This is a genomic window from Paenibacillus sp. MY03, assembly GCF_002165585.1.
Taxonomy (GTDB): domain Bacteria; phylum Bacillota; class Bacilli; order Paenibacillales; family Paenibacillaceae; genus Pristimantibacillus; species Pristimantibacillus agaridevorans.
The window spans coordinates 1-57,671 of sequence record NZ_MXQD01000033.1 but is presented as its reverse complement, the minus strand read 5'-3'; the positions used below and the strand labels follow the sequence as shown (position 1 = coordinate 57,671).

Sequence of the window (57,671 nt, the reverse complement as noted above, 5' to 3'; positions counted from 1 at the left end):
GTAGAATTTTCAGTGTTGCGTTAGACGTACGATATTAAGATCTTACACGGTGAAACGGGCTGTCGCCCCGCCTACAGTTGCTCGTTCGCCTACTTTTTGGAGCCATAAGCGTTACTAACGACTATGCACGCTAATCAGAGTTACTTTCCGGTCCATCAGCGTTTTTAACGCCTACAGTTGCTCGTTCGCCTACTTTTTGGAGCCATAAGCGTTACTAACGCCTACATACGCTAATCAGAGTTACAATTGATCATCGCCAACCTGCAACGGAAATGAGAACTCTTATTTTAATTAATTGGCATGATATTAAAATCTAACGGAACCCTGCGACTTTATTCGCGGGAAATCTAGGCAAACCGAGTACTTTGGCCCATCATAAGGGCTGTCAGTTCCATTGGCATCGCGAAGCGGTGCTTTTTGCTGAAATAACGCCTTTCACTTCCGTTAACGTAGAAGCAGCCGGTTCATTTCTTACCGGACAGTTGCCCGAAGTTTCACCTATGCACAGTTCAACGACAGTCCCGCTCCGTTCGTTATCCACATTCTAAATTGTTGCATCATTTTCTGCACATCAAAAAACCGTGCATACGAATATGCACGGTTTGTTTTGCAGCAGGCTACGCCGGCTTCTCGGATTTCGCCGCTTCTTCCTCTTCTTTTAGCTTGCGGCGCTTGCGCAGCTTCGGAAGTCTGCGATCAACGTTTTTTTTTAGGCCGTAGAGCGCGTACAGCAAGAGAGGAACGAACAAAATCTTGGACAGCTGGCTCTCGAACAACAAGCCGAGCGCCACGGACACGACAACGACGATCGGCACGAGCCAGACCGCGCTCCGCGGAATGCCGACCTTCTTGAAGTTCGGATACCGAATGGTGCTGACCATCAGGCAGGATAACAACACGGTGCTTCCCAGCAGGACGCCTACCGGAATATCGTCCTTAAACAGCGCCAATGTGGCAAGCACGCCGCCGGCAGCCGGTATCGGGAGGCCGATAAAGTAACCCGCCGAGCTTGTAATGACATTGAATCTTGCGAGGCGGAGCGCCCCGCATATGGGGAAGATGGCAGTCACGGTCCAAGCAAGCGCCGGACTGAGATCTTGAAATGCGACGACATACATAATAAAGGCAGGCGCCACTCCGAAGGAGATGACATCGGATAAGGAGTCGAGCTCCTTGCCGAACTCGCTCTGCGCGTTGAGAGCACGTGCTACCCGGCCGTCCACGCCGTCAAGCAGCATGGCGATCAGCACCATCATGGCCGCCATTTGCGGCTTTTCGTTGAAAACCATAAGGATGGCTATTACGCCAAGAAACAAATTACCAACCGTGAGAAGGCTCGGTATCGACTTTAAGATCATCTATTCCACCTCTTCTCTACTATGCCCCACGACTAAGCCTGTTCGCACGTCAATGATTGGAACACATTCTATCCATTGTACCCGAGATTAAATTTGCCTGTCAATGAACATCTGCTCTTGAATCCGCTTGAGTCCATCCTTGATCGCACGCGCGCGCACCTCGCCAATGCCGTCGACTTCGTCGAGCTCCTCGATCGTCGCCATGAGAATATGCGGCAGACGGCCGAACCGTTCTACCAAATTGTTCATGATGATCTGCGGCAGTCGCGGAATTTTGTTTAGCAGTCTGAAGCCTCTCGGCAGCACGGATTCGTCCGCCATGTTGTTGGTGTGAGGATAGCCGATCAGGCGTACGATCGGAGACTCGTCCAGAAGCTCGTCTGAGCTGAGCTTCCTCAGAGCGAGGCGAATTTCGCGAATTTTGTCATCAGAGTTCTCCTTCGCATAATCCTTGAGGAGGTTCCATGCATCTTGTTCGACGCCTCCGACGAGCTCATCCATCTGCATGCTGACGAGACGCCCTTCCGTGCCGAGCTCCGTTATGTAACGGTTAATCTCCAGCTTGACGCGCAGCACCATCTCCACGCGCTGAATGACATGCGCCACTTCTTGCAGCGTCACAAGCTCTTCGAACTCCAGAGCCGACAAATTCGTAAGCGATTGCGACAGGACCGCCTTGTATTTCTCCAGCGTTTGGATCGCCTGATTCGCCTTCGTCAGAATGACGCCGATGTCCTTAAGCGAGTACCTTAGATTGCCCTGGTACAAGGTGATGATATTGCGCCTCTGCGAGATCGACACGACCAGCCTGCCCGTCTGCTTGGCTACGCGCTCCGCCGTCCGGTGACGTATGCCCGTCTCAATCGACGGGATGGAGCTGTTCGGGATCAACTGCGTATTCGCGTACAGAATGCGGCGCATATCCTCGCTCATAATAATGGCTCCGTCCATCTTCGCGAGCTCGTATAGATAGTTCGGCGAGAAATCGCAATTAATGGAGAAACCTCCGTCCACGACCTCCATCACCTCGGGGCTGTAGCCCACGACGATAAGAGCTCCCGTCTTCGCACGCAGCACGTTTTCCAGCCCTTCGCGGAACGGGGTCCCTGGCGACACTAACTGCAGCAATTGGTTCATAACTTCCTGATGCGTCGGTTCTTTCATTTTATCTCTTGCCCCCTATCCCAGCGCTGCCTTTAACGCTTCTGCTACTGTATTTACGCCGATGATCTCGATTCCATCCGGCGCTTTCCAGCCCTTGAGACTTTTCTCCGGCATAATGACCCGCTTGAAGCCGAGCTTCTCGGCTTCCTTTACCCGTTGCTCCGCTCTGGAGACCGCCCGGACCTCGCCCGTCAGCCCCACTTCTCCAAAAATAACATCATACGGCTTCGTAGGCGCATCCCGGAAGCTGGACGCCAGGCTGACTGCCGCGGCCAGATCGACGGCAGGCTCGTCGAGCTTTACGCCGCCGGCAACGTTTAGATAGGCATCTTGCGTCTGAAGAAACATCCCGTTGCGTTTTTCCAGCACCGCGATAATAAGGGCCATCCGATGATGGTCGATGCCTGTCGACATCCGCCTCGGCGACGGAAAATTCGTCGTCGCGACAAGCGCCTGCAGCTCGACCAGGACAGGCCTCGTCCCTTCCATGCTGGCCACGACTGTCGAGCCCGATACGCCGAGCGGCCGCTCCGACAGAAACAGCTCCGACGGATTGGATACTTCGCGCAGGCCGTCCTCGTTCATCTCGAAGATGCCGATCTCGTTCGTGGAGCCGAATCTGTTCTTTACCGCGCGCAGCAGCCGGTATGTATGATGCCGCTCGCCCTCGAAGTACAGCACGCAGTCCACCATATGCTCCAGCAGACGCGGACCGGCGATGGCGCCTTCCTTTGTGACGTGACCGACCAGTACGGTAGCGATGCCTTTAATCTTCGCCGTACGCATGAAGTGCGCAGTGCACTCCCTCACCTGCGACACGCTGCCCGGGGCCGACTCGACCCGCGGTTCGTAGACCGTCTGGATGGAGTCGATAACCAGGAAATCCGGATCTATGGATTCGATCGCATCATTAATATGCTCCATATTCGTCTCGCACAGCACATATAATGTTTCCGTCAGCGCTCCGAGCCGATCCGCCCTCAGCTTCGTCTGCCTTACGGATTCCTCCCCGGATATGTACAGCACCTTCAGTCCCTTGACGGCCAAAGCATGCGACGTCTGCAGCAAGAGCGTAGACTTGCCGATACCCGGATCTCCGCCAACCAATATGAGCGAGCCCGGCACGACGCCGCCTCCCAGCACACGGTTTAATTCCACCATCCGGGTTTCGATGCGCGGCTCTTGCCCACTTTCTATGTGTATGATCGATTGTGGTTTTTCTTTCGTATGGATTCCCGATAAACCGATGCCCTTCGTCTTCACGACGGTTTCCTTTTCTTCCACCATCGTGTTCCAAGCTTGGCAGCCCGGGCATTTGCCCAGCCACTTTGCCGACTCGTTGCCGCATTCGGTGCATACGAATTTCGTTTTTATTTTAGCCATGCGAGGATAGCTCCCTTACGAATTCCGTTTTTGCTCATCTTCAAAGTTTACCATTATATGCTCCGCCAAGGAAGGCACACCATGTACGAAAATCATTGTGAACTTAGCCTATCGGTTTTCAGGACGCAGTCCATATTCATAAGTTATTATCGGTTAAAACGCCTGGTTTTTAGGAGGATGATTTCTTGTCAATCTGTGAAATTAATTAAATAATAATCAATAACACCTTGTATTTAAAACAAATCAGTCATTATCTTTAGTTTAATATGTGCAAAAAATATTTTAGATCGGTTTCTTCAATGAACGTGTCGAGCATGACTTTGCGGCTATCTTTGCAAGAAAGAAAAAGGCAGATGGAAGCTCATGATGGACAAGCGGACTCCATCCATCTCAAGCTTTCATCTGCGCGATTCAAAAAAATTCAATAAAGAAAACCGTCGGGACAAACCGCCCTGACGGTCCTTTTTGTGCTAGTGCGAAAAAGGCCAGCTGCTTCGCTCATGACTGTTGGATCTTCCCTCTCTCGAATAAGAGGAAAAACGCCCTCTAATGGCCCCGTCTCCGACCTTCCTTACGCTTTAGAGGGAAATCCTACCTCTAATCCAGGCCAAAGTGCGGTATTCGGAAAGAATCACCCCGATTAAAGGGCACTTTTCCCTCTAAGCCGAGCCGATAGCCCCATTTATCCAGATTATACGGAGCTTTTCCCTCTATTCTCCGATGCGGTATGCGATTGACTTCTCCTCGCACTTGCTGCCGCGGTGAGCACTTAATCGGAGTCTCTCGAGGAGGCGCAATCGCGTGATCTCCCTTTCGTCAAACCAGAATTTATTTACTTTCCTATACGTCAAGCGTAGTCGTGCCGCATAGGCCGGCACCGTTTCGTTACCCCAACGTTACTTTCTCTACATTGCCTTCCACGAATTGACCGGCTGTGTGCAGCACATAACGGATCCGTGCGGCGGATACCTCCCGCACATCTTCCTTTTGCAGCCACAAGGCCAGCGCGGCCGCCGTTCCCGCCGCTTCTCCGATCGCGCTTACGCCGGACATGATGCGATACGAGCTGTGCGCCTCATGGCTGCCGCTGATACAACGCGAGCTAAGCAGCAGATTATCCCAGCCCTTCGCGATAAGCGAGCGATAAGGGATATGATAATACCCCGGTTCCTGAATCGGCGTCAGCTTGGATGCTCCGCCGAGCGGATCATGAATGTCCAGACTGTATGCGCACGCAGCTACCATATCGTCGAAGGTGCGGGCTGTCAAACAATCGTCAGCCGTCAGCATATATTCGCCGACTACGCGCCTTCCCTCCCTTATGCCAAGCTTCGGCGCAATAAAGTCGACCGTCGCATCGGCAAATGCGGGATGGCGTTTCACCGCTTCGATCAGCTCCGTCGCCTGTCTGACTCCTTCCGCCATTCCCCTGTCTACCGATTCTTGATTCGTCGGATCGACATCGGTAACCGCGGTTGAATTAAACAGGAGACTCTGTCCATCCGGATACGGGAAACAAAGCACGCTTGGCCTCGGGTTATTCGTCTGGCCGAGCGCTTTCATCTGCTCGTAATAACCGGTCAGTTCCCGGCGCAATGCATGAATGCCTCTCCATGTGCGCACATTCGGATTCTGCAGCAGCGAAGTCCGGAATCCGCTCATCTTGAATGTCACTGTAGCCGTCTGCATCTTGCCGTCCTGCTCGCGGCCAAGTTGAAAGTCCGCTCCCGCCATTGCGCTGAGATTGCCGTCGGCAGTAGCATCCAGGAACTGATCTCCCGTCACTCGAATCCGCAGCTGCTTGCCTTTGACGACCTCCACACCCAGGATTCGCCGCGACTTCTCGCCGGAAGCGTTGACGCGCTGCTCCGTAAATACCTCTGTCGCTTCGCTGTCCGTCCAGACGGTTACATAAGGCTCCCGCTCCAACAGCTTCTGATAAGCGGCCTTCAGCTCCTGTTCATCGTACGTCGGCACATCGTCCTCTTCCCCGAACAGCCCTCTTCCAACCGCATATGCCTGCGGGAACAATTCGCGATGAATGCCGTTATTGATCACGGTACCGTCGGTTCCCCTGAATTTGCAGACAAGAGAAACAGACGTATGCACGCCTGTCCCCCCTGCTTCTTTGCCGCAGTCGATCAGCAGCACGCGCCTGCGTAGTCTGCCGGCCGCCAGCGCGGCGCAAATTCCGCCGACGCCCGCGCCAATCACAACGATTTCATAATGATGAAGAGTTGCCATCCCTCATCCCCCTCTCCCGGACGGTGCAGTCCATCCCGCTGTGCTCGGCTGCTCATCATGCCTGTTGACAGCTATGCCGCCCTCCATGTTGACATCAGTATCCTTCTCCAGCAGCAAACAAGCGGTCAGCGCGGCCGTCCAATGATAGTCGCGGATGCTGTCCATCTTGCGACGGATATTATAACGATCTGCCGGCGGGCCCTTGCGATCGCAGTCTACCGGAGGCAGGCGATCGCTGGAATCGTAATATTCAAAGGTAACCCCGTAGCGTTCGACATAGCGTTGAACCAGATCGATCGTTCGCTCCGCCAGCTTGTCAGCCTCCTGCGTTCGCCCGTGGAGCTTCAGACCCTGGACAATCATGTAGTTCATATTGATCCAGGCCGGCCCCCGCCACATATCGGTTCCCCATGCCGGCTCCGAAAGCGCCAGGCTCGGAATCGGATATTCGGCGGCAAAGTGCTTCGGATCATTTAACATCCCAATCAATCGTTCCGCATGGCGTTCGGGAAGCTCTTCGAGCAGCAACGGCAGGAATCCGCTGACCGCCTTCACTGTGCTCAGTCGTCCGTCCCCGTGTTTGTCATAATAAAATCCGTCTTCTTCGTTCCAAAAGCCTACAATAATACGATCCGCCGTTTGTTTCGCCCGTTCGCGCCATGTCCGCGCAACATCCTCCTGCCCCAATTCCGCGGCAATCCAAGCGACATATTTCATATCGCAAGCCATAAACGTAGAAAAGTCGACCGCGTCGAGATCCGCGGCTTCATCGAACCGGGCCGAGTTGTCCATTCCCGATTCGCCCGAGCGGCAAAGTGGATCCCCATGGATTTCCCATTCGAACAGCCCGTTGCGGTTCCGATCGCGATGCTCCAAATTCCATGCCAGATAACGCTGCAAGTAAGGCAGCGCGTAGCGCAGCTTGGCGGCGTCAGGCTCCGAGCAATAATTAGCCCATACCCCCCAAGCCAGAATCGGGGGTTGGGTTATGCGGCTGTATTTGCCAAACGGGTTGATCTGATGAGGCATCATGCCGTCCGGCCGTATAGCTTCCAGCATCGTCTTCAGACATTGCCATGCCGCATCCGGATCCAGCTTGTTCATCCCGAAGGAATGAAACGCGGTGTCCCAGAGCCACATATCCTTGTGAGGCACTCTGTCGGGAGTGGACCACATTTGCCCGAAGCCGGCTTCCGCCGCCAGTGTATTCGCCTTCATAACGCTGAAACATTTGTACAGCAGCCTTGTCCGGCGATTATCCTCCAGTACAGGGACGCGCGCAAGCCATACCAATCTGTCGCTCACGGCTTGCTCTACGTCAAGCTGAAGCCCCGCGCAAGCGCGTTCCTCGGCTTCCTCCCGCGTTGCTCCGAAGCTGACGGCGAACCGTTCCGCTTGTTTCGCCAATACGATATATTCGCCATTGTCTTCATCATCCGACGCCATGCAGCTTGCTGCGGCCCCGGATACCGGCTGCGGACAGCCGACAGCCTCCGCCCCGTCCTCTAACCGCAGACTCACCCTTACATCCGAAGGGATCGTTCCCATCAACGTATGCCAGGCCCCATACACGAAAGTGCCCGAACCGACGGGCGTTGCGAAGCGGCAAGCGTCTCCGGTGACCCATTCCGTCATCGTCTCTTCCGGCGCGCTCACTTCCAGCACGCGCCGCTTGGCCGTGTGGAACAACAGCGAATAAGGCGACGCGCCCCAGGTCGCAACAAAACCGGAAGCTGCTCTCGTTTCCCCGTCCAGTCCTGAGAAAGCGAATATCCCGCCTTCACCTATGACATTTGGAAGGCATTCTGCTGAATACAATGTAATTCCTCTCCTTTATGCCAAGCCTAAGCCTATACGGCATCCCAAATTTTGCGCGCATTGGCCAAACCGATGAGCGAACCTTGCCGGCATTCTTCCATGCCCTCGAACTCCAGCGAGAAGTAACCGTCGTAACCGGATGATTTGATTGCCTTAAGCAGCTCCCACACGTCGATATCGCCTTGCCCGAATACGGAGCCGCGCAGGTAGTTGCCCGACGAACTGCGAATCCAGCCTTGCCCCGGATCGCGATGAGCGGGCCGGCGGTAGAAATCTTTGAGATGAACCATCGAAGCGTAACGTATCATTTTGGTCACGGCGGCAATCGGATCTTCATCCACGCACAGGAAATTGCCTACATCCAGCGTCATCCTGAAATTGGGTCGATCTACGGCATGGATCAGCGCTTGCACCCGTTCGCTAGCCTGCATATGATAGCCGTGATTCTCCACGCTTGTCGTAATGCCATACTGCGCTGCGTAATCGGCTACCGCGCGACAGGCATGCACCATCTTGTCCAAGTCTTCCCCGAACCGCATGATCGTCGCTTCTCCCGGCGGGCGCTTGCCGACATCATGCCGCATTTGTTTGACCCCAAGCCGGTTCGCAATATCGACCTGCCTGCATACCCGTTCCAGTTCCGCTGCGTATTGTTCCTCCGTCTCCGTCACGAAGTTCGCCGGCACCGTATAAGCGGATATCTCAATGCCCAGGCTGCCCGCTTGCGAACGGACGGCGTCCACCAGCCCGAAGCCTTCTCCCCATTCGAAGCCGACCGGCACAATCTCGACATGTTCCGCCCCTTGTTCCGCAGCCCACTTGATCACATCGGTAATCTCCCAGTCACCCGAACGAAGCAGTCGCACCAAACTATACGAACTTAAACCGAGCTTCATAACGCCACCGCTCGTTTCTCCGCCGCGGACCGATTGGCGGCCAGCGTAAACGCCAATGTCTTCGCCCCATCCGCATAGCTGCTCAGAATCAAGTCCTGTCTGCCGCTCTCCACAGCGTTGACGAAAGCGCGGTTTTCTTCGTACATGGCGTTTAATTGCGAGGTTTGGGTAATATGGCGGCTGCCGTCCATAATCGTCACCTTCTTGTTGTTCTCGATGTGGACATAGAAGTCGGCGCCGAACAGCTTGATCTCCGAACCCCGGCAATAAGGAGAGAGGCAAGATTCTGTAATACTCCCCACTGCTCCGGACTCCAATCCGAACGAGAGCGCTCCCGCGTCATAGATCGTGGACTCCTGCTTCATTCGCGCGAAAGCGCTATTGCTGCTCTGACTGTACACTTCGCTAAATTCGCCAACCAGATAACGGATCAAGTCGACCTGATGCGTTACCGCATCCACCAGATGTCCGCCCGATTGTTCAAGCTGCCACCACCAGCGACTGGAATGCGCCGTGCCGAACCGATGGGCCTGGATCAAGTGAACATGTTTGCCTTGCAAATATTGTTTGACCTCTTGCAGCGTGTCGTAATACCGCAGGCAATAACCTGCGGCATTAATAAGACCCGACTGCTCGATCATTTCCGCTTTCTTGAGAGCGACCTCCAGGTCAATGCCAAGCGGCTTCTCGACAAACAGATGGATGCCCCGCTCGACCGCAGTTTCCTCCAGATTTCCCCTGGCGAATTGCGGCGTGCAAATATAGACGGCGTCGATTCGCGAACGGTCCAGAACCTGATCGGCGCTGTCCATGACCTGCGCGCCGGTCGCCTCCGACAATCGGACCGCAGCCTCCCGGTTCGCGTCGTATACGCTCACGACCTGCGCGTTCGAGAGCAGCTTTAGAGCTTGAATATGGTTTTGGGTAATTCCCCCTGCTCCGATAAATCCAATGTTGACCATATAAATCCCTCTCTTTCTCTACGCTTCCGCCGTACGCCTTATGCCGACGGCAGAATGACGGTTTTGCCGCTGGCAATCGATTCGTCGATGGCGAAACAAACCTCCATCGATTTGTATGCATCCTGGAACGTGCAGCGGGTTGCCGCGCCGCTTCGGACCGATGCCACAAATTCATTGATTTCTTCGACGAATGGATGATGGCTCACGTCGCCGCTGTCCGGAAGTATGGTCGGAATGACGGTATAATCGGTTTGACCGGGCAGCTTGTGACTGAACAGCCGATTGTTCATGATCGCTCCTTGCTCGCCTAACAAATGAACGTTAAAGATGTACGGCGTCTTGCATTCCAGCGACGACGAAACCTTGCCGATGCCGCCATTCTTTAATTTGAATATAGCGATCGCGTTCGGATCGAAGCCGTAGTCGGAATCCGCCCATGTCCTGCAGCCAAACGCGGAAACCTCCACAATGTCTCCAGCGAAATAGCGGACGGCGTCCACCGCGTGACAGCCTGCCGACAACATGCTGCTGCCGCCCAATTCCATCGTCTTGCTCCAGCGGTATTGCGAATATTGTTTGCCTACATGATGCCAGTAGTCGATCTGCGCCATATAGACGCGCCCGATCGCATCGTCTTCTATTAACGCTTTGGTGTTGTTAAAGGACGGGTTCCAGCGCAAGACGAAGCTCGCGACAGTATGCACGGGATGCTGCTCCAGCGCTTCCGCCATATTCCATAGCTCCCGGCGGTTCAGCGCAAGCGGCTTTTCCATGACAATATGTTTGCCGCGACGGGCAGCGGCAATCGTCTGCTCGGCGCGTTGTTCCGGGGTGGAGCACAATACAACCGCATCGATCCGGGAATCGTTCAGCACTTCCTCGTAACTTGCCGCAATCGGCGCGTCAATGCCCAACGCCGCAAGCTTCTCCGCGGCAAACTCCCTGCTTCTGCTGACAACAGCGCCTATCTCCGCATCCGTATGCGCGTTAATCGCTTTCATATATTCCCCGGCAACCCAGCCGCTGCCGACTACCGCAAAACGCAATTTCGACATGAGATCCCCTCCCTCATCGCCTTGTTCAAGACCGGTCTCCGCCTTAATTTTCAAGCGATTGAATATATTCGTTCATTTCCTTTAAATATTGCTCGCCGCCATTTTTGTACCAATCCGCGCGCGCCTTATCCAACTGATCAATCGGCAGATCGCCCAACATGATTTTGGTGGTCAACTCGTCCCATGTCAGCTTATAGTCCATATACTGAGGTTCTCTCGCAGCCGGAGGCACGTAACCTTTGTCCATCGAAGTCACGACCGTTGCGACCGCCTTGTCTACCCACGGGCTGACGCGATCCAACTCCTCCTTCGTAAACTTGGTTGGATCGAGGAAAAATTCCGGAGCGTTATGCCGGCGCATAATACTGGTCGCGATCCCTCTGGATATATCGGGATTGTATACCTTTTCGTTATTTACCAGCTTGTAGTCTACGCCCTCGATGCCGTTATACAGGTAATCCCAGCCCTCCTCGGACAACATATAGTCGAATGCCTGTATAGCCTTCTCCGGATGCTCGGATTCGGCCGTTACAGCCCATACGCCCCATATGCCGGTTCCATAACCCGTACCTTGCACTTTGCCTTCCGGCCCTTTAACGAATAGATAAGTCAGCTCCGCTTGCGGATCAATTTCCTTTAATACCTTTTCCTGCGCATTGACGTGTCCCGCGAATCCTCTAATCACGCCGGTGACGCCTTGCTTGAACCGTTCGCTTGCCGCGGCGGAATCATTAAGGGGGGAATCCGGATCAAGAATGCCCTCTGCGTACAGCTTCTGCGTATACAATAGAATGTTCTTGTACACATCGCTTTGCGCGTCATATTCAGGCAGCATGAACGGATAAGAGCCGTCCGTAGACTTCTGCCAGCCGTAATGGCCAAGCTCGGACACGAGAACGGGCAGCAGCACCTTATTGGCATCCACGTACGAGCCTACGCCATACGTGTCTTGTTTGCCGTCCTGATCAGGATCGTCGAAGGTAAACGCGCGAAGAATTTCGTTAAATTGATCCAGCGTCACCTCGTTATCCGCCGGAATTTCAATGCTCAGCTTGTCCAGCCAATCCTTCCTCACCATAAAACCATCGTTTCTAGTAATGGAAGTACGCGGAACGCCATAAATATTGTCGTCGCGCATCGTCTTCAACGCTTCCCAGGAATGCTCGTAGCTGTAGTTTTTCAGATTTTCGGAATTTTCCAGGTAGCTGTTGATCGGAATAACGGCGCCGTCTCTTACTGCGTTAATAAACATTTCATCTTGCTCGCTAGGGAAAAACACGACATCGGGCACATCGCCGGAAATAAGCGTCAATTGCAGCTGCTCCGCGTACCCCGAGGAAGGCGGGATAACTAATTGAAAATCAATGTTAAGCGCTTCGTTCACTTTCTGGAAAAATGCCTTTTCGTTTTCTGTCAGATCGGCCCGCCCGAATTGGGCCAACACTTTGATCGTAACAGGTTCTTCTTGTTTGTCCGCTCCTGCGTTCCCGTTCGTATTGCCAGTCGCTTCCGGTTTCGCGGTCGCTTGTTCTCCGTTGTTATTCCCGTTGCCCGAACACGCGGCAAGCATCATGGCCGTAACGGCCATCACAACGACCAAACTTTTCGTTTTTTTTGTCATACGGATGTCCTCCCTTTGTCATATCTATAATAAGCGTTTAGACGCCTACTACCGCAAGTTAACCTTTCACAGAACCGAGCATGATGCCCTTCACGAAATATTTTTGCACAAACGGGTATATGCACAGGATCGGAAGCATAACGACCATTAAAGTCGCGTATTGCAACGTCTCCGGTCTGACGTCCATAATGCCTTGTTCGGCCGAATTGCCGCCGCTGCTCATCGCGGCCAGGCTCGCGCTGGATATGATCTCTTTGAGAAACAGCATGAGCGGCCAGTTGTCTACGCTGCGGATATAAATGATGGCCTGGAAGAAATTGTTCCAATACGTGACGGCAGTGAACAAACATAACGTCGCGATAATCGGCTTGGACAACGGTACAATAATACGGAACAGGATATACGGTTCCGATGCCCCGTCCATCTTGGCCGCTTCTTCCAGCTCCTCCGGAATGTTCTCCATAAACGTCTTCATCAATATGAGGTTGAAGCCGGAAAACATCATCGGAAGCACGATGGCCGCCAATGTATCGATCAATCCCAACGAACGCATCAAATAGAAGTTGGGAATAATGCCGCCGTTGAACAGCATCGTAAATACGATAAATACCATGATGATTTTGCGGCCCTTCAGATGCCGCTTGGACAGGGGATATGCGCTCAGAATATAGAGCAGCATGCCTCCCGCCACGCCGCACGCCGTTACAATGATGCTGTTGCGATAGCTGGACCATAACACCGGGTGAATCATAATTTCCTTATAAGCCGCCAGATTCATGTCTTTGGGCCAAATTCGCAACGGATTCTCCACATAAGCGCTGTACGAGCTTAAAGAAACGGCCAGTACATTGAGGAACGGATACAGTGTCGCCGCGCACACAATGATTACAAGCAAATAGTTAATGCCGTCAAACCAACTAAAGCGGGTTTTCGTATTCATGCTGTCTCCCCTTACCAAATCGATTTTCCGCTAAGTTTGCGCGATACAGAATTGGCCATGATAATCAGCGTAAATCCGACCAGCGCCTTAAACATGCCCACCGCCGTTCCGTACGATATTCGGCCTTGCTGCAAGCCGATCCGATACGTATAAGTTTCGAATACGTCTCCGGTGGCGTAAGTCATCGGATTGTAAAGCAGGTAAATTTGTTCGAAACCGTTTTCGAGAATGTTGCCGAGCTTCAAGAGCAGCAAGATCACAATGGTCGCGGATATGCCCGGCAACGTAATATGCCACATTTTGCGCATGCGGCCGGCGCCGTCGATTGTGGCCGATTCATACAAAGTGGGATCAATGCCGGACATCGCCGCAAAATAAATAATCGTTCCCCAGCCGACTTCCTTCCATATCTCCGCGCTAACGATGATCGTCCTGAAATATTCCGGTTTAAGCAGAAAAGGAACGGATTCGAACCCCATTGTATTTAATACATGGTTTACGATTCCCGTCGATGGAGACAAAAAACTCATAACGATGCCGGCAAGCACGACCCACGAAATAAAATGGGGCAAATACAGAATCGTTTGTGTTATCCGCTTAAAAAACATGTGCCGGATTTCATTCAGCATCAGCGCCAGAATGATTGGCGCCGGGAACCCCCATACGATCTGATAAAAGCTCAGCAGCAAGGAGTTTTTGAGAATGCGGTAGAAATTGCTGGATTGAAACAAGGTTTCAAAGTGATACCAGCCAACCCACTCGCTATCCACGATGCCTTTGGTCAAACTTAAATCTTTAAAGGCGATAACCAGTCCCGCCATCGGCAAATATTTGAATACAAGCAAATACAAGATACCGGGAATCAGGAAAATATAAAGCCACTTGTTGCGAATCAAATAGGGTAGATTGCCCGAACGTCCCACCTTATCACACCTTTTCTTCGGTTTCCTTTATTGTAAGGAAACGCAAGGCAACGAGAAATCCGGTCAAATCTATGTTTAGTAGGAGCATGTAAAGGTTTTCATTTCGAGGTTAAGGGGGGGGAAATCCAGATTGGAGCCGCAACACCTTGCGATAACACGACTATCGCTCGCGCAGCGGTTATCGTGCCGGGATCCGGCTCCGTTCGTGTTTGATGGCAGCAGGGGAAGTTTTATTTCCGAGTTCGTTTCGGCAGCCTCATCTCGACCAGTGTTCCTTCGCCTTCGCGGCTGGCCAGACGCAATCCGTATTCGCTGCCGAACACCAGTTGAATACGCTGATTGACATTTCTTAATCCGATGCTCTCATTCTGTCTGATCGGCGTTTGCAGAAAGCTTTGGTTCACTTCATCCGCAACAGCGCGCGGCAATCCTACGCCATTGTCTTTGACTTTCAGAATGACGGCGTCCGCCTCCGCATAACCGACGATACTGATCACGCCTTGCCGCGAAGATGGCTGAATGCCGTGATAGACGGCATTTTCCAGAATAGGCTGCAGGGTCAGCTTGATCGTATCGTATTCGAGTATGTTTTCATTGATTTTCCAGATCACTTCAAGCCCCCCGTCCAGACGCAGCTGCTGCAATTGAATATAGAGCTGGGCATGCTCCAACTCCTTGCGCAGCGGAATAATGTCATCCTCCGTAATGAGACTTAACCGCAGCAGCCGGGACAACGCGAGAATCATGTCCGACACGTCATTTTTCCCGCGCGTCATCCGAATCGCTTTCATATTAATCAATTCCAGCGTGTTGTACAGGAAATGGGGTTTGATCTGCGCCTGCAACGCAATGGCTTGCGACTTCTTCAACAGCTCGTAACGATGCTGCAGTTCCCGCTCCATCTCTTGCCGCTGCTCGTTGGAGCTGGAAATGCTGGATGATATGTATTTGATTTCGTTCAGCTTGCCGCGGCGACTGCCGGTCTCTCCTTCCCCTCGTTTCAGCATGGACAAGATCCCGCTGATCGGACGGTAATTTTGCAAAGAAATGACCAGCGCGAACAACAAACTGGACACCAAGGCCAGAAGCACCAGCATGATCATAAATTGCCTGAACTTCACTTGTTTGGCGTAATAATGCCGCAGGGGCAATACCGATACATATTGCCAGTCCCGGTAACCGGACGGCACGGCAGACAGCGTATAATCCATCCCGCCGGAATGAATAATTTCGGACACCGTACTTTGTTCGACCGCATGCGCGGCATTCGGCTCCAGTTCGGAAAATTCGCTGCCAATCCTATCCGCTTGGGGAGCATATATAATCCGTTGCTGCGAATCGATAATATACAGCTTCCCGGCTTGCATGCTTAAGAACGGCTTAAGCGGATTCATGTTAAAGGATACAAACAACACGCCGGACTTTTCGGACGACGAACCATAGATGGGCAACTGACGGAAATGCGCCAAAAAATCAGGGGATTCGTCATTGCTTCCCGTGCCGCTTCTCAGAAATTGCGTCCATGAGCTGGTTGTATCCTGGCGATCGCGATAAACATCGTACCACCAATCCACATCATATTTGTTGATATTCCCTCCGCTAGTTCCAGCAATCAAGTACTGTTTATCCTTGACAAATACAAATATGGACTCGAGGCTGGTGTTCGTCAGCTGCGCCATTAACATCGCATCTTGAATGCGGCGGATTTTGTTTAACTGCTCGTATTTAAGCGGAAAGTCGAAGTTCCCTTTCCCGACTGACGCAAAGTCGGTTTGGCTGGCCATTTGCAGAGACAGATTCTCCAGATTGAACAACGAGTTGTCCATTGCATCTTTAAACCGTTCCAGCTCGTTCATATGCGAACGGCTAATTTCTTCCCTGTTGATGGTATCGTTATAGGCATATACCAATAAATGAACAACGCCGAGGGGCACCATTAACAACAGCAACGTAATCAGGAAATTTCGCACAAGAATGCTGTTGCGCCTGTATTCTCGAAAGTCGCGCCACATATTTCCCCAACCGCTCATCGCTTCACCCCGCTTGCTTTATCGAATGGCGTTAACTCCTGTCCCGATATTCGCTTGGCGTTACCCCTTCATGTTTCTTGAACAGCTTATAAAAGTATTTCAGATCCTTATAGCCAACCTTGTCGCAAATTTCGTAAATTTTGAACGGCGTCGAACGAAGCAACTCCTTGGCGTGTTTCAATCGCACCTCCACCAGATAATCGGAGAAGTTCTGATTCGTTTCATTCTTGAACAGCTGCCCGAAATAAACCGGATTCAGATGGACCTGGCCCGCCACCAGCTCCAAAGACAAGTTTTTATGGTAATGCTCTTCAATGTAAGCGACGGCCTGGCGAATCGCCCATTTGCCGCCGCCAGACTGACTACCGCTGCTTGGGGACACATCGCCGTCCCGCCGCTGCGGTCCGGCCGCCGCTTCCTGCTTCACGTCGGACGACGCCCTCAGCGGATCGCGGCTCCGATATTCGACCAGCAGCGTCGCGAGGTTGTCAAATCGCTGGAACCCAACCAATTGTGCTTTAAGCGCCGTAATATTATTTAGCCGCTGCAAGGAATTCTGCATTTGGTCATACAACTGCTGCTGCTCCGTCGGCATACATATAACGGCGTAATAAGGTGGCTGCTCGCGCTCATCCAACAGCATCAGCCAGGACGGGAACTGGCCCGCCGCCATATTGGCCAGAAGTTTCTTGCTGCTCGCCACATCCGCCCTGGACACCCCTCCGCTATCCTTGGAGACCGTCACTTCTATCAAGGCGCAAGGCTCCCGCATCGGGTCAACGGCGGCGTTAAGCTGCTCGAGGTGCCGGGCAATCTCTTCGGCTGCCGCGTCCGATTGAAATAGCAGATACGAAGCAAAGCGTTCCCGATCCTGGCGCTCGGATTGTTTGACCGCCGCTCCGGCATCCAGCTCTCGCTTGAGATTCCGAAACACGCGATATAGTTCATCCAGATCGGTAGGTTTAAGCAAGTAATCGCTTACATCATATCGAATCGCCTCTTGGGCCAATTGGAACTCCTGATAGCCGCTTAACAATACGACCTTCACCGGCAATTGCCGCTCTTTAATAAATCTGGCCACGTCGATTCCCGACTCGAACGTCATCTTAATGTCCGACAATACAACATCGACGAGCTGCTGTTCCAGATAAGCAATCGTATCTCTGCCGTCCTTTAACGTCTGAACGACCTCGAACCCCAGTTCGCTCCAATCGACAATCTCCGAAAGTACTTCCCGGACTTCCCGTTCATCATCCACGATCAGCAATCGATATTTCATAGCGGCTTCGCCTCCTAACGAATAATTTATTGTACATGCTGGCGTATAGCAAGACAATGCCCCGCTCCTTATTTACAACCGATTGTGCGAAATTGTTGGCCATGCAACCGATTGTGCGCATGAATTGAAGCAGAATGCTTTCTTTTCAGGCAGGCAATGGTTATAATCAAGCCGGTGATGCATCCATGGGTACCCATAATCAAATTACTTATATTCAGGACGACTTGCGCATCAGTCTGGACGAATTTGCCGTGTCCGGCAGTATGGCCAGCATTCATGCGCACAATACGTATGAAATTTATTATCTGTACGCGGGAGAACGTTTTCTTTATTTGAATCAGACGACTTATCATCTGAAGAAAGGCGATCTTGTGCTCATTAATGCCTATGACCGCCATCGCACCATAGCCGCTTCGGTGAACGAACATCAACGTTTCCTCGTCATGTTGAACGAACAAATTTTGCAGTTGCTGCCGCTTACCGAGATAGACGCGGCCGAGCTATTCCATAGAGGGAGCTCCGTCCTGCGATTGTCCCGGGAAGAGCAGGCGGCTGTCGAACATCTGTTGTTCCGGCTGCTCCAAGAGCGGAAGAGCGGACAGCCTGGCTGCCGCAATATGATGCAGGCTTTGGTCACGGAGCTTATGATTACGTTGTTCCGCCATCAGCCGGCCGCAGACAATCGAATGCTTGCCCTTCATGACCGGGCTGCCGAAATGATGAAATATTTGAATGCCCACTACCGACGATCCATTACGATTATGGAGTTGTCCGAGCGATTCGCGCTCAGCCGTTTCCATCTGTCTCGTTTGTTCAAGAGCGCAACCGGCTTTACCGTTATTGATTACATCCATCATGTCAGGCTGCTGGAAGCTCGGCAACTGTTGCGCTCAACCTCGCATTCCGTTTCTTCGATTGCCGACATGTTGGGGTTCGGCAGCCTGGCTCATTTCGAAAGAATGTTCAAAAGATCGACGGGCACAAGCCCCACTTTATTCCGCAAGCTGCTGTCGGAATCGAAAGGGGACTTCCGTCGCAAGGAGGACGACTGAACATGTACGATTATAATGTAAAACAATTCGGCGCTGCTGGAGACGGGGAAACGCTTGATCAATACGCGTTGCAGCGGGCCATTGACACCTGCTCCGAGGCGGGAGGCGGAACCGTGTATGTGCCCCGGGGGACTTACGTAACGGGGACGCTGATGCTTAGATCCAACGTTCATCTGCATCTGGGCATGCAAGCCGTTATTCGCGCTTCGTCCGACATGAGCTTGTATCCTCCCGTCGGTTATGAAGCATATACCAATCCGCCTCGCGCTACTTATATTTTGTTGCTGGCTCGCGAAGTAAGCAATTGCAGAATTACCGGAGAAGGGGAAATAAACGGGGGCGGCACAGAGGATTTATGGTTTCCCGAGAACCGTCTGGTACCGATGCGCATCGGCACCTTGCTGTTCACCGGCTGCAGCGGGGTACGGGTCGACGGCATTACGATCCGGCACTCCGACAGCTGGACCTTGCATGTGCAGCAGTGCGAAGACGTGATGATCAGCCGGGTTGCGATTCGCAATAATCGCAACCGCATTAACACGGACGGCATCGGCATTGACGGTTCCCGCAACGTTCAGATCAGCGACTGCAATATCGAATCCGGCGACGACAGCATTGTATTCAAGAGCATTGACGGTTTCGCATGCGAGAATGTGACGGTGTCGGGCTGTGTCCTGCGTTCGCGTTGCCAGGCGATCAAATTCGGCACCGAAAGCGAAGGGCCGATCCGCAACGTCACGATCGCCAATTGCGTCGTGCACGATTCGACGATCGGATTATCTCTTTACTTGAAGGATGGCGGCCCGTACGAGAATCTGGTGTTCTCCAACCTGATTATTCATGCCGCATTCAAGTTCCCTTTCCTAATCGATATAACGCCGCGTTATTATCAATCTTCCAAACCCGTCTCCATCCGCAATATCGTATTTGACAATATAATATTGACGGGACCGGGACGCATCTTCATCGAAGGGACGGCCGAGCATCCCGTCGAGAATATTACTTTCAACAACTTCACCAACAGCATGACCGGCGAAGAGGAAGATTTCAGCCAGATGACCAAGGCGACGGGCACCAGCCGCTGCGATGCCGATCCCGATGCGTTCAACTATGCGGCTCAGCCCTATCAATTCGTTGCCGCCCATGTGCGAGGATTATATATCAACGGGATGACATTCCGGAAGGACAAGCCGGACGCCGCCATTCTTGATCGCGGCTTATTGTACCTCAGCCATATCGAAGACGGTTACGCGCGGAACATCAACCATAACCCGCTGCAATCCGGCATCGCGCCGGTGCAGCAGGACCATTGCCGCAACTGGCGGCTGGAGTAGCCGAACGGGCGACGCCGATCACATCTCAATGGCATAACAATATTCCTGATAGCCTTAATGTCATCTGTCCGAAAGGCTTGCGCTGCGATGCATCTTCAAGCATTCGACACGCCAATCCGTATACATTCGTTCCGGATTTGTCGAACAGCTGTAGCTGACCCCATCCCGAAGATCAAGCAGCGCCAGCCGTTTCCCATGTTTGGCTCCGCAATCGATTCCGATTCTGCCAGGCGCAAACCACAGCTCTCCCGGCGGGGAACCTAACTTGAAGGTTGGCGTATGGCCGAATACAACCGTCTGCCCTCCCGCCGGCTCGCGATTCCAGAAGTCATCCCGAATTTCGGTCAAATCCTCTGCGGTCTGCCGCTCAAGCGGCACCCCATGCCGAATGCCCGCATGTACAAACAAATAGGTATCTACGCTCCAATATAGCGGCAGCCGTTCCATCCAGTCGAGCATATGAGGCGACAGCCGGCCCGCCAAGTCAGGACCTGAAGCCAGCAAACTCCGTTCCGCATTGCCTTGCAGCGCGACGGCTCCTTGCGATACGAGATCGACAACCGTATCCAATGTACGCCAGGTGGACGGATCCGTATCCACGTAATCCCCCAACAGAATCAGCTTGTCCGTCTGCGGCGAGTAATCCGCACGGTGCAGCAGCTGCGCCAATCCTTCTTCGTGGCCGTGAATATCCGATATAACCAATAGTCGTGATAGGGTAGGCTTAAACTGCATGAACTGCATCATGAACATTCCTCTTCGATAGTTGGTTAACAACGGTTGACGCCGTTCCATGACGGCGTGCAAGCCGTTTCTCAGTTCCGTAAGCCCGTTCTAATCATCGTTTTTGGCATATAGAAACGACTTGGAAGCGGGCAGCGCCGCCACGACCTGCTGATCGGCATCGAGCGGATAGTCCGTCAACAAATACAGCGGTTGACCATCGGTCGTATCCGCAGCCGATCTCCAGCGATTGCCCTCGAAGGTGCAATAACGGATGCGCAGACGAAGCTTATTATTGCCTTCGGCTTCAAAATTTTCTTCCTCCGTCAGAACCAGATCCTCCGGACGGAATAGCAGCTCCATGGCGGAGCCGACCTGCGCATCCGCAGCTTCCGTGCCGGATATGCCGAATATCGAGCCGTCCGAAGGCAAACGGATTGCCGTGCCTCCCGACGTACCTTCCTTCGTGCCCTGCAGCCGGTTGATCGCGCCCAGCAATGAAGCGGCATGGCGGCTGGCGGGACGACTGAAGCATTCCTGCGGCGTTCCGATCTGATCGATATTGCCCTTGCGCATAATGAGCAGCCGATCCGCCATCGAGAACGCCTCTTCGGGATCATGGGTGACATGGAACACGCTTGTACCCAAGCGGCGGAACAAATAGGCCATCTCCGCGCGCATCTCGATTCGCAGCCTCATGTCCAGATTGGACAACGGCTCGTCAAGCAGAATCAGCTTGGGACGGGTCGCAAGCGCGCGTGCAATGGCGACGCGTTGCTGCTGCCCGCCCGACAATTGCGGCGGCAGCCGATGCGCCAGACCTTCCAGCCGCATCAGCTTCAGCAATTCGCTTACCCGTTCCCGCTTCTCTTCTTTGCTTAAGCGGTGAAGGCCGTAGGCGATATTGTCCTCCACATTCATATGAGGCCACAGCGCATAATCCTGAAACACCATGTTAATGCCGCGTTTCTCGGGCGGCATCATCGTCTGGGGAGAAGCGATTACCTTGCCGCCCAGCCGAATTGCGCCTCCGTCCGGCTTGGCTAGGCCGGCCACCAATTGCAGCAGCGTCGACTTGCCGCAGCCGGAGGGCCCCAGCACGCTTATGATTTCCCCTTCCTTCATCTGGAACGAAATCCCGTCCAACGCCCGGAAAGCGCCATATTGCTTGGATACGTCTTGCATGTCCAGCAATACCGAAGCCTGGTCCTTCTCCTTTCCGGCGGAAACCCCGGCAGCATCTTTTGCCGATACCGGAGCCAGAGATGCCGCCGGTATCGACGCGGCCCCCGCCTGAACGGCAGCAGCGCCCGTGAACACCGAAGACAATCGCGACTTGATATTCATGAACGCGCCTCCTTTCTTCTGAACAACAGTTCAATAACCAATATAATCGCCACCACAACTCCGCCTCCCAATATCGTTGCCGCCGACGCATAACCGAAGCGCATATCCTCGAACGACTTGTTGATCGCTACAGGGAATGTGATGTAATTGGGCGGGAACAATACCGAATTGACCGCGAGATCAAACACGCTGGCGCCGAATGCCGCCAACCCCGCGGACAGCAGCGCTCCCCGCATCAGCGGCAGCAATATGCGCCTGATCCGGCGCAGTAGCGAATCGCCTTGCAAACCTGCCGCATGAAGAAAGGATTGCGGCACCTTGGCCATCGCCCCTACCATAATCCGCGTAATGACGGGGATCGCTCCTGCAATCGCCGCAAGCACCAGAATGGCCGGTTTGCCGTACAACAGCAAGCCCAGCGGTTCCAGCCAGCGCTGATTCCATACAAAAATATATCCGATGCCGAGCACGACGCCCGGTACAGCCAGAGTGACAAGCGACAGCACCTCAATGCCGCGCCGGAACCGGAACTGCGAATACGTCAACACAAAGGCAACCAACAAACCAACAACAAGCCCGATAACAGCCGCGGATGCCGCGATCATAAGCGAACGCCCGAGACCATGCAGCAGCTGGAAGCCGCCATCGAACAACGCCGCATAGTTGGCCAGCGTCAGGTTTTCCGCCTTTACGCCGCCTCCCTGCGCTTGCATAAACGACATCATCAGACTTGAGCCGATCGGAATACCAATGGTGACAAGCAGGAAAACGATGTTGCCTGCAGCAAGCAGCCAGCGGTATTTGCCAGCCTCCTTCGGCGCGGAAGGCACCGCGCCGCCCGACATAAAGTCGAAGCGGGAACGGCGCATGGCCGCATACTGCAGCAGCATCGCGACGCTGATCAGCAGCACCAGATAGAAGGACAACACGCCCGCCATATCGAACCGAATGGGCGATGTATACAGAGCCGAATAGATGGAATACGGCAACGTCGGGAAGCGGTAGATAGCCGCAATGGAAGAAGGCAGACCGAAGTCGCCAATCGTGTCCATAAATACCAGCGCCGCTCCGGCCAGCAGCGCCGGCAGCAGCAGCGGCGCCTGAATCGTTGCCCACACCTTGATCGGCGAAGCGCCGCCCAGCCTGGCCGCATCCGACAACTGCTGCACCTTCCATTCCATCGCCGCTTTCATACTGAGGTAGGCGAGCGGGAATTTGCTCAAGGTCATGATTACAATCAGCCCGGCGGGCTGGAATACCGCACCCGGCACCCAGTCCCAACCGAACAGGTTTACGGCCAGCCCTTGCTGCGCCGAAAACATAACCCAGCCTTGCGCCAGAATAAATGAAGGCATGATTAGCAGCAACCAGACGGCCGCATCAAGCAAGCCGGCAGTGGGGAAGCGCCAGGTCGATCGAACCGTGGCCAGCACGCCGCCAAGCAGCGTGCCGATCAGAGTGGTGCCGATACCCAGCAGCAACGAGTTTTCGAGCGACTTTTGCCATAACGGCCGTTTAAATATTTCAAGGAGCAGACTAAGATCGCCTATAACCCAATTCCCGAAAAAAACGCCGGGCAACAATACTTGAATGACCACCGCCAGGAGCGGGTACAGGACCAGAATCAGCAGCGCGATGCTGACCAGCCAACCAAGCCGTTCATTCGTAAGCCTGAACATGGCCGTTACTTAACCGCTTTGTCGGCAAACCATTGTTTGATTTCCGCTTCATGCTGCGACGCCCACGCGGCATCCGCGGCAATCAGCTTGGCGTTCGCGGCGCGGTCCGGTCTCGCCATCACGCCTTGGGCAGCGGGATCGAAGTAAGCTTCTTCGCCTTCATCAACAAGCTTTTGTTGCGTTTTGGCATCCAGCAGGAATTCGATAAACGCTTTGGCTGCATTCGGGTTTTTCGTATTTTTCTGAATAGCGGCTACGCGCACGGATGCCGGAGCGCCTTCTTCAGGCCAAATGATGCCGATCGGCTCGTTATTGTTAACCATGCTGTACGCATTCGATTCTTGCAAAGCTGCCAGCTTCACTTCACCGCCGGACAATGCTTGCACGATCTGCGGATTTTTCGGAAAAACGCGCAAGCCGTTGTTGAACCAGCTGTCGAAAAACGCGTTGCCTTCTTCTACTCCGCCGGCTTTGTCGAAGAGCGCCGCAACAAACGGATATGCCGGAGCCGCGATGGCAGGGTCGGCTGTTGCGATTTGGTCCTTGTATTCCGCTTTGGCGAAGTCAGCCCAAGTTTTTGGAGCCGTCTCTTCGGTATAGAAGTTTTTGTTGTATACGATGATGCCGGAAGCATGAGCGCCGGTAGGGAAATATGTTTTGTTCTCGGGAATGTACGCTTTGAAATCTTCGGCAACCTGCGACAGATTTTCCGGCTCCCAGCCTTCCAGCAGTTGCCCTTGCAGACCCAAGCCGTGAATGGACGGCATCATGTCCGCCCAGACGATGTCCCAATGAGGATTGCCTTTTTCCGCTTCGATTCTGGACATGATCTCCGCGCCGTTGCCCGTTACGAGCTCTACATCGTACCCGGTTGCTTCCTTGAACATATCGGCGATGATGGCGTCAAAATCGTTAAGGTACACAACAAGCTTGCCTGCATCTTCAACAGCCGGCTCTTCCGTTGCAACTGCCTCCGTAGTTGGCGCTACAGTCGGCGACGGAGCTGCCCCGGATCCCGACTTATTGCCGTTTTCCGCACCATTATTGCCTCCGCATGCTGCAAGTACAGTCAACATAGATATCAGCACTATGCCTGTCGTTACTCTTTTCCATTGAATCGGATAAACGTTCATTCGTTTTTCTCCACCTTTTCGTCAGCAGTTTTTGCTTACACGGTTACTTTATCAACGAAAAATCAACGACAGATTAGAGAAAGATTAAACCATTGTTAAATAAACTTTAGAAATATTGAAATATATATAGATAAAATGTATATTCGGATGGGATGAGGTGATGATATGACCATTCAACAATTAAAAGTGTTATTGGAAATATGCAAAGGCAAAACATTGCTGGAAACGGCGGAGAAGCTGGGACTCACCCAACCTACGGTCAGCTTCCATTTGCGCAAGCTGGAGGAGGTACTGGGACTCGAGCTGGTGCGCAAGACGTCGCGGAAGCTCCGGCCCACGGAAGCCGCGCTGGAGCTGCTCCCCTATATTCGTCGCATCGTGTTCCTTGGCGGCGAGCTGGAAGAGCATGCCGCGCAGTTGCATAAAAGGGGCGGCGGACGATTAAAGCTTGGCGCTAGCTATACGCCGGCCACCTATCTGCTGCCTGCTTCTCCGCCTTCCAGGAGGAGTACCCGAGTATTCAGCTGCAGCTGACCGTCAAAAAGGCAGGCACCATTATGGCCATGCTGCGCAATTACGAGCTAGATGCCGCGGTTGTGTCGCTTCCGAATTCGCCGGAACCCGGCTTGTCCCTACAGCCATTGTTGGAGGATGAGCTGCGGCTTGTTGTCGCTCCCGGCCATCGACTGTCGGGCCGGCAGGAGATAGAAGCGGAGGATTTGCAAGGGGAGCGGCTGCTGCTGCATGAACCCGGTTCTACCTCCCGCACGCTGACGGAGGAATGGATGAACCAGACGGAAATAATATTCAACCAGTCCATGGAGCTCGGCGCCATCGAAACGATGAAGGAAGCGGTCAAGTGCAGCCTGGGTATCGCGGTGCTGCCGGAGCGCAGCGTCATTAAAGAGGTGGCGGCAGGCGAGCTGATCCAGTTCCGATTGCCGAATTACCGTAATTGCCGCTATATCTCGTTCGTCTGCCGTGCCGAAGAGCAGCTCCCGCATAATGCCCGCTTGTTCTCCGACTTTATAACCAACCATTTTGGGGAACAAAAGTCCCCGCAGACATGAAAAAAGCATCCTCGTTTGCAGAGGATGCTTTTCTTTCTCATTGCCGTCATCGTCATCGATCAACGATGATTCGACTTGCCATTTTTTATTTCGTAGTCGGCTCTTCTTCCTGCGTTTCAGCCGGCTGATGCAGATGTTTCGTAACGACCAACGCCCCATCCTTCTCGTCGATAACGAAGGTATCGCCCTTCTGGATGAGACCCATCAGCAGATCCTCGGACAGACGGTCCTCGATATGCTTCTGGATCGCGCGGCGCAGCGGACGCGCGCCGTATTGCGGGTCGTAGCCTTCCTTGGCAAGGAAGTTCTTCGCCGTTTCCGTCAGCGTGAAGTCGACTTGTTGCTCCTTCAAGCGTTTGCGCAGCTCGTCGGACATCAGCGTCACGATCCGGGCAATATGCTCTTCGCCGAGAGAATGGAAGACGATGGATTCGTCGATCCGATTCAGGAACTCCGGACGGAAGCTCTTCTTAAGCTCCGCCATCACTTTGTCCTTCATCACGATGAAGTCGCGGCCCGCATCTTGTACGGCGGTGAATCCGAGCGACGAGTTTTTCTTGATTTGATCCGCTCCAACGTTGGACGTCAGGATGATTAGCGTGTTGCGGAAGTCGACGACGCGGCCTTTGGAATCCGTCAAACGTCCATCCTCGAGCACTTGAAGCAGAATATTGAATACTTCCGGATGGGCTTTCTCGATCTCGTCAAGCAATACGACGGAATACGGCTTGCGGCGAACCTTCTCGGTCAACTGGCCGCCCTCTTCGTAGCCGACGTAACCCGGAGGAGCTCCGACCAGTCTGGATGTCGAATGTTTCTCCATGTACTCCGACATATCGATGCGGATAACCGCATTTTCGTCGCCGAACATGGCTTCCGCTAACGCGCGGGCCAGCTCTGTCTTGCCGACGCCCGTAGGACCAAGGAAGATGAACGAGCCGATCGGGCGCTTCGGATCCTTGAGTCCGGCTCTTGCGCGGCGAATCGCGCGGGATACCGACTTCACGGCTTCCTCTTGACCGATTACGCGGTCATGAAGAATTTCTTCCATCTTCAGCAGGCGCTCCGTCTCTTCTTCCGCCAGCTTGCTAACCGGGATGCCGGTCCAGCTCGCTACAACTTGAGCGATATCCTCGGGCGTAACCTCGGAATCGGTGCGGCCTTGCTTTTCTTTCCACTGATTTTTCGTGACGTCCAGCTCTTCGCGAATCTTCTGTTCCGTATCGCGTAGCGCGGCCGCTTTCTCGAACTCCTGGCTTTGGACGGCAGCGTCCTTCTCCTTGCGGATATCCTCCAGACGGTTCTCAAGCTGCTTGAGATTCGGCGGTACGGTATAGGAATTCAGCCTTACCTTGGAGCTCGCCTCGTCGATCAGATCGATCGCTTTGTCCGGCAGGAAACGGTCTGTAATGTAACGATCCGACAGCTTAACCGCTTGCTCGATGGATTCATCCGTAATTTTCACGCGGTGATGCGCCTCGTACCGATCGCGCAAGCCGTGGAGAATTTGGATCGCTTCCTCGACGGAAGGCTGGTCGACCGTGATCGGCTGGAAGCGGCGTTCTAACGCGGCATCCTTCTCGATGTACTTGCGGTATTCGTCCAGCGTCGTCGCGCCGATGCACTGCAGCTCGCCGCGGGCAAGCGCCGGCTTCAGAATATTGGAAGCGTCGATCGCGCCCTCCGCGCCGCCTGCTCCGATGAGCGTATGAAGCTCGTCGATGAACAGGATGATGTTGCCCGCTTGACGGATCTCATCCATGATCTTCTTGAGACGATCCTCGAATTCGCCGCGGTATTTGGTACCGGCGACGACGGAGCCCATATCCAGCGTCATCACCCGTTTGTCGCGCAGCGTCTCGGGAATTTCGTTGGCGATGATTTTTTGCGCGAGTCCTTCCGCGATCGCCGTTTTGCCGACGCCCGGCTCGCCGATGAGAACCGGATTGTTTTTGGTCCGGCGGCTAAGCACTTGGATAACGCGCTCAATCTCTTTGCTTCGACCGATGACCGGATCGAGATTGCCTTCCTTCGCATAAGCGGTCAAATCTCTCGCGAGTCCATCCAGCGTCGGCGTGCTGACATTGGCAGGCGTGCCGTGGTTGCTGGATACCGCTTCGCTGCTGCCAAGCAGCTGCAGCACTTGCTGACGCGCTTTGTTCAGGCTGATGCCGAGGTTGTTCAGCACGCGCGCCGCCACGCCTTCGCCTTCGCGGATGAGGCCGAGCAGAATATGCTCCGTTCCAACGTAAGTATGGCCCAGCTTGCGGGCTTCATCCATCGACAGCTCGATGACCTTTTTGGCGCGCGGCGTGTAAGCGATGTTGTTCGGTTGTTCCTGTCCGCGTCCGATGAGCGCTTCGACTTCATCCTGAATTTTCTCGAGACCGAGACCAAGCCCGATCAGAGCCTTCGCCGCGATGCCTTCGCCTTCGCGAATGAGACCGAGCAAAATATGCTCCGTTCCGATATTGTTATGGCCTAGCCGCACCGCTTCTTCTTGAGCCAGTGCGAGCACCTTCTGCGCACGTTCCGTGAATCTTCCAAACATCATATTCCTGCACCCCCATGATCAATCTTGGATTTGAGCAACCTTCAGTTTCTCCCGAATGAGCTCGGCGCGTCTTACGTCGCGTTGCTCGGTACTCATCTTCTCATTAAAAGTCTGCTGCAAATAACCTGGCTGAGTCATGACGAGCAGCTCGTTGAGCACCTGCGGCGTTACGTCCGGCAACAGCTCCAGATCGACGCCGAGACGAACATCCGACAGCCTCTGCGCGGCTTCCTTGGAGTCCATGATAACCGCGTGGGACAGAATGCCGAAGGAACGTTTGACGCGATCCTCCGTTCGCAGTCTGGACTCCGCCAGAAGACGTTTGCGCGCCGCCCGTTCATGCTCGATAATCTGTTTGGCTACATCATGCAGATTATCGATGATTTCCGCTTCGGACTGACCGAGCGTAATTTGATTCGAGATCTGGAACAGATTGCCTAACGCTTCGCTGCCTTCTCCATAGAGGCCGCGAACGGCAAGACCGACTTGCGTTACGGCAGTCAGAATCCGGTTAATCTGCTGAGTCAATACCAATGCCGGCAGATGCATCATGACCGATGCCCGAATTCCCGTTCCGACGTTGGTCGGACAGGTGGTCAGATAACCGCGCTTCTCGTCGAAGGCATAATCCGCCACTTCTTCATAAATATCGTCAATTCCGCTTGCCAACGCCCATGCTTCGCCGATTTGGAAACCGGGATATAAACATTGGATGCGCAGATGGTCTTCTTCGTTAATCATAATGCTGACGGATTCGTTCTCGCTGAGCACGACGGCCCCGCCGCGAGACTCGTTCGCGAGATTCGGGCTGATAAGATGTTTCTCCACGAGCACTCGTTTGTCCAACTCGCTAAGCTCGGATAACAGCAGCGTCTCGAAGGAGCCTACTTCGTCCAGCTTGCCCGACTTGCTGACATCCGCCAGCTGCTCCAGCACTTCATTCGCCTGGGCGCTCGTAGCGAGCATCGGGAACGGCTGCTTCCGCAAATTGCGGGCCACTCGCACCCGGCTGCTGATCACGACGTCGGAGTCCGGACCCAATGTCCGCATCCAGTCGCTCAGAGCGTCTTGGGAGAAGCGATGTACTGTCAACCCCTTCACACCCTTTCTTTAAAGGTGGTTCAAAAGCTCCGACTGCCATTACGTTGTTACTTCAGGGAAGCTTACTCGACGTCGATTTTTGAACTCAGCCGGTCCTTCCGGTTCTCACGTAGCTCTGCTACGCTCCGATCCTCAGGCCTCGACTTCGTCCAACCTTCTCGGTACTGCCAATCGAACCTTTTGAACTTTCATTTTGTGGTGGTTCAAAAGCTTCAATCGTCATTACGATGTTATTTCAGGAAGCTTATTCGACATCGAATTTTGAACTCAGCCGGTCCTTCCGGTTCTCACGTAGCTCTGCTACGCTCCGATCCTCAGGCCTCGACTTCGTCCAACCTTCTCGGTACTGCCAATCGAACCTTTTGAACTTTCATTTTGTGGTGGTTCAAAAGCTTCAATCGTCATTACGATGTTATTTCAGGAAGCTTATTCGACATCGAATCTTGAACTCAGCCGGTCCTTCCGGTTCTCACGTAGCTCTGCTACGCTCCGATCCTCAGGCCTCGACTTCGTCCAACCTTCTCGGTACTGCCAATCGAACCTTTTGAACTTTCATTTTGTGGTGGTTCAAAAGCTTCAATCGTCATTACGATGTTATTTCAGGAAGCTTATTCGACATCGAATCTTGAACTCAGCCGGTCCTTCCGGTTCTCACGTAGCTCTGCTACGCTCCGATCCTCAGGCCTCGACTTCGTCCAACCTTCTCGGTACTGCCAATCGAACCTTTTGAACTTTCATTTTGTGGTGGTTCAAAAGCTTCAATCGTCATTACATCTCCGCGATCTTGCGTTCCAGCTCTCGGATTTCGTCGCGCAGAGTTGCCGCGCTTTCGAATTCCTCTTGCTCGATATGGGTATGCAGATCCTTGCGCAATCGTTCGATCTCGCGCCTGCACTGGATAAGGCCTCCCGAACGTTTCGGAATTTTACCGTTGTGCGTCGTGCTGCTGTGCACCCGCTTCAGAAGCGGATCCAGACGCTCCGAGAATGCTTGGTAACAGGAGCTGCAGCCGAATCGGCCGATCTTGCTGAATTGCGTGTACGTTAGACCGCATTCCTCGCAGCGTATCGGCTGCTGAGGAGCACCGGACAAAGCCGATGCCGAGTTGCCTATTGCATTAAAGTCCAGCAGTCCCGATAACAGGCTGTGGATGGAGAAGCTGTTTGGTGAACCCGGAATGCCTTCGCCCCGTTCGCGGGCGCAGCCTTCGCAGATGTGGAATTCCGTCTTCTCGCCGTTTACGATTTTCGTAAAATGAAGCGTAGCCGGCTTCTTGCCGCATTCTTGGCAATACAAAGCTTCGGTCCCTCCCTTCCGCTATTCCCTATTTGGCTAGCAATGAGATGAGCATCGCTCTCAACAGCCTTGCGCGAATCTCATCCCGCATAGGCAGCACCAGGGCAATTGTGTCCCGATGGATCGCCGCCCGCAGCAGATTCGACTCCCTTACTGTAATCATACCCGCTTCATGCAGCTGATAAATCAGGCCCTCCGCGGCGCTTTGGTCGACGCTGTCGCCAATCGTTCGTTCAATATGGTACTGAAGGTTCTTGAGTGCGGGCAGATCGACTCGCTGAATGCGGATGTAACCGCCCCCGCCCCGCTTGCTCTCCACCATGTACCCCTTCTCCAGCGTAAAACGCGTGCTGATTACGTAATTGATCTGGGAAGGCACGCAAGAGAAGCGGTCGGCAAGATCGTTGCGTTGAATCTCCACCGCGCCTTCGTCGCTGCCGTCAAGCATTTGTTTGAGGTGATGTTCAATGAGATCGGAAATATTACGCAAATCACCAACCTCCCTGAGTATCGTCTTCAGAAAGCCAAATCCCCCGATACTTACCTTTGCAGAGCATCAGGACAGTTAAGTGTCAACTCGTTGACTTTGACTTTCTTTGACTTTAGTTTTATTATACTCAAAAAATCCCGAGGGTCAAGATGGAATGTTTAAATTTTCTGACTACTTGCATGTATCATCCTGACCATCTCGCTAAACGACCCAAACTTCCTATATTTGAACAAAAAATAGAGCCAGAGCACACCTCTATATATGTAGCTTGGTGCGCTCTGGCCTTATTTATACTATGAGACCCTAGTCCGGCCTGTTTTTCGGGGACATGGAATTCACCAAATTTGGCGATTCACGACGATCAGCTTCATCTCCGTCATTTCCTGCACGGCATACTTTACGCCTTCGCGGCCCGTGCCGCTTTCCTTGACGCCTCCGTAAGGCATATGATCGACTCGGTACGTCGGAATGTCGTTAATGATGACGCCTCCGACATGCAGTTCGTCCGCCGCTCGCAGCGCAAGGCCGATATCGTTTGTAAAGATGCCCGCTTGAAGTCCAAATCGGGAATCATTGACCGCGGCGATCGCTTCGTCCATGCTGCTAACCTTGCCGATGTTGACCACGGGAGCGAACAACTCCATGCATTTGACCTTCATGTCCTCAGCCGTGTCGACCAGCACCGTCGGCTCCAGAACGCCTTCGCGAAGTTTGCCACCGGCAATTAGTCTGGCTCCGTTCTCCAAGGCTTCCCCGATCCAAAGCAAAGCCCGTTCGGTCTCAACCGGTGCAATCATGGCTGAGACATCCGTATCCTTTTCCAGCGGGTTGCCGATCTTTAGTCCCATCACAGCCAGGCGCATACCCTCCACGAACCTCTCGTACACATCGTCATGCACATAAATCCGTTGCAGCGAGATACATACCTGCCCTTGATTCGAGAACGCGCCCATGACACATCTCGGAATTATTTTCTCCACATCGGTATCGCGGTCGATGATAAGCGCCGAGTTGGAACCTAGCTCCAGCGTGACGCGCTTAAGTCCGGCCTTCGCACGCAACGCTTTGCCCACCTCCGGACTCCCCGTAAACGTCACCATCGCCACGCGGTCATCTTCCACGATGGCATTGCCGACGACGCTGCCCGCTCCCGTAACGACATTAAGCGCCCCAGACGGCAGGCCAGCCTCATGAAACAAATCCGCGATCAGATAAGCAGAGAGCGGTGTCTGACTCGCTGGCTTCAGCACGACCGTATTGCCGGCGGCCACGGCCGGTCCGACCTTGTGCGCCACTAGATTCAACGGGAAGTTAAATGGCGTGATGGCGCCGATAACGCCCAGCGGCTCGCGAACGGTATAGGCCAGCCTTCCTTCGCCGCCCGGCGCCGCGTCCAGCGGGATCGTCTCTCCGTACAGTCGCTTGGCCTCCTCGGCAGCGAACTTGTACGTTTGTACCGTCCTGTCTACCTCGGCAAGCGCGTACTTGAGGGGCTTTGCCGCCTCCAGCGCGATGATCCGGGCGGCTTCCTCCCTGCGCTCTCCCAGCAGTGAGGCTACCCGCTCCAGAATCGACGCCCGCGCATGGGCGGGCATCGCTCGCATCGAATGCCGTGCGGCGTATGCGGCAGCGATCGCTTCGCCAGTTTCCGCGCGGCTCGCCATTGCGACCTCCGCGATGATCTCTCCCGAATGCGGCGCCCTCAACTCTCTATAAGCTGCAGCCTCTCGCCGCCGACCGCCGATCCATAACGACCTTCTTTCCATCTCATCCGCCTCCTTACTCTTGTTGCATTATATCACAAGCATTGAATAACGAAGGCGCCCGATACGTTCCTACAATTTAAAAAATGGATTAAAAGGGAGAATGTTGACTTGTTTGCCCGATTCAAGCGGCAGACTCACGGTAAACGTTGTTCCCGCGCCTGACCGGCTTTCCACGCCGATCGTTCCGCCATGCTGATGGACAATACGCTGCACGATGGATAGACCAAGTCCCGTGCTGCCGGACTTCCTTTCTCTCGCCTTGTCCGCGCGGTAGAAACGATCGTAGATGAACGGCAGATGCTCCTCGGGGATGCCGTCGCCCGTATCGGATATCCGGATCACGGAGCAACCGTCCTCGATATGGCCTTGAATCTGGATCGCGCGGCCTGCGGGGATATACTTGACCGCGTTGGAGAGCAGGTTCGACCATACCTGCATCAGAAGCACCTCGTCGCCGTGCACCTGCATGCCGGAGGGCACCAGCAGCCGCACGGCGATCTCCTTCTCGGCCAGCTGCCATTCCAGCAACTGAAGCGTCTGGCGCAGCTGCGGTTGAAGCGGGAAGCTCTTCTTCTCCGTCGTTTGGTCGGCATGATCCAACGTCGAGAGCAGCAGCAGCTGACGGCTTAGCGTCGCAAGATGCCGCGTCTCTTGTCCGATAATGGCGGCGTATTCCCGAACCCGCGCGGGATCGCTCTCCTTGCCGAGCAGCGAATCCGCATAACCCTGAATCGAAGCGAGCGGCGAATGAATCTCATGCGACACGTTCGCGACGAATTCCTTGGTGCGCTGGTCTGCGCGTTCCAGCTCCATACTCATCGTCTGAAAATGGCTCGCCAGCTCGCCGATCTCGTCCTTCCGCCTGGTCGGCAGTCTAAGCTTGTATTGCCCTTGGGCGATCCGCTTTGTCGCTTCCTTCAACTGGACGATGGGTTGAACCAGATATCGCGTGCTGAGCATGAAGTAAGGTACGCTGAACAGGACCGTCAACATGAACATAAAGAAAAAAAACGTGCGCAGCTCGTCGAAGTGGACATTGCTGTCGTGACGCAGGAAAAGAGCGTACCTGTCGGCTCCCGCCGTCACCTGTACGCCTACGGTATTGCTGAGCGTATTATCGAAGTAACCGGAGGAAAACGCCTTGTTCGGAAATCCGGCAATGCCGTGATACTGTCCTCCTTCCAGCACTTGCGCCTTAACCCCGTTACCCAGATCCTTCTTTGCAAAATCTCTTCCATAATACAAATCGTTGCCCGCTTCGTCGTACGCGTACAGCTGGTAGCCCAATTCCGCCGAAGCCCTGAGCGTATCGCCCATCGCCTCCGGATGCGCCTCGATATGCCCCTTCACGTGCAAAAGCGTGCCGAACAGCTTCTCGTCCTGATAGGGCTTCAGCGACCAATGATAATAGACGTTGGCGACATAGAAGCCCAGGAAGCTGCTGATGAGTATCGTATAGAGCGTAATCAGGAACACGCGAAAATAAAGCGAACGCATTAAGCCAGCACCTCGAGCTTGTAGCCGACGCCGCGAATCGTATGGATGTGGAAACCTCCGCCACCCTCCGAGAACCGCTTGCGCAGCCGTTTGATATGAACATCCACCGTCCGTTCGTCGCCGCCGTAATCGGAGCCCCAGATGAGATGGATCAGCTCGTCGCGCGAGAATACCCGCCCGGGATATTCCGCCAGCTGGGCCAGCAGCTCGAACTCCTTGAGCGGCAGCAGGAGGACTTCGTCCCCGTCTATCACCTCGTAATTTTTACGATCGATGACGAGACGGCTCAGCCGGATTTTGTCGCTAGAGGCGAAGGAGTACCGGCGGAACAGGGCTTTGACCCGGAACAGCAGCTCCGGCAGCTCAAACGGCTTCGTCACGTAATCGTCCGTGCCGCTTAAGTAACCTTGCTCCTTGTCGCTGAGCTGGTCGCGCGCGGACAGGATGATGATGGGAATGTCATAGTTTTTGCGGGTATATTCGCAGAGCGTCAGTCCGTCCACTTCCGGCATCATAATATCCATAATGACAAGATCCACGGCCTGATTCTCCAGAACGTTTATCGCCTCGCGACCATTTTGCGCTTCCAGTACCCGGAAACCTTCTTTGGTCATATAGTGGCCCAGCAGGACGCGGCTATTATAGTCATCGTCCGTAATAAGCAGCTGCTTCATGCGTATTCCAACCCTCCCGTGCTCGCGGCCGTCTCCGCCGCTCCTTTATTTATTCAGTCGATCGCTTCTCTTTAGCATGATGATAAGAAACGGGCCGCCAATGACCGCCATTATTATAGAAGCCGGTATTTCCGCGGGGGCCAATACCGTTCTTCCGATCGTGTCCGCCGCCAGCACCAGCAACGCCCCTCCGATCGCCGAGAACGGAATAAGCAGCTTATAGCTCGAGCCTACCAATGCCCGGCCGATGTGCGGGACGAGCAGACCGACGAACATGATGAGTCCGCCGATGGCCGTTGCCACCGAAGCCAGCAGTACCGCCGCAGCCGAGATGAGCAGCCTGACGCGCACGACGCGAAGCCCCAGATTGCGGGCCGTCTCGTCATTAAAGGCCAGCATATTGCACCAGCCTCCCAGCAGCAGCGATACGATCAATCCGATCCCGCCGAAGATAGCGAGAATATGGACATCCTCCCAAGTCTTCATCGTGAAGATGGAAGAGATGGCTTGATTGACGCTGGTTACGGCGTAGCTGCCCCTGTAATTAAAGGATTGCCCGAGCCCCGTAAACGTCGCGTTGATCGCGATGCCGACCAGGATGAGCCGAAGAGGGTTCAATCCCGTGCGCCAGGAGAGAGAATAGACCAGATAACAGGCCAAGGCGCCGCCCAACACGGAGAATAACGGCGACCAGAAGTAGAGCATCGGGAACAGCGTGACGACCGTGATCGACACAAGCCCCGCTCCTGACGAAATGCCGATAATGCCCGGCTCCGCGAGCGCATTTTTCATAACGGCCTGCAACAGCGCTCCCGATACGGCCAGCGCGGCTCCCGACAGCATGGAGACGATAATGCGCGGAAAACGCAAATCTTTAATAATCCCCACCTGCTCGTTCGTGCCGCTCATGAGTCCGCTCAGCAGCTCGCCGAACGACACCTTGATACTGCCCGTCATCGCGGAGAACAAGGCGAGCCCCGCCAGCAGCAGGATTGTAAAAATGATCAGGCCATAAGGTTTAAGCTTTCTCCACGATCTGCGGGTTGCCTTCGCGACAGCTCCTGCATACGGGCGCGTGCCCATTGGCAACGCTTCGTCTGCACGTTCCGTCTGATCTGTCTTTGTTATCGGTTTATTCATGTTCACGTTCCTCTACGGTTCGTCGGGATACAGCATCGGCAGCAGCGCCTCCAGCGCCTCACCGACCGCCAAATTCCCCGTGGTGCCGAAGAGCGGCTCCGGCAGATCATAGACCCGGTCATTTTGCACCGCCTTGAAATGATGCCAGATATCGTTTTTCTTAAACTCCTCGTCGAACATCTTTACAACCTCTTCCGGCATGCCATGCGCGGCGCGCAGAATGACATCGGGATTGGATTGGTGAAGGTATTCCGTGTTGGAGGCCAGAAACTCCACCTTCTCGCCTTGCACGATATTGACGCCGCCGAGCAGTCTGACCAGATCGCCGATATAGGAGTGCTCCGTCGCCACGAGATAACTTCCCGGGACGCCGAGAAGGATAAGCACCTTTGGCTTCTCCTTGCCTTCCGTCGCCTGGCGGATCTTCTCCAGCGTCGCATTGTATTCGCTGACGATTGCGGCGGCCTTGTCTTGCTTGCCGTATTTCTCGCCCAGCTTCACAATCTCCGCCTGCATCCGCTCCAGGCTGGTCAAGTCCAGGAAGGTCGCGTCAATGCCCGCATTGTCGAACACGGGCTCCAGATCGTATTGCAGCGTCGTGACCGACAACACTTCGGTCGGCTTAAGCGACTTCACCAGCTCCATGTCCGGACTCATCGGATTGCCGACCTTCGTCACCTCGTCGTACCTCTCCGGCAGCGTCTTCACGCTTTTCGGGATGCCAATCAGATCGATCTCCAGCAGGTCCATAATTTGCGTTATCGCCACGGTCGTCGACACGATGCGATGCTCCTCCGGCGCTTCCGCAGCTTCCGGCGCGGAAGCGCTCGGGGCCGCCGACGCCGTTACGGCCGGAGCCTGAGTTGCCGCTCCGCCCGCAGGCCCCTGCGCGTTTCCGCAGCCTGCCGCTACAAGCAGGCACAGCGCGATCCATGCCGCCGCTGCCAGCTTGCCGCTTCTTCTCAACATGTATTCAATCCCCCTATTTGTCTTATTTCCGTCCCCTTTTGTATTACCGAACTTTCCGTTTCCAAATATAGAACGCCCCAGCTCCCAGAACGAGCACCGCCGCAATCGGCGTCCACCAGACCAGCCCGCTTCCGCCCTTCTTTTCGGCCGGCGCTTCCATCGACTCTCCGGCCGCAAGCGTCGTCACGGCTTCGCCCCCCGGCACATCGCCATCGGCCAGCTGCACGTCGCCGCCTCCTACCGTGTCGCCGCCGCTTTCCGTCGCATCGCCGCCTTTCGACTGTACGTCGCCACCTTCGGCGGATTCTTCTCCTTCCGCATCTCCGGCTACCTGATCGGCTTCTCCTTCACCGGTCTCACTGTTCTTCGTGCCATCTTGCCCTGACACAGGCGAACCCGATGACACCCTTGTGCCGCCTTCGCCAGCAGCCGTTGTTGCCGTTGCCGAAGGGAGAGGCTCGGCAGCCGAGCCGCTATCCGTCGGCGCTGCCGCTGGCTGTGCCGCGGCGGAAGACCCGCCCGCAGGCTTGACGCCCGTTGCCGATTGTTCGGTCGAACCGGCCCCGCTGCCAGTAAGCCCGCCGCTTTGCGCCGGTTCCGCCGTTGCAATCGGCTCCGTAGTAGCCGGCTTCGCTGCCGGCACGGTTGCCGGCTCTGCCGTTGCAGTCGGCTTCGTTGTCGCCGCATTCGAAGGCTTTGTCGCTGCCGTCTGCGCCGGAGCTGCGCCTTTTACCAGCTTGAAGCTGTCGTGGTCGAACACGAATCGGATCGTATAATCGTGGTCGTAATCGATTTCCTCAACGGTCACGTGGATTTTGGAGAGAATCGGCTCCGTAATGTCCGCCGGGAATTCCACCAGCCGCGTATCCGCTTTTTTGTTGGAGCTGACGACCTTCGTATTCACGAACGACCCTCCGCTTCCCGGTACCTTGAACTCCGTCACCCAGAAGCTATGGTTGATCGTCACCCTTACCGTCGCCTTGCCGTCCTTGATCATGACCGTGGCAGGCTTCTCCCAATAGTCGTTCGCCATGGAGACGGAATCGTTCTCCGCCTTCAAGATGAGGTAATTCGCTGTATATGTACCGTCCGCAAGATCTCCCGCGGCCATCATGCTTGCCGGCCACCCCAGCAGCGCTATCCATAATGCGGCCAGCAAGCCGCTAATCTTCGCCTTCGTTGTCAACGCATTCCCGTCCCTTCCATATATAAAATCATTATATATGATAATGATAATTATTATCACTAAATATCCTACCAATTATTTGAATTCGCTGTCAACCCTGGCCTCTAATTATTTTCTTGCCCCGATTCCATGCAAAAGGGCTTCAGGAGCCGACAGTCGACCCCCAAAAGCCCATTCGCCATCGTCTTAAGCGCCCTGGGCTTCGGCCTCGGGGAGCGGGTTCCGCACGATCTTCACGTCATAGAAGGCAATCTTGTTGGAGATGATGTATTCCGGCGTCTCCCGGTGGGAATGGGATTCGCGGAACGCCTCGCTGCGCGTCCATCCCTGGAAGTCTTCCTTGCTCTCCCAGCGCGTGCTCACCGTCACCTCGTCATACTCCTTCGTGTTCTCCGTCAGCATGACTTCGAGACCCAGGAAACCTTTCATCCCTTCAACCTTGCCCACCTTGTCGAAGCGTTCGATCAGCTTCGCTCCGTTGCCCTTCGTAATTTGCGATACGTTCGTAACAATAACCATTGTCGATTCCTCCCTGGATTGTGGTATTGGCATTATTTCAAGATTAGCGCCTTGCAAGTTATGGCTGATGCCGACCGTGGTCAGCGCCCCAGTGACGGTCGTCTATCGGATCAGTCTCCTCTTCTTGAGCAGCATCAGGAAAAACGGCGCTCCAATACATGCGAGCAAAATACCAGCCGGCAGCTCCAGCGGATCGAACCAGCTTCTCGCCGCCGTGTCGGCAATGACCATGATCGCGGCTCCGCCGACGACGGAATACGGCAACAGAAATCGGTAGTCCTCGCCGATGAGCAGCCGCACGGCATGCGGCACGATCAACCCCACGAAGCCCACCAGTCCGGCGACGCTAACCGCTGCGCCCGCCAGCAAGGACGCCAATGCGACGATCAGGAAGCGCTGCCGCTCGACATGCTGGCCTAATGACGATGCCGACTGGTCGCCAAGCATAAGCAAGTTCGTCGTCTTCGCCGCGAACGGCACCAGCAGAAGACCCGCTGCCGCGTAAGGCAGCATGAAGTGCAGATGCGGCCAGCTTCTGCCGCTCAAGCTTCCCGAGAGCCACGGGATGACGCTCTGAATGCGATCGCTGTTCAGCACCATGATGCCGTTCATCACGCCGCCCAGCAGCGCGTTCACCGCGATGCCGGCCAGCACGATCTTAACGGGCGAGCTGCTTCCGTCCCAGGCCAGCAAGTAGATGATCAGGGACGAGACCAGCGCTCCCGCGAAGGCGAAGCCCGGCAGCAGATAAGCGAACTGCGGGAAGAGCACTAACGCGATAACCGCCGCTACTCCGCCGCCCGCCGACACGCCGACAATGCCGGGATCCGCGAGCGGATTGCGCATGACGCCTTGCAGCAGCGCCCCCGAAGCGGCGAGGCACGCGCCGACGAGCAAGCCGATCAGCACGCGCGGAAGGCGCAGATTCCAAATAATCGATTCGTGGGCGGTATCCCCCGCCCCGAACAAGGTGTGCCAAATCTCAGCCGGCGAAATCGACACCGATCCGCTTCCGATGCCGTACAGCATCGATAGAATAAGGAGAGGGCCCGCGCCAATGGCCATCCAGCGCCTTCGATTATTCCTCACCTTTACGTTCATGGCGCGAGCAGCTCCGTCAGCAGCTTAACGGCTTCGGGCACTCTCGTACCGGGGTTGGTCCCGAACAGCTCCGCCGGAAGCACGTGGATGCGTCCTTCGCGAACAGCCGCGAGCGAATTCCATGCCGGATTCCCCTCCATCTCGCGAACGAAACCCTTCTGCACCTCTTCCGAATTGCCGTGCGTCATGATCATGATGACATCAGGACTTGCTTCCATCACTCGCTCCGTGTTGAGCTGGGCGTACTGCGGGTAATTCTGCAGCCGCGGGAATTCCGCCGCCATGTTGCGTCCCCCCGCCGTCTCCAGCAGGTTGCCGGCCAGCGAGTTCGGCAGCGCGGCCAGGTATGTACCCGGCGCGCCGTATACCATTAGCACGCGCGGAGCGTTCTCGGAGGCCGCGGCTTTCAGTTCCGCCAGCTCTCCGTCCAGCTTCGCGAGCAGTTCGGCCGCCTTCTCTTCCCGCTCCAGCAGCTTGCCGAACAGTTGTATTTGTTGCTTAATATCCGCAATCGAATTGCCTTGCGTCAACACGATCTTCGACCCTATGCTCCCCAGCAGGGGGACGTCGTTGCTGTTAATGGGATAATTGCCGAGCACGACATCCGGCTTCAGCGACGCGATCTTCTCCAGATCGACCGTGTGGACGGAGCCGACGACGGGCACGTCCGCTACTTGCTCCTTTAGCAGTCCGCCGTTATCTTCCGGTCTGCCGACCACGGATGCGCCCAGCGCATAGACGATATCCACCTCGCCGTTGCCCAGCGCGACGATCCGGCTCGGGGCCGCTTGAAACGTTACCTTCCGATCCGCGAAGTCGGTGACGGTTATTCTCCCCTTCTGCTCTCCCCCGCTTGCCGCTCCCGCGCTGCAGCCCGCCAGCAATCCGGCTGCCGATATTGCGGCTGCGATGATCAGGAGCGGCCTGCTCGCCGTATGAGCCTGTTCCCGCCCCTGCCGCTTTGCACCGGCATTTCTCATTGTATCGATAGCTCTTCTGACTGCTTCCAATGCCAGTTACCCTCCAACCTCCGCGCCGCCCTCTTTTTGAGAGAGATTATCATTAACGCTTCACGAGGATTTTACTTCCGCAATGTGAACGGAGCGTGAACTTCAGATTACAGTTTTGTCGGAGGAGCCTTTGGCCGCCTCGGACTCTCTAAGTCTGGCGCAATTCCTAATTCCCGATCGAACTGTTGAAATCATCCCTCAGCCCGCGACAACGTAGGAAAAGGACCTTCTCCCAGAAGACGGAGTAATGTACGCAACGGCTCATCGATGGATAGCCTTGGGAAAATGTAATCTAAAGTTCATACTGCGTTCATAATCCGTCTGTAGAATTCAGTGTGTCACCGGCGATGTACACGCCGGGCAACTTTCTGAGAGAGAAGCAAAGCGGCGTATACCGGTGCGTCCATGCTTCAACCACAGAATTTTTTTTACAACATGAACGATAATGATTATCATTATCTTGCATCTTTGTCTGTTTCTGTGGCTCTGCCACCTGCACTTATCTGCTGACGGGAAGGAGGCCTCCATGGCCCGCCGACGCGTGGCGCCATCCCATGCTTGACCCAATCGTTGTCCTGTCGTCCTGGCCCAGCGTCTCCGATGAGACGACTACGAACTTACGCTAAAGGAGAGAGAAACTAATGAAATTTTCGTTAAAAAAAATGCTGCCTGCCATGTTGATGGCCCTTGTCCTATCCGTTGTCATGATCGTAAGCTCCGCATCCGCCGCCAGCGACCTGAATTTCAAAATCGTGAAAGCAGCTAACCCGTCGGAAACGTCCGCAGCTGACGGTTATGCCATTAAACCCGCATCGCTTGCCAGCGACGGCGAAACGGTCACGCTCGGATTCTCCACATCCGTCTTGTACAACATTTACGGCCTGAGCATCTCCCACGATGGCGGCACGACGTATACTTCCTACACGGGCACGACTTCGGGCGGCAATATCTACTACACGTTCCCTATTGACGATTTCGGCGTGAACGCCAAAGCGAAAATCTCCGTATCGGTATTCGGTCTGTACAACCAGACCCATGATATCCAAATCGAATGGCTCTAAGGCGTAAACGGTAAAACATAACGGGCTGCCGCCGCGAGATTGCGGTGCAGCCCGTTCGCCACGACTTTTTCCGTGGTCCCTATATAAAGCAGCATCAGAGCGCCATTCATGCACGCATTCCGTAAACGTTATGCTTTCGTCGCGCAAGCGACGGGCAGGCCGGCCCCCGCTCTGCTCGTCGCTTGTGCAACGAAGGCTGCCCAACAACGCCTGGCGTCACATTCCATTTGCAAAGGAGAGAAACCATTAGCATGTTAATTAAAAAATCGCTTCAGCGTTACATGTCCATTCTGCTTGCCTGCTTCTTGTTATTGTCCGCCGTACCCGTAGCGGCCGACGCGGATCCCGCTCCAGCCACCAAAGTCCCGGACGGGGAATACGAGGTCGGCTTCCGCATCCTGAAGAACGGCAGTACCGAAGGCTCGTATGCCGAGGATCATCTTGCTTCTACCACAGGCAAGCTGGTTGTCCTAAACGGCAACTACAAGCTGCAAGTCAGCTTTATTAATTATGACTGGTATGAGTACTGGGGCAGCCTGAAACCAGGCGGCGAGCCAGGCTCGGACGAGGTGGCCGCCGAAGCCCATTACGAGCCGTCCGCGGAAATCGCCGTCTCCGACGGTAATGCCATCCGGGGGCCGCAGCACGAGAATAAATTAGTAGAGGGATACAACGGCACGGTGGAATTTCCTATCCAAGATATTAGAGGCAAGCAAGAAGTACTCATGCATATTATCGTGAAGGATCTTTATCCTCAAGCGGGGGGAGAACCTCTCGAATATGATCATTGGTACAGAGCCCAGGTCGTCGTAGACGTGTCGAAGCTGCCTTTTGTGCCGATCGACGACAATCCGGATCCCGGCGGTCCATCGATCGATCGCGAGGAGCTGCTATGGCAAATTACTTTAACTCAAGCTCTGTATAACAGCACGGATGGCCAAGAAGGCGCCTGGCATGGCGCGTACGCCCCCGGAGCCAGAGCGTCGCTTGCCTACGCCATCGGCCAAGCACAAGCCGTCGCGGACAATGCAAACGCCGCCGATGAAGAGATCGGAGCCGCGTACAGTGCGCTTGCGCAAGCCTTAAATCTTTTCAAACAACAGCGCGTCAAGGTCGACAAATCCGTACTTCTCGCCAAGCTGGTGGAAGCCGAGGCGTTTGCGGCAGGTCTGACCTATGTTACCAATGCCGGATTGTATGTCGAGGGCGCGATAGCCGCACTGACGTCTGCGACTATGGATTCTTCGATTACGACCGGCAGAGCCGTCTATAACGATCCATTGGCCACGCAAGCTCAAGTCGAAGAGCGAATCACGGCCCTGGCTGCGGACACTTCTACAGTCAGCAATTCTCGTCTATTCGCCGTTCCATCGCGGCTAATCGTGTTGGATTCCGTCGATGCGAACGCGAACGAATCTTCGAAGAGCTCCCTCTTCGGGCCAACGGCCACGATTCTGAAGCGGAATACGCTTCGCGAACATGCCAATATTGTCATTAGCGATAGCATCGCTATAAACAACGTTCGCTATTTTCGCCCGAACACGGATGGTTCCGTCACGTTTGCGGTCGATCCCCTTGTTCCTGTCAATGCGAATGTGGAAACTAATGGATTCTACACCGTTCAGGCGCAGCACAGGACTAGTACGATGCCCAGCCACGCCATCAGCGGTCTCATCAAGTTTGAATACTCCACCACCGCCGATCCCGGCGTAGTCGAGACGGTCTATCTTAGCCTGAACGGTACGCTGCTTGACAATTTGAACGCAGATATCGCTGAGGCACAAGCTCTTTATGCAAGCTCGTCCACGGGTGAACTGAGCGGACAATATGATGAAGCCTCGCTGGCTGACCTTCAAGCTTCTATTAACGCAGCTAACGCTATAGGCTCCCAGTTAAGCGCCACTCGTCCGAATATTACAAGCGCATCCGAAGCTCTGGACAATGCCGTTCAGACCTTCTTGAATACGCAGCGCGATACTTTGCAGTACACGGTTGCTCATGCGACAGATGCCGGATTCTCTAACGCCGATGCCTTCCTGTCCAAGCCCGCTCGCGTAACCGGGGGAAGCGATTCGCTTCATAATATCATTCTGAACATTCCGAACAGCTCGCAACTGGTATCCTTCCAGTACAAACAAGCCGACGCGGGCTATACCGAGGCGGAAGTATTATACACCAGCGAGAGCGAGGATTATCGCGTCGTTCTGCTCCAGAACATATCCTTGTCTGCTCTACTGGAAGCCAGAATGCACGTCGTCATCCCGCATGCCAATTACGACCAGACCCACAACGTTCGGCTGAACTTCAACGGAGTCGACAATTCGCAGTTGTCTGCCGAATACAAGAGCGCTCTGACTCAATGGCGGGGAGCCAAGGCAGGCAGCGAGATTGGCGAATATCCGGCCGCGGCGATGGCCTCGTATAAAACGGCCATCGACACGGCAGGGCAAGAAGCCATTGCTCTGAATGGATCCCAAATCAAGACGGATGCGGCTCTGCTTGTACTGCGCCTTGCCGTCTCCGCCTTCGAGGCCGCGGTCAACACGACGAATACGGGAACGCCAAGCAATCCCAACAATCCTGGCAACCCGAGCAACCCTGGCAACCAAGGACCTCAATACCCTGCCGACGGCAATTACTTGATGGACTTCACGGTTCTCAAGAAAGGCACCGAAAGCGTGTCCGTCATGAACCAGTACGTGTTCACTACGGCTCTGGTCAAGGTGGCCGGAGGCAACAAAACCGTTTCCTTCACTTTAAAACAAAGCAAGGAAGTTACGGGCTTTACGCTGAACGGCGGCAGCGGCGGCGGCTCGGGGACCGATTCGAGCACGAATACGCGCGTTGTCACCTTCTCGCTATCGGATCTGTCCGGCAAAATTCCGGGTTGGGTGTCCATCTATTGGGATCTAAGCGGCACGATCCCAGGATTTATCTATGACGAGCAATACGACGTTGACTTCAAATTTAACGAGTCCTCCGCCAAAAATGCCGGTGATCAGACCATCCCTCCAGGAGGTAACGGCAACGGGGGAATGCCTCCAGGGCTGGAGCCACCGGGTTCTGGCAGCGGCGGGCCAACGCCTGACGATGGCAAGGAGGACCCTGGGTCGGAAGGAGAGCCCGGCGAGGAAGAAACTACTTCCGAGGAAGAAGGAAACGAGACTCCGACTGTTCCATTCTCGGACACAACGAACCACTGGGCCAAATCCACTATCGAGCAAGCCGTTAAGCTCGGCATCGTGAACGGCTTCTCCGACGGCAGCTTCCGTCCGAACAACATCGTGACACGCGGCGAATTCGCCGTCATGATCAGCCGTGCCCTTGGTCTGGATGGCGAAGGAGATGCCGATGCCCTGCATGATTTCGGAAGCATTCCTGCATGGGCACAACCCCATGTGGCGCGCGTCGTTACCGCCGGTCTTATTGGCGGCTTCGAGGATGCTACGTTCCGCTCCGGCGGTCGGTTAACCCGCGCTCAACTGGCGGTTATTATCTCCCGCGCCGCAGGACTTAAACTGGATGACCGTTCCTCTCTGTCCTTCAACGATGCCGATTCCGTACCTGCATGGGCGCAGAGGGAAGTCGCTGCGGCTGTCGCGGCCGGCTTGATCCAAGGTAAAGACGGCAATCGCTTCGCCCCGAACGCGACAGCCACTCGCGCCGAAGCGCTGACATTGATTATTCGTTTATTGGAACGCTTGTAGTATCGATTATTCAGTCAAATAAGCGCAAATGAAGGAACAAACAGCCCCGGGGTCCTAAGAACCCGGGGCTGATTTCATTCTCTTCTTCTACTCCTGCTTCGAAATCCAGCCCAAATCCTGCAGCAAGCGATGCAGCATGACGGCCGCCTGGGCGCGACTAGCCCCGCTTCGCGGCTTCAGCTCTGCAGCCGTGACGCCCTTCAGCCACCCGCGGCGCACGGCCTGTCGCATCCCCTCTTGCGCCCAGCTGGAGACGGCCCCCGTATCCGAGTAACCGGTCAGAACGTCTTGCCCGCCATTCGAGCCCTCGGGCCGCATGCCAGACAACAAGGCGAATCGGCTCAGCATGACGGCCAGTTCCTCGCGCGTAATCGTTTCGTTCGGCCTTGCCATGCCGTTCGAGCCTTGAAGCAAGCCGAACCGGGCCGCTTCGGCTAGATAAGGCGCATACCAAGCGTCCGCGGGCACGTCGGAGAACCTCGGAGAAGAGGCTTTCTCGTCCGCATCCTCGCGGCCCCCCGACCGTTGACGATGCAGCTCTACCAGCAGCTTTGCCAGCTCGGCGCGAGTAATGGCGCGTTCAGGCCGGAATTGCCCGTCTCCTGCGCCGTCGACGACTCCCCTGCTTGCCAGCACCTCGACATCCGTTCTTGCCCAATGGCCGGTCAAATCGCCGAACGAACGATCCCGCAACAACACGGCATATTCCCCAAGCCTGTCGATGTCAGCCTCCATATAACTCTCCGCAACGTCCACGACGCCTCCGACATAGGTCCAACCTGCTTCGTCCGCGGTCTTCCGATATAAGCCGAACCGGCGCGGATCGTAGCCGTTTTCTTCCCCTACGTAGGCGATGGTCAGCTTAACCGGCCGTTGAAGGACAACGCCTCCGTCCAGCAGATAGGTGGGCGACATGCGAACGTATCCCCCATGGACCGCCTCATCGATGTCGGCCGTCCGATCGAGGCGAATGCGCCATGACCGTTCCGATGCCGCTCCTTGAGGTATGTCCAGCCGCAATGCGCCCTCGAACGCCTCGAAGCTGCCTCCGTCAGCGTCTACCGTCCACTCTCGTTTCCCCGAATCGGGCTTTGCCGGCGGTTGACCGTCTCCGCCCCCGCTTCCGCCGTCACCGCCATGGCCCGGGCCGCCCGTTTCGGCGGATGTCGTTGCCTCCAGCACTGCGGCAAAGGATTCATTGCCGCCATGGTCCACTGCAATCGCTTCGAACCGGTAAGCGGTATTCGGTTGCAGCCCCTTCATAGCGAGCTTGCCGATTCCCGTTCCGACCTCGACGGTCCTGCCAGCGGCATCGTCCGATGCCGGGCCCCAGCGTACCTTCACTTTGGCCAGATCCGGAGCCGCCGGATCCTTCCAGACGAGACTTATCGCGTCCTTCCCGATCTCGGCTGCTTTGAAGCCGGTGACTGCGGAAGGCGCGGACCAGTCAGGGCCTCCAACCGCCGCTTCCAAAGTCCATGTCGCTGCGGCGGATTCATTGCCATGCTCATCAACCGCGATAACGGAGAAGTCGTAATTCCGTTCTTCGCTCAATCCTTCCACGTAGGCCCATTCAAGGCCTTTCGCGATTTCCACGGGTTCGCCGTAGGCGGCTTCGCCCGCCTCCCTCCAGCGCAGCAGCAGCTTGCCGAGATCATAATCGGCGGGATCGCTCCACGCCAGCGTCGCAGAGTCCTCCGACAGGCTTCCGAACAGCCCTTCCACCGGGGCAGGCGGTATCGTGTCTTCCGCAACGATGGATACGGATTCCGGCCCGTACGGCTCAATCGCGCTTCCGGCATAGCTGGTCAATTGGCCGCCGACTTCTACCGTATAAGTCTCGCCGGCCGCGAAATCGGCATCGGGACGGAAGGATACCGACATGGCCAAGAGCTCCCCGCCGCTGCCGACAGCCGGCGCGACCGCGGCAACGCCCCCGGGTACGGGTTCCCCGTCCGAACGAACGACCCGGATCGCCTCTTCCGTAATCGAAGAAACTTTGATCGGCTTGGAGAATGCCGCTTCGATGGCTCCCCCTCCAGGCTGCGCGCGCAGCTCCGCAACAACGGGGGCCGCGTGGGAGACGAGTCCCACGTTGACGTCGAAATGCGGCGGAGGCACCTCCAAGTTGGCGCTGTATGCCGTTTCGTAGCCCTCCTTCTCGTACTTGACCTTCCACCAGCCAGGGGGAACGTCCCAACCATAACGCCCTGCCTTATCGGTCGTCTGCGGATTCTGCTGTTCGTACCATTCCGCATCCCATACGTTCCAGGCGCCGCTGGCGCCGTCCAACTCCATGACGGTTGCCGTCACGCCTTCCAGCCGGTTCGATTCCAGACCTTCGTACACATAGCCGCTAGGATCGTAAATATACTTGGGCGCGGCCTTCGGCGGCGTCTTCGGTTTTTGGGGCTTCTTCATGCATTCGTTTATCTTCAAATATTTCTCCAGCTCCGCGATCTGGTCGTCCATGACGCTGTCCAACTGCTTGCCCGCCCAGTAGCCCTCGACCCAGAACAGGAAGCCCCCCAGTCCGGATAGCTTGATGTTGCCAACCGCGTTAAGCGTGTTTTTCACATATTCCACGAACAAAGCATCGAACATAATGCCTTCGGCCATGTCGGTATAATATTCCGCCGCCTTTGGATCGCACAGCTCCTGCGCTCTCTGCCGCAGCTCCCTTAATCGGTCCGCTTGCTGCGGCGACGCGGCCGTCTGCAACGCGCTGTCGAGATCGATGATTTTCGTGCCCATATTGAGGGCATCCACGACCATCTTGAATTCCTTCGCGCCGAACGCAAGGCTGCCAAAGCCTCGGCTTGCCGCTCCTCCCCCCGCAATATGGCCGGAGATCGTCAACGTGGCGCTCTGAGAACCGCGACTGATGCTGACGGCCGAGCCGTACATCGGAATGCCGGTTCTCGCCGCTTGCTGCAAGTCTCTGTCGGTAGGCGCGTAATCCGCGCTGTCCTTCGATTGAATCGTAACGCGGGCCCCCAGCTCCTTCGTCATCCGCACCAAGGCGGATACGGTGTCCTCCGGAACCGGCCGGCCGTCTGCGCCCAGCTCGCCCGGACCGGCCGCGTGCTCGACCTCATAGTCGCGCAACGGGCCCGGCAAGGTCGTTCTTGCTTCTTCTTCGCTTGGCGGTTCTCCGGCTCCGGCCGCGACAGAGGCTTTCGCGTCATATGTCACGTGAATGGGCCCGGGGTCTCCCTCCAGCTTCATCGTCGCCAAGTATTCTCCGTTTCGCAGGACGGCATCCGCCGCCGTGTCCCCCGTCCACACCTTGACGTTCGAAACCCGGGATGGGTCGCGGAACTTCAACTTATAGACGAAAGGCTGGCCGGGCACGTAGACGAACGGGAATACCGCAACGCCGTTCTCCGGATGAATCGTATGAACGCGGCCTCCCGTTTGGCCTACCGCGATTTCGTAAAGCCCCGGATCGTTGGGATCGTACGTCGCGACGGCTTCTTGACCGCCGTACACTTTGCCGTCCGCTATCGCTTCCGTGCGAATAAGGACCTGGCGTATATCCGTACGGCTAAGCGCAGTGTCCAGCTGCCATGTTCCCTGGGACGATACCGCCGCCGTTCCCAGCAGCTTGCGCCCTTCGTATACGTATACCGTCGTGCCCGCCGGCGCCGTGCCGCTCGCGCGGAATTCCGGCTTGAACAGAATATCCGGCATGCGCAGCGTAACCGCCGCGATGTTGACGTAAGCCGATCCCAGCGTCTCTTCCTTGCTCTCCCCGCCATCGAGGTAGCCAATGCTTCCCGACAGGAAGAGGCTTGGCGGAAGCTCGCGGCCGTCGGCCTGCAATCCGAGCTGCACGATGCCTTGCGCGCCGGCCGCAACGTCGCCGATGGATACGCGCAGCCGTCCGTCCTCGATTGCCGCTTCCGCCGCTTTTCCGTTCACCACGACCGATCCCGGCAGAAGCGTCATGCCTTCCGGAACATGAATCAGCACAGAGGCATTCGTGACTCCCGCTGCCGGGGCTCCGGCATTCCGGTACAACGCGCGCACCGTCAGCTTGCCCCCCTGCGTCATCGTATCCGCGGAGACCCCCAGTCCGTTGCCGACGAATCCTCCGAATCGAATCGGTTTCCTCAGGACGACTTCCCCGAGATCGACGATGCCCGCCGATTCCGCCGAGAATTCCACGACGGCGGCTAACCCGCCTCCGCCCGTTGCCTGTAGTCTGTACTGACCCCTCTTGGATAGCTCCGCGATAGCCTGCCCTGCTGTCTGATCGTATAAGGCTCGTGAATGGTTTTGCCGTCTTCCAGTCTGACCAGCTCCAACCGGACGCCGCCGGCGTCCGTGCCGTCCGGCTTGACGAATGTCGCCGTCGCCTGCGCGCCGCTGCCTTCCAGACGCAGCTCCAACACGGCCTCGTTGTTCTCGCCGATAACGGCTTCCGCGCAGCCCGCGGGGAGCCCCGCGCTGCCGCCGTTCACGCATAGGCGGTAGGTGTCTCCCGGCGCCGCGAATACTTTCATCGGCGCGCCATATTCCGAGATGGCGTGCGATGGCTTGAAGGAGAAGACGCTGGCCAGCCTCCAATCCGGCTCCAGCGGACCTTGCCAATCGCTGCCGTATTGTTTCGTATACAGATTGAAGCGGACGCGCGCCAAATCGTGCAGGCGCAAGTCCAGCGTCTGCTTGCCTTCCCCATCGATTCGAACGGTCTCCAACCGGGACAAATAACCGCTCCGGCCGTTACCCGCCGCCCGAATTTTCGCCGTCCCCGGCGGCAATTGAAGAGTATAGGAGCCATCCGCCTTCGTATACGTGCCGAAGGTCCGGCTCATGCCTTCGTAAACGGCGGTGACCGAGGAGCTTCCGGCAGGCTGGCCGTTCGCCCCGTACACCTTGCCTTCGATCGTCTCCAGATTTTTCGCCCGCAGCTCGATCTTCAATTGCATGACCGGGCGTTCGATCTCCACTTCGATCTCTTCCGCGTGGTACAGAGGATCATTCGGCGTGAAGGCCAGCTTATATCGAGCTCCTGCCTCGCTGTCCAAGCGAATATCGAAGAGGCTTGTCGTCGTGCCTCGCAGCAGCACGGTGCCCGCCATATCCTTCAGTTCGTAGCTTCCCGCAACGGACTCGTTGCCCGCGCCTGCCGCCTTTCCGCTCAATTGGATGCGATACTTCGGCTTTATCGTCGCTCCCGACGTTTTTCCAAAGACGGATTCCGACAACCCGATTTCGGCCGGCTTCAACTTGGAATACCCGGGATCCAAGGCAAGCCGGTAAGGGATGCCTTCCTTGGGGAGATCGAAGAGATACTCCTTGTTGCCTGGCGTCAGACTGGTCCGGAAGGAGTAGTAATGGCTGGCATCGTTCGTCCAATACACTCTGAGCGCTCCGTCCCGCATCGCATCCTGCCAGACTTCCCCGTCCGGTATATCCAGCTTCGCCTTAACCCTTCCCGCGACGTTCTGAGGGATGGCGTAACGGTCACCCGTCCACTCGCCTTCTACGGCAATCCGCGCGGAATGAATGCGGGCGACGCCGTCTTCGATGCGGAACATCCCTTCGTATACGCCCCTTTGCTTCTCGGCAAGGGGGATCGTCCGCGTCTGCTCCCTCAGTTCCCCTTCGTCATCCCATTGCTCGTAGAGAATCTCGGCTTGCAGAGCATAGCCGTCTCTCCCCGTAACCGTCAGAGTAGCGTCGCTATCCATAATCGCTACGGGAAAATAACTATGATTCTGCGGCTTCGCGTACGTCATCCGAACCGAAGAAACGACGGTATCGCTCGATTGCAACGCGAACGACTGCTCGTTGGAACCGATGGCCAGCGTGAGGCTGCGGCTGGCCGTCGCCAGAAAGCCGGGCGGCGGCAATACGCTGATCCGCACCTTTGTACCTGCTTCAAGCTCCGCCGACAACTTAGCCACGCCGTTCCCGTCGGCGGTTGCCTCGCCCAGCAGGCGATCGTCCGATTCGTCATGGAAGCGGACGACGGCTTGCTCCGTGGGCATTCGGCTGTACTCGAGCTTCGCGGCTACAGTCGCTCGGTAGCGGGGCTCCAGTACTTGAACCGCCGATTCTCCCGAACGGAACGATAGATGCTCGGCCAGCGCCAGTACCGTCCGGCTCCCGACGTGAATCAGCTCCAGCTTATACCCGGATCCCGATGCAACGGGGAACGCCGCGTTTAATTGTCCCGCCTTTACGGGCAACTCATAGACGCTTCCATCCGGCCCGGCAAGAGCCAGCATGGTTCCGTTCAATCGCTCCGGCGCATCCGTATCGATCTTCACCGTCAGGGCAGCCGCAATGCGGATCGGCAGACGGTCCAGCGCCAGCTTGGAGCCCCCGTCCTCCGTTCTCACTTCAATGGACAAAAGCTCCGCCATGCCGGCCGCAACGTCGAAGCCGCCCCGATAAAGGCCCGCGGCGCCTTCCAGCTCCGTCAGGTCGACGGTCAGCGTCTCCGTCGCGCCGGCTTCGGCGGCCGGCTCGCTCCGGTAGGCGACGACAGCCTGGAGCCGCTGTCCCAGTTCGCCCGCGGCCTGAATGGACAGTCTGCTGCCCTGCTTCAGCTCGCCTTGCAGCCAGGAGCCGTCCGACACGGACCAATAACCGGACGCGATCGGACGATCCGGCTCCTTCGTGCCGCAGTCACCCGAGCAAGCCATGTAAAAGTCCCCGTCACGCGCATAGACGATCCGGTCTCCTTCCGCGTTCATGGCCGCGCCGACGCTCTCCAGGGCGGGATTGCCCACCGTGACGGGATGGGCAAGATCGTCCAGGCTGAACTGCTCCGCGAAACGGTAGAGTCCCGGCAATTCGGAGTCGTAATCGAACAAGTTCGCCAGAACCGTCCGTCCGTCGTCGCTAATCGTCAAACGATCGTAATTTTTGCCGGTAACCTCCCCCTCGTCCCGCTGGCTGTTCAGAGCCATTCGGTCTCCCGTCGTTCGATCCAACAGGAAAGGGCTCATCCAGCTCCCCCACTCGTCTCCGTGCAGGTAGGCGATGTAACGGCCGTCCCCGTTAAGCGCCAGCGAAGCGTGCGTTTCCGCGAGCGCATGCCGATTCACGATGGCGTCTTCGACCGCGTCGTAAGCGTAGATCGCCTGGACGTCGTCGACGCCTTCAAAACCTTCCAGATTGGTCGAATCCGATACGAACGCCACGATGCCCCCGTTGCCGCTGATGGCGGGATAGGAGCTGCTTCCGTCCTCGTTCGTTCCGCCCGCTGCACGGCTCACGAGCCGGGTTTCGCCGCTTTGGCGGTCATGCAGGTAGATTCGCCCACCATCCGCGTACGCGACCCAACGTCCATCGTTGCTAATCGACGGCGCGCCGGCTTCGCCGCCGGCCCTCGACAGAAGCTCCATCCCGCCCGTCTCGCCGTCGTAGGCGTATACGTGCTCCCCGCGTTCAACCGGCGAAGCCGGCAAGTTGGTCGCATCCGATGCGAACACAACGATATCGCCGCCATGGCTGACCGCGAACTCGCCGATGCTTCCGTCGATAGGCTCTCCGCCCTTCGTAGCGGTCAGGAGCTTCCTTGCCCTTGTCTCGGCATCTACCGAGAAGAGGCCCAAATACATGCTCTCTTCGTACGTGCGATCCAACACGATCGCGGTGGAGCCATCCCCGCTTAGAGTCGTCCTATTGCTGATTCCGCTCCCGCCACGGTTGTACAGCCCGATCAACTTGTTCTCCGTCGAAGGGGAAGTGCCGATCGTCAGCGGATAGCCGCCGGATTCGTTGCCGGCAAGGTCCACGGAAGCGACGCGGTAACGGTACAGCCTTCCTTCTTCCAATCCTTCAGGCCGGTAATACGTCTCCGTACGCTCCGCTATCCTCTCGTTCGTGTTCGCGTCGTAAATCGCGTAAGCGGCGATCTCGGGATCCGACGAGCCGTCTTCCCTTTGCGCCGCATCCCAGGAAATCAGCACCTCGTTGTAGGCTAGAAGCTCCCATCTCATGCTTGGCGGGTCCAACGGAGACGTCCAGTCCAGCTTGATCACGACGGGCGCTGAACGCTCGCCCCATGCGCCATCCTTCCCTGAAGCCGCCGTGAAGATGTAACTGCCTTCGTCCGGCAATTCCAGACTGAGGTTGAACCGGCCTACGCCGCTCTCATCCTCTTCCGCCCGGACCGGCTCTCCGATGCTGATCTCTTCCTCGCCATCGCGGACGTAATACACCATGATATCCGCCCCTGCTTCGGCGAATCCGCTTAGCTCGACGTAATTTTCCATGCTCAGCTCGGGCAGCGGATCCAATACCGGCCCTCCTCCGGCCAGTGCCACCGCCTTCTCATCCCCGCTCTCTTGCAGAACCTCTTCCATCAGCCATTCCTCGCCGACTGGCGCCTCGGGCTCCGGGCTGACCGCGCCAACCCCTTGCATCGTCCCCGTGATCAAAAGAACGACAAGCAACAGGCTCAAAATCGCCTTTTTGCCCGTTCTCCGCCACCATCTTCCACTCCGCCGCTCATTCACCCTTAATCTCCTCCGCTCTCATCTTTCGTTAATGATCCGATCTTCCCTTACTGCTCGCTTAACCAAGCCATTTCGATCCGATTGCCTTCCGGGTCGCTGAACAGGAACGAGACGCCTTGCTCGCTCTCGCCCAGCTCGGACGCCGGGACTCCGCGATCCACCAGCTTCTGGCGAAAATGCTCCACGCAGGCCCTCGCGTCCGCGTAAAAGGTCATGCGCACGTCCTTCGGATGGCCGACGATGCTGATGTCGCCCTTCGTGTTCGCGTGGTCGAAGCCCAGCTTCCCAATCTCCCCGCGACGCTCCCCTCCCAAAACCTTCATTCCGATCACATCCCGGTAGAAGGATTCCAATCGTCCAATGTCTCTGGCATAGATCGCCGCATGCCCCAGCTTCACGCTCCGCTCCATATCCGCCATCCCCTTCCGCTGCTTCAGCCGTTTTTTCCATGTTTCCATGCTAACATCGGGGTCTCGGAGGCATAAGTATCTGAAACGGTAGCAAAGAGGTATCCGAAAGGATAAACTCTGCCGCAAAATAAAATTCTATCGCTTTCACTCATTGATGGGTTACCTTGCGTGGAGTAGAATAGAAGCTGAAATGATACGGAGATAGGGAAGCGTGGGATCGGATGAGTACCTTTGAGCAAGGCGGGGAATGGAACAGCGATACGCTGGTCGGAAGGGAACGGGAGCTTGCCCAGTTCGTCAAATGCCGGGAGTCCTCCGAGGCATCCTTACAATTGATAAGCGTCTATGGTACCGCCGGCATCGGCAAGAGCAGCTTGCTGGACGAATTCCAGCGAATGGCCTCCTCGCATGGCGATCTCTGTCTGATGATGGACAGCGAAGGTTTCGTGAAAACGCCGGAGGCGTTCTGTCTTCGCATTCTTGGCGCCATTGACCCGCGGCGGCATGAGGACCGGACGGAGGCCAGCTTGCTGGAATCCTGTATCGCGGCGCTTGGAGAGCTTTCGAAGGAAAAACGGATTTGTTTGTTTATCGATGCTTACGAACGCATGGAAAGCATGGACCAGTGGTTGAGGGACTACTTCCTGAAGAGGTTGGGGGGACGCATACTCGTCGTGCTGGCGGGACGATATGCGTTATCGGAAGCCTGGCTTCTCTCCTCTTATTGGAGAAGGTATGTGACGCGAATGCCGCTGTTGGATCTTGATTTATCCGCCGTTACCAGCTTCGCCGAATCGATGCACGTACGCGACCCGCAGGCCATCCAACAGATCTGGCGCTATTCGCGCGGCCACCCGCTGACGATGTCCCTGATGGCGCTCCTGCTCTCGCAAGAGAACAGCGGCAGCTTCGACGAAGCGGAGCCGGGAGGCTACGAGACGCTTGCCTATATCGTAAACGAGTGGCTTCGCGAGGTGCCGGGCGAACATCTCCGGCCATTGATCGAAGCAGCTTGCGTGCTTCGCCGCTTCAATCAGGAGAGCTTGTCTATCGTGCTGAATCGGGAGATGAGCGCTGCGGAATTTTATCAGCTTATTCGATTCTCTTTCATCCGCAAAGTGGATCAAGGCTGGGCCGTACATAGCTTGATGAGGGAGCTCGTGAGCCGCGAGATGTTGTCCCGAACGCCCATGCACTACGAACAGCTTCGCGCGGGCGCGCTTCGGCATCATTACCGCAGATGGCTGGATGCCCGGAACAAGGGGGATGCCGGCGAACACCGGGAAGCCATCGAGCTCATGAACTACATCGGGGATGCGCTGATTCGCGCTTTCATGAACTGGTTCGAGCTTTCTCCTCCCCACTTCGAGACGGCTCAGGCCGAACACAAGGATGAATTGAAAAGGTATGTCGAGACACGGTTCGCGGAAGCCAAGGATAGTCTCATCGATATGTACGATCCTTATTCCAACCAGCGCTTCTCCTTCCCGCTGACGGCCAAGGAAAGCCGCTATACGGTAAAACATATCGATTTTGACGCCTTATTCGGTCTTGGCTACGACGTGGTCAGGCTGATGAGAGGCAGCACCGGGGGCATTATCGGGTTCGCCGTCATTATTCCCATTAATCGGGATACGCTCCCCTATCTGGAGCAAGCGCCACGGTCCAAACCCTACTTCGGAAGCTTGTCACCCGAGATGCGCAACCGGCTGGAGGCCGCTCCGCATACGCGGGCGGGCTGGTTCATCGAGACGATCGACACTTCCGATCTGAGCGACGTTTCGCAGCAGACGGCAATGGGCCACTTGCTGCACGATCTTATTTTCACGGGGGAGCTGCTGATCGAATCGCCCGCGCCAACCGTTTACTTCGTGGAGACGCATAAGAGTCTGGGCTTCTCCATTGCGGATAACGCCAACCATTATGACTACGACGAGGAACGGGAAGCCGTTACCTTTGTCATGGACCGTCAGGGCGGCAACGCGATAAGCTACATTCATCATATGCTCCGCATGACCGGGCAGGCTCATCTGATCGAGCCGGATGGGGATCCGGAATCGGCTGCCCAAGCTTCGCCCGCAGCAGCAACGATCGAAGCTTCAGTGACAACTATGCCTTCGGCGACGGCAGAAACTGCCTCAAAGCCGTTAACCTATGCGGAGCGGATCATGAACCGCCCGGAGTTGACGCCTCGCGAGAAGGAGGTTGCGCTCTTGCTGGAGGAGGGCTGCACCAACGTTGAGATTGCCAAGTCCCTGTATCTAAGTGAGGTCACCGTCAAAAAACACTTGAAATCCATGATGGAAAAGTTCAGCACCTCCAATCGAACCCAACTGCTCAAGCGGCTGTTGGAGTAGGGGCGGGCTGTTGTAGAATGCTCATGACAGGTTATTAAGTAACTACTGTGGTTAGTTGACTGGTTGTCGACGTGAGCGACATCTTCTGCTTGGCGATGTCGATTCCGCACCGAGGGTGAGTTTGCTTCGGAGCTTGTATGTCGGTGTGGTCGACTTATTTGCGGAAAATGGTGCATTTGGAGCTCAGTATGCCGGTCTCACCGACTTAATTTCGAGTAATCATGGGTTTTGGAGGCAGTATGTCGGTACCGGCCGACGTAGTCGCAGTAATTGATATGTTTTGTTGATAGGTTGTCGGCGTGAGCGGCAACCGCTGCTTGGCGATGTCCATTCCGCACCGGG

General features: G+C 55.7%; 40 protein-coding genes. 7 read left to right on the top strand and 33 right to left on the bottom strand.

What is annotated here, in order from left to right; genetic code table 11:
* Positions 1-617: 617 nt before the first annotated feature.
* The 13 genes from pssA to B1748_RS22830 all read right to left on the bottom strand — a co-directional run bounded on the left by pssA (position 618) and on the right by B1748_RS22830 (position 17,673).
* Complete coding sequence (pssA, locus tag B1748_RS22890; RefSeq protein WP_087570275.1) at positions 618-1,358, bottom strand: CDP-diacylglycerol--serine O-phosphatidyltransferase; 741 nt, start codon at positions 1,356-1,358, stop codon at positions 618-620.
* A gap of 87 nt (positions 1,359-1,445) precedes the next feature.
* On the bottom strand, positions 1,446-2,522 hold the full coding sequence (disA, locus tag B1748_RS22885) for a DNA integrity scanning diadenylate cyclase DisA (RefSeq protein ID WP_087570274.1): 1,077 nt from the start codon (positions 2,520-2,522) through the stop codon (positions 1,446-1,448).
* A 15-nt stretch (positions 2,523-2,537) separates the two neighbouring features.
* On the bottom strand, positions 2,538-3,905 hold the full coding sequence (gene radA / locus B1748_RS22880) for a DNA repair protein RadA (RefSeq protein WP_087570273.1): 1,368 nt from the start codon (positions 3,903-3,905) through the stop codon (positions 2,538-2,540).
* Positions 3,906-4,790: 885 nt separating this feature from the next.
* Positions 4,791-6,149, bottom strand: coding sequence for an FAD-dependent oxidoreductase (locus tag B1748_RS22875; RefSeq protein ID WP_087570272.1), 1,359 nt, complete (start codon positions 6,147-6,149; stop codon positions 4,791-4,793).
* Positions 6,150-6,152: 3 nt separating this feature from the next.
* A complete protein-coding gene (locus tag B1748_RS22870; protein WP_087570271.1) occupies positions 6,153-7,967 on the bottom strand; it encodes an amylo-alpha-1,6-glucosidase in 1,815 nt (604 codons plus the stop codon).
* Between the two features lie 32 nt (positions 7,968-7,999).
* Complete coding sequence (locus B1748_RS22865; RefSeq protein ID WP_087570270.1) at positions 8,000-8,863, bottom strand: sugar phosphate isomerase/epimerase family protein; 864 nt, start codon at positions 8,861-8,863, stop codon at positions 8,000-8,002.
* Positions 8,860-9,825 carry a Gfo/Idh/MocA family protein gene (locus B1748_RS22860; RefSeq protein ID WP_087570269.1) on the bottom strand — a complete coding sequence of 322 codons (966 nt, stop codon included), beginning with the start codon at positions 9,823-9,825 and terminating at the stop codon, positions 8,860-8,862. Before B1748_RS22860 ends, B1748_RS22865 begins: the two co-directional genes overlap by 4 nt.
* 38 nt (positions 9,826-9,863) lie before the next feature.
* Positions 9,864-10,880 (bottom strand): Gfo/Idh/MocA family protein, encoded by a 1,017-nt coding sequence (locus B1748_RS22855; protein ID WP_087570268.1) that lies wholly within the window; start codon positions 10,878-10,880, stop codon positions 9,864-9,866.
* Positions 10,881-10,923: 43 nt separating this feature from the next.
* A complete protein-coding gene (locus tag B1748_RS22850; protein ID WP_087570267.1) occupies positions 10,924-12,501 on the bottom strand; it encodes an extracellular solute-binding protein in 1,578 nt (525 codons plus the stop codon).
* Positions 12,502-12,559: 58 nt separating this feature from the next.
* Positions 12,560-13,441, bottom strand: coding sequence for a carbohydrate ABC transporter permease (locus B1748_RS22845; RefSeq protein WP_087570266.1), 882 nt, complete (start codon positions 13,439-13,441; stop codon positions 12,560-12,562).
* 11 nt (positions 13,442-13,452) lie between these two features.
* The gene (locus B1748_RS22840) at positions 13,453-14,364 is read right to left on the bottom strand and encodes an ABC transporter permease (protein ID WP_256975879.1); all 912 of its coding nucleotides are present in this window, start codon (positions 14,362-14,364) and stop codon (positions 13,453-13,455) included.
* A gap of 230 nt (positions 14,365-14,594) precedes the next feature.
* Positions 14,595-16,394 (bottom strand): cache domain-containing sensor histidine kinase, encoded by a 1,800-nt coding sequence (locus B1748_RS22835; RefSeq protein ID WP_087570265.1) that lies wholly within the window; start codon positions 16,392-16,394, stop codon positions 14,595-14,597.
* A 31-nt stretch (positions 16,395-16,425) separates the two neighbouring features.
* Complete coding sequence (locus B1748_RS22830) at positions 16,426-17,673, bottom strand: response regulator transcription factor (RefSeq protein WP_087570264.1); 1,248 nt, start codon at positions 17,671-17,673, stop codon at positions 16,426-16,428.
* Positions 17,674-17,858: 185 nt separating this feature from the next.
* On the opposite strand from B1748_RS22830, the gene B1748_RS22825 reads away from it, so the two are divergent.
* Positions 17,859-18,725, top strand: a complete 867-nt coding sequence (locus tag B1748_RS22825) for an AraC family transcriptional regulator (protein ID WP_179215755.1) — start codon at positions 17,859-17,861, stop codon at positions 18,723-18,725.
* A 2-nt stretch (positions 18,726-18,727) separates the two neighbouring features.
* Positions 18,728-20,059, top strand: coding sequence for a glycoside hydrolase family 28 protein (locus tag B1748_RS22820; protein WP_087570262.1), 1,332 nt, complete (start codon positions 18,728-18,730; stop codon positions 20,057-20,059).
* Between the two features lie 60 nt (positions 20,060-20,119).
* Here B1748_RS22820 and B1748_RS22815 read toward each other — a convergent pair whose 3' ends face one another.
* The 4 genes from B1748_RS22815 to B1748_RS22800 all read right to left on the bottom strand — a co-directional run bounded on the left by B1748_RS22815 (position 20,120) and on the right by B1748_RS22800 (position 24,941).
* On the bottom strand, positions 20,120-20,806 hold the full coding sequence (locus B1748_RS22815; RefSeq protein WP_179215753.1) for a metallophosphoesterase: 687 nt from the start codon (positions 20,804-20,806) through the stop codon (positions 20,120-20,122).
* Between the two features lie 87 nt (positions 20,807-20,893).
* Positions 20,894-22,129, bottom strand: a complete 1,236-nt coding sequence (locus tag B1748_RS22810) for an ABC transporter ATP-binding protein (RefSeq protein ID WP_256975878.1) — start codon at positions 22,127-22,129, stop codon at positions 20,894-20,896.
* Positions 22,126-23,808, bottom strand: a complete 1,683-nt coding sequence (locus B1748_RS22805; protein ID WP_087570260.1) for an ABC transporter permease — start codon at positions 23,806-23,808, stop codon at positions 22,126-22,128. Before B1748_RS22805 ends, B1748_RS22810 begins: the two co-directional genes overlap by 4 nt.
* 5 nt (positions 23,809-23,813) lie before the next feature.
* Positions 23,814-24,941 (bottom strand): extracellular solute-binding protein, encoded by a 1,128-nt coding sequence (locus tag B1748_RS22800; RefSeq protein WP_087570259.1) that lies wholly within the window; start codon positions 24,939-24,941, stop codon positions 23,814-23,816.
* Positions 24,942-25,106: 165 nt separating this feature from the next.
* On the opposite strand from B1748_RS22800, the gene B1748_RS22795 reads away from it, so the two are divergent.
* Together B1748_RS22795 and B1748_RS22790 are read left to right on the top strand one after the other, a co-directional pair.
* The gene (locus B1748_RS22795) at positions 25,107-25,475 is read left to right on the top strand and encodes a LysR family transcriptional regulator (protein WP_256975877.1); all 369 of its coding nucleotides are present in this window, start codon (positions 25,107-25,109) and stop codon (positions 25,473-25,475) included.
* The gene (locus B1748_RS22790; protein ID WP_306299340.1) at positions 25,460-26,011 is read left to right on the top strand and encodes a LysR substrate-binding domain-containing protein; all 552 of its coding nucleotides are present in this window, start codon (positions 25,460-25,462) and stop codon (positions 26,009-26,011) included. Before B1748_RS22795 ends, B1748_RS22790 begins: the two co-directional genes overlap by 16 nt.
* Positions 26,012-26,096: 85 nt before the next feature.
* On the opposite strand, the gene clpC is transcribed toward B1748_RS22790, so the two are convergent.
* From clpC to B1748_RS22725, 13 genes are all read right to left on the bottom strand, one after another.
* On the bottom strand, positions 26,097-28,565 hold the full coding sequence (gene clpC / locus B1748_RS22785; RefSeq protein WP_087570257.1) for an ATP-dependent protease ATP-binding subunit ClpC: 2,469 nt from the start codon (positions 28,563-28,565) through the stop codon (positions 26,097-26,099).
* 18 nt (positions 28,566-28,583) lie between these two features.
* Complete coding sequence (gene mcsB, locus B1748_RS22780; RefSeq protein WP_087570256.1) at positions 28,584-29,657, bottom strand: protein-arginine kinase McsB; 1,074 nt, start codon at positions 29,655-29,657, stop codon at positions 28,584-28,586.
* 777 nt (positions 29,658-30,434) lie between these two features.
* Positions 30,435-30,962, bottom strand: a complete 528-nt coding sequence (mcsA, locus tag B1748_RS22775) for a protein-arginine kinase activator protein McsA (protein WP_087570255.1) — start codon at positions 30,960-30,962, stop codon at positions 30,435-30,437.
* A gap of 28 nt (positions 30,963-30,990) precedes the next feature.
* Entirely contained in the window at positions 30,991-31,452 is a 462-nt protein-coding gene (locus B1748_RS22770) for a CtsR family transcriptional regulator (RefSeq protein WP_087570254.1), read from the bottom strand.
* 335 nt (positions 31,453-31,787) lie between these two features.
* Positions 31,788-33,218: an aldehyde dehydrogenase family protein gene (locus B1748_RS22765; RefSeq protein ID WP_087570253.1), complete on the bottom strand. Its 1,431-nt coding sequence runs from the start codon at positions 33,216-33,218 to the stop codon at positions 31,788-31,790.
* A 69-nt stretch (positions 33,219-33,287) separates the two neighbouring features.
* Positions 33,288-34,715, bottom strand: coding sequence for a sensor histidine kinase (locus B1748_RS22760; protein WP_087570252.1), 1,428 nt, complete (start codon positions 34,713-34,715; stop codon positions 33,288-33,290).
* Positions 34,715-35,395: a response regulator transcription factor gene (locus B1748_RS22755; protein WP_087570251.1), complete on the bottom strand. Its 681-nt coding sequence runs from the start codon at positions 35,393-35,395 to the stop codon at positions 34,715-34,717. The genes B1748_RS22760 and B1748_RS22755 overlap by 1 nt, the downstream gene beginning before the upstream one ends.
* A gap of 39 nt (positions 35,396-35,434) precedes the next feature.
* Positions 35,435-36,529 carry a FecCD family ABC transporter permease gene (locus tag B1748_RS22750; protein WP_256975876.1) on the bottom strand — a complete coding sequence of 365 codons (1,095 nt, stop codon included), beginning with the start codon at positions 36,527-36,529 and terminating at the stop codon, positions 35,435-35,437.
* A gap of 12 nt (positions 36,530-36,541) precedes the next feature.
* Positions 36,542-37,498, bottom strand: a complete 957-nt coding sequence (gene isdE / locus B1748_RS22745; protein WP_087570250.1) for a heme ABC transporter substrate-binding protein IsdE — start codon at positions 37,496-37,498, stop codon at positions 36,542-36,544.
* A 43-nt stretch (positions 37,499-37,541) separates the two neighbouring features.
* Entirely contained in the window at positions 37,542-38,684 is a 1,143-nt protein-coding gene (isdC, locus tag B1748_RS36985) for a heme uptake protein IsdC (RefSeq protein ID WP_256975875.1), read from the bottom strand.
* Positions 38,685-38,870: 186 nt separating this feature from the next.
* Positions 38,871-39,203: a heme oxygenase gene (isdG, locus tag B1748_RS22735; RefSeq protein WP_087570249.1), complete on the bottom strand. Its 333-nt coding sequence runs from the start codon at positions 39,201-39,203 to the stop codon at positions 38,871-38,873.
* A gap of 102 nt (positions 39,204-39,305) precedes the next feature.
* A complete protein-coding gene (locus tag B1748_RS22730) occupies positions 39,306-40,304 on the bottom strand; it encodes a FecCD family ABC transporter permease (protein WP_087570248.1) in 999 nt (332 codons plus the stop codon).
* Complete coding sequence (locus tag B1748_RS22725; protein WP_256975874.1) at positions 40,301-41,314, bottom strand: ABC transporter substrate-binding protein; 1,014 nt, start codon at positions 41,312-41,314, stop codon at positions 40,301-40,303. Before B1748_RS22725 ends, B1748_RS22730 begins: the two co-directional genes overlap by 4 nt.
* Before the next feature lie 641 nt (positions 41,315-41,955).
* Here B1748_RS22725 and B1748_RS22720 point away from each other — a divergent pair.
* Together B1748_RS22720 and B1748_RS22715 are read left to right on the top strand one after the other, a co-directional pair.
* Entirely contained in the window at positions 41,956-42,375 is a 420-nt protein-coding gene (locus B1748_RS22720) for an NEAT domain-containing protein (RefSeq protein ID WP_087570247.1), read from the top strand.
* Between the two features lie 251 nt (positions 42,376-42,626).
* Positions 42,627-46,082, top strand: a complete 3,456-nt coding sequence (locus tag B1748_RS22715) for an NEAT domain-containing protein (protein WP_087570246.1) — start codon at positions 42,627-42,629, stop codon at positions 46,080-46,082.
* Positions 46,083-46,169: 87 nt separating this feature from the next.
* Here B1748_RS22715 and B1748_RS38185 read toward each other — a convergent pair whose 3' ends face one another.
* The 3 genes from B1748_RS38185 to B1748_RS22700 all read right to left on the bottom strand — a co-directional run bounded on the left by B1748_RS38185 (position 46,170) and on the right by B1748_RS22700 (position 55,020).
* The gene (locus tag B1748_RS38185) at positions 46,170-48,380 is read right to left on the bottom strand and encodes an S-layer homology domain-containing protein (RefSeq protein WP_256975884.1); all 2,211 of its coding nucleotides are present in this window, start codon (positions 48,378-48,380) and stop codon (positions 46,170-46,172) included.
* Positions 48,381-50,260: 1,880 nt separating this feature from the next.
* Positions 50,261-54,562 carry a carboxypeptidase regulatory-like domain-containing protein gene (locus B1748_RS37625; protein WP_087570244.1) on the bottom strand — a complete coding sequence of 1,434 codons (4,302 nt, stop codon included), beginning with the start codon at positions 54,560-54,562 and terminating at the stop codon, positions 50,261-50,263.
* Between the two features lie 47 nt (positions 54,563-54,609).
* Positions 54,610-55,020 carry a VOC family protein gene (locus B1748_RS22700; RefSeq protein WP_087570243.1) on the bottom strand — a complete coding sequence of 137 codons (411 nt, stop codon included), beginning with the start codon at positions 55,018-55,020 and terminating at the stop codon, positions 54,610-54,612.
* Between the two features lie 173 nt (positions 55,021-55,193).
* On the opposite strand from B1748_RS22700, the gene B1748_RS22695 reads away from it, so the two are divergent.
* Positions 55,194-57,329 carry a helix-turn-helix transcriptional regulator gene (locus B1748_RS22695; protein ID WP_087570242.1) on the top strand — a complete coding sequence of 712 codons (2,136 nt, stop codon included), beginning with the start codon at positions 55,194-55,196 and terminating at the stop codon, positions 57,327-57,329.
* Positions 57,330-57,671 lie beyond the last annotated feature (342 nt).

Bases quoted from the DNA above. Each gene is read 5' to 3' on its own strand.
- pssA (WP_087570275.1), bottom strand. From the start codon at position 1,358: ATGATCTTAAAGTCGATACCGAGCCTTCTCACGGTTGGTAATTTGTTT.
- disA (WP_087570274.1), bottom strand. From the start codon at position 2,522: ATGAAAGAACCGACGCATCAGGAAGTTATGAACCAATTGCTGCAGTTA.
- radA (WP_087570273.1), bottom strand. From the start codon at position 3,905: ATGGCTAAAATAAAAACGAAATTCGTATGCACCGAATGCGGCAACGAG.
- B1748_RS22875 (WP_087570272.1), bottom strand. From the start codon at position 6,149: ATGGCAACTCTTCATCATTATGAAATCGTTGTGATTGGCGCGGGCGTC.
- B1748_RS22865 (WP_087570270.1), bottom strand. From the start codon at position 8,863: ATGAAGCTCGGTTTAAGTTCGTATAGTTTGGTGCGACTGCTTCGTTCG.
- B1748_RS22860 (WP_087570269.1), bottom strand. From the start codon at position 9,825: ATGGTCAACATTGGATTTATCGGAGCAGGGGGAATTACCCAAAACCAT.
- B1748_RS22855 (WP_087570268.1), bottom strand. From the start codon at position 10,880: ATGTCGAAATTGCGTTTTGCGGTAGTCGGCAGCGGCTGGGTTGCCGGG.
- B1748_RS22850 (WP_087570267.1), bottom strand. From the start codon at position 12,501: ATGACAAAAAAAACGAAAAGTTTGGTCGTTGTGATGGCCGTTACGGCC.
- B1748_RS22845 (WP_087570266.1), bottom strand. From the start codon at position 13,441: ATGAATACGAAAACCCGCTTTAGTTGGTTTGACGGCATTAACTATTTG.
- B1748_RS22835 (WP_087570265.1), bottom strand. From the start codon at position 16,394: ATGAGCGGTTGGGGAAATATGTGGCGCGACTTTCGAGAATACAGGCGC.
- B1748_RS22830 (WP_087570264.1), bottom strand. From the start codon at position 17,673: ATGAAATATCGATTGCTGATCGTGGATGATGAACGGGAAGTCCGGGAA.
- B1748_RS22825 (WP_179215755.1), top strand. From the start codon at position 17,859: ATGGGTACCCATAATCAAATTACTTATATTCAGGACGACTTGCGCATC.
- B1748_RS22820 (WP_087570262.1), top strand. From the start codon at position 18,728: ATGTACGATTATAATGTAAAACAATTCGGCGCTGCTGGAGACGGGGAA.
- B1748_RS22815 (WP_179215753.1), bottom strand. From the start codon at position 20,806: ATGATGCAGTTCATGCAGTTTAAGCCTACCCTATCACGACTATTGGTT.
- B1748_RS22810 (WP_256975878.1), bottom strand. From the start codon at position 22,129: ATGAATATCAAGTCGCGATTGTCTTCGGTGTTCACGGGCGCTGCTGCC.
- B1748_RS22805 (WP_087570260.1), bottom strand. From the start codon at position 23,808: ATGTTCAGGCTTACGAATGAACGGCTTGGTTGGCTGGTCAGCATCGCG.
- B1748_RS22800 (WP_087570259.1), bottom strand. From the start codon at position 24,941: ATGAACGTTTATCCGATTCAATGGAAAAGAGTAACGACAGGCATAGTG.
- B1748_RS22795 (WP_256975877.1), top strand. From the start codon at position 25,107: ATGACCATTCAACAATTAAAAGTGTTATTGGAAATATGCAAAGGCAAA.
- clpC (WP_087570257.1), bottom strand. From the start codon at position 28,565: ATGATGTTTGGAAGATTCACGGAACGTGCGCAGAAGGTGCTCGCACTG.
- B1748_RS22765 (WP_087570253.1), bottom strand. From the start codon at position 33,218: ATGGAAAGAAGGTCGTTATGGATCGGCGGTCGGCGGCGAGAGGCTGCA.
- B1748_RS22760 (WP_087570252.1), bottom strand. From the start codon at position 34,715: ATGCGTTCGCTTTATTTTCGCGTGTTCCTGATTACGCTCTATACGATA.
- B1748_RS22750 (WP_256975876.1), bottom strand. From the start codon at position 36,529: ATGAATAAACCGATAACAAAGACAGATCAGACGGAACGTGCAGACGAA.
- isdE (WP_087570250.1), bottom strand. From the start codon at position 37,498: ATGTTGAGAAGAAGCGGCAAGCTGGCAGCGGCGGCATGGATCGCGCTG.
- isdG (WP_087570249.1), bottom strand. From the start codon at position 39,203: ATGGTTATTGTTACGAACGTATCGCAAATTACGAAGGGCAACGGAGCG.
- B1748_RS22730 (WP_087570248.1), bottom strand. From the start codon at position 40,304: ATGAACGTAAAGGTGAGGAATAATCGAAGGCGCTGGATGGCCATTGGC.
- B1748_RS22720 (WP_087570247.1), top strand. From the start codon at position 41,956: ATGAAATTTTCGTTAAAAAAAATGCTGCCTGCCATGTTGATGGCCCTT.
- B1748_RS22715 (WP_087570246.1), top strand. From the start codon at position 42,627: ATGTTAATTAAAAAATCGCTTCAGCGTTACATGTCCATTCTGCTTGCC.
- B1748_RS38185 (WP_256975884.1), bottom strand. From the start codon at position 48,380: ATGGAGTTGGACGGCGCCAGCGGCGCCTGGAACGTATGGGATGCGGAA.
- B1748_RS22700 (WP_087570243.1), bottom strand. From the start codon at position 55,020: ATGGAAACATGGAAAAAACGGCTGAAGCAGCGGAAGGGGATGGCGGAT.
- B1748_RS22695 (WP_087570242.1), top strand. From the start codon at position 55,194: ATGAGTACCTTTGAGCAAGGCGGGGAATGGAACAGCGATACGCTGGTC.